Origin of the sequence: Novosphingobium sp. 18050, assembly GCF_902706195.1 — a bacterium.
Lineage (GTDB): Bacteria > Pseudomonadota > Alphaproteobacteria > Sphingomonadales > Sphingomonadaceae > Novosphingobium.
Window position 1 is genome coordinate 1 of sequence record NZ_CACSJO010000026.1, and the last position, 57,298, is coordinate 57,298.

The 57,298-nt window shown below is 62.9% G+C and carries 49 protein-coding genes and 4 pseudogenes (1 of these 53 cut by a window edge); 19 read left to right on the plus strand and 34 right to left on the minus strand.

Going from position 1 to position 57,298, the window contains the following annotated elements:
* Nucleotides 1-256: 256 nt before the first annotated feature.
* Nucleotides 257-496, plus strand: coding sequence for a transposase family protein (locus GVL61_RS25475; protein WP_368667135.1), 240 nt, complete (start codon nucleotides 257-259; stop codon nucleotides 494-496).
* 88 nt (nucleotides 497-584) lie between these two features.
* Here GVL61_RS25475 and GVL61_RS19805 read toward each other — a convergent pair.
* From GVL61_RS19805 to GVL61_RS25290, 5 genes and pseudogenes are all read right to left on the minus strand, one after another.
* Nucleotides 585-1,208: pseudogene (locus tag GVL61_RS19805) on the minus strand (IS6 family transposase); the annotation flags it as partial.
* 505 nt (nucleotides 1,209-1,713) lie between these two features.
* Complete coding sequence (locus GVL61_RS19810; protein WP_159982390.1) at nucleotides 1,714-4,146, minus strand: TonB-dependent receptor; 2,433 nt, start codon at nucleotides 4,144-4,146, stop codon at nucleotides 1,714-1,716.
* Nucleotides 4,147-4,296: 150 nt separating this feature from the next.
* A pseudogene (locus GVL61_RS25120) lies at nucleotides 4,297-5,169 on the minus strand (TauD/TfdA dioxygenase family protein).
* Between the two features lie 34 nt (nucleotides 5,170-5,203).
* A complete protein-coding gene (locus GVL61_RS25285; RefSeq protein WP_255456516.1) occupies nucleotides 5,204-5,863 on the minus strand; it encodes an MFS transporter in 660 nt (219 codons plus the stop codon).
* Nucleotides 5,839-6,360 carry an MFS transporter gene (locus GVL61_RS25290; protein WP_255456517.1) on the minus strand — a complete coding sequence of 174 codons (522 nt, stop codon included), beginning with the start codon at nucleotides 6,358-6,360 and terminating at the stop codon, nucleotides 5,839-5,841. Before GVL61_RS25290 ends, GVL61_RS25285 begins: the two co-directional genes overlap by 25 nt.
* Before the next feature lie 12 nt (nucleotides 6,361-6,372).
* Here GVL61_RS25290 and sigJ point away from each other — a divergent pair, with 12 nt between their 5' ends.
* Nucleotides 6,373-7,164 (plus strand): RNA polymerase sigma factor SigJ, encoded by a 792-nt coding sequence (sigJ, locus tag GVL61_RS19830; protein ID WP_159982437.1) that lies wholly within the window; start codon nucleotides 6,373-6,375, stop codon nucleotides 7,162-7,164.
* Nucleotides 7,165-7,314: 150 nt separating this feature from the next.
* On the opposite strand, the gene GVL61_RS25480 is transcribed toward sigJ, so the two are convergent.
* The 7 genes and pseudogenes from GVL61_RS25480 to GVL61_RS25490 form a co-directional block, all read right to left on the minus strand.
* The gene (locus GVL61_RS25480; RefSeq protein ID WP_368667136.1) at nucleotides 7,315-8,073 is read right to left on the minus strand and encodes a reverse transcriptase domain-containing protein; all 759 of its coding nucleotides are present in this window, start codon (nucleotides 8,071-8,073) and stop codon (nucleotides 7,315-7,317) included.
* A 6-nt stretch (nucleotides 8,074-8,079) separates the two neighbouring features.
* Nucleotides 8,080-8,637 (minus strand): reverse transcriptase domain-containing protein, encoded by a 558-nt coding sequence (locus GVL61_RS25485; RefSeq protein WP_200844872.1) that lies wholly within the window; start codon nucleotides 8,635-8,637, stop codon nucleotides 8,080-8,082.
* 810 nt (nucleotides 8,638-9,447) lie between these two features.
* Complete coding sequence (locus tag GVL61_RS19840) at nucleotides 9,448-10,893, minus strand: PstS family phosphate ABC transporter substrate-binding protein (protein ID WP_159982393.1); 1,446 nt, start codon at nucleotides 10,891-10,893, stop codon at nucleotides 9,448-9,450.
* Nucleotides 10,893-11,633 (minus strand): hypothetical protein, encoded by a 741-nt coding sequence (locus GVL61_RS19845; RefSeq protein WP_159982394.1) that lies wholly within the window; start codon nucleotides 11,631-11,633, stop codon nucleotides 10,893-10,895. Before GVL61_RS19845 ends, GVL61_RS19840 begins: the two co-directional genes overlap by 1 nt.
* A 2-nt stretch (nucleotides 11,634-11,635) precedes the next feature.
* Nucleotides 11,636-13,771, minus strand: coding sequence for a TonB-dependent siderophore receptor (locus tag GVL61_RS19850; protein WP_159982395.1), 2,136 nt, complete (start codon nucleotides 13,769-13,771; stop codon nucleotides 11,636-11,638).
* Between the two features lie 666 nt (nucleotides 13,772-14,437).
* Nucleotides 14,438-15,100, minus strand: a complete 663-nt coding sequence (locus tag GVL61_RS19855; RefSeq protein WP_368667137.1) for a LysR substrate-binding domain-containing protein — start codon at nucleotides 15,098-15,100, stop codon at nucleotides 14,438-14,440.
* Nucleotides 15,101-15,148: 48 nt separating this feature from the next.
* A pseudogene (locus GVL61_RS25490) lies at nucleotides 15,149-15,262 on the minus strand (LysR family transcriptional regulator); the annotation flags it as partial.
* Nucleotides 15,263-15,407: 145 nt separating this feature from the next.
* Here GVL61_RS25490 and GVL61_RS19860 point away from each other — a divergent pair.
* On the plus strand, nucleotides 15,408-16,664 hold the full coding sequence (locus tag GVL61_RS19860; protein WP_159982396.1) for an MFS transporter: 1,257 nt from the start codon (nucleotides 15,408-15,410) through the stop codon (nucleotides 16,662-16,664).
* Nucleotides 16,665-16,908: 244 nt separating this feature from the next.
* Here GVL61_RS19860 and GVL61_RS19865 read toward each other — a convergent pair whose 3' ends face one another.
* The 7 genes and pseudogenes from GVL61_RS19865 to GVL61_RS19890 all read right to left on the minus strand — a co-directional run bounded on the left by GVL61_RS19865 (nucleotide 16,909) and on the right by GVL61_RS19890 (nucleotide 21,327).
* Entirely contained in the window at nucleotides 16,909-18,021 is a 1,113-nt protein-coding gene (locus GVL61_RS19865; protein WP_159982397.1) for an alkene reductase, read from the minus strand.
* 54 nt (nucleotides 18,022-18,075) lie between these two features.
* Nucleotides 18,076-18,399 (minus strand): annotated as a pseudogene (locus GVL61_RS19870) (nuclear transport factor 2 family protein); the annotation flags it as partial.
* A gap of 12 nt (nucleotides 18,400-18,411) precedes the next feature.
* Nucleotides 18,412-18,936: a hypothetical protein gene (locus tag GVL61_RS19875; protein ID WP_159982399.1), complete on the minus strand. Its 525-nt coding sequence runs from the start codon at nucleotides 18,934-18,936 to the stop codon at nucleotides 18,412-18,414.
* Entirely contained in the window at nucleotides 18,933-19,520 is a 588-nt protein-coding gene (locus GVL61_RS24825; protein ID WP_200844874.1) for an LLM class flavin-dependent oxidoreductase, read from the minus strand. The genes GVL61_RS19875 and GVL61_RS24825 overlap by 4 nt, the downstream gene beginning before the upstream one ends.
* Nucleotides 19,409-19,951, minus strand: a complete 543-nt coding sequence (locus GVL61_RS25300; RefSeq protein WP_200844875.1) for an LLM class flavin-dependent oxidoreductase — start codon at nucleotides 19,949-19,951, stop codon at nucleotides 19,409-19,411. Before GVL61_RS25300 ends, GVL61_RS24825 begins: the two co-directional genes overlap by 112 nt.
* Before the next feature lie 66 nt (nucleotides 19,952-20,017).
* Nucleotides 20,018-20,791, minus strand: coding sequence for a glutathione S-transferase family protein (locus GVL61_RS19885; protein WP_159982400.1), 774 nt, complete (start codon nucleotides 20,789-20,791; stop codon nucleotides 20,018-20,020).
* Entirely contained in the window at nucleotides 20,788-21,327 is a 540-nt protein-coding gene (locus GVL61_RS19890) for an AraC family ligand binding domain-containing protein (protein ID WP_159982401.1), read from the minus strand. Before GVL61_RS19890 ends, GVL61_RS19885 begins: the two co-directional genes overlap by 4 nt.
* Here GVL61_RS19890 and GVL61_RS19895 point away from each other — a divergent pair.
* Nucleotides 21,305-22,195, plus strand: a complete 891-nt coding sequence (locus GVL61_RS19895) for a LysR family transcriptional regulator (protein ID WP_159982402.1) — start codon at nucleotides 21,305-21,307, stop codon at nucleotides 22,193-22,195. The two genes, GVL61_RS19890 and GVL61_RS19895, sit on opposite strands and share 23 nt — an antisense overlap.
* Before the next feature lie 50 nt (nucleotides 22,196-22,245).
* Here the strand turns inward: GVL61_RS19895 and GVL61_RS19900 are convergent, their stop codons facing one another.
* Entirely contained in the window at nucleotides 22,246-23,154 is a 909-nt protein-coding gene (locus tag GVL61_RS19900; protein WP_159982403.1) for an MBL fold metallo-hydrolase, read from the minus strand.
* Nucleotides 23,155-23,243: 89 nt separating this feature from the next.
* On the opposite strand from GVL61_RS19900, the gene GVL61_RS19905 reads away from it, so the two are divergent.
* Complete coding sequence (locus GVL61_RS19905) at nucleotides 23,244-24,146, plus strand: LysR family transcriptional regulator (protein WP_159982404.1); 903 nt, start codon at nucleotides 23,244-23,246, stop codon at nucleotides 24,144-24,146.
* Nucleotides 24,147-24,430: 284 nt separating this feature from the next.
* Here GVL61_RS19905 and GVL61_RS19910 read toward each other — a convergent pair whose 3' ends face one another.
* Entirely contained in the window at nucleotides 24,431-25,318 is an 888-nt protein-coding gene (locus GVL61_RS19910; RefSeq protein WP_159982405.1) for a LysR substrate-binding domain-containing protein, read from the minus strand.
* Nucleotides 25,319-25,398: 80 nt separating this feature from the next.
* On the opposite strand from GVL61_RS19910, the gene GVL61_RS19915 reads away from it, so the two are divergent.
* The 4 genes from GVL61_RS19915 (at nucleotide 25,399) to GVL61_RS19930 (ending at nucleotide 28,567) form a co-directional block, all read left to right on the plus strand.
* On the plus strand, nucleotides 25,399-26,661 hold the full coding sequence (locus tag GVL61_RS19915; RefSeq protein ID WP_159982406.1) for an MFS transporter: 1,263 nt from the start codon (nucleotides 25,399-25,401) through the stop codon (nucleotides 26,659-26,661).
* 26 nt (nucleotides 26,662-26,687) lie between these two features.
* On the plus strand, nucleotides 26,688-27,170 hold the full coding sequence (locus tag GVL61_RS19920; RefSeq protein WP_159982407.1) for a GNAT family N-acetyltransferase: 483 nt from the start codon (nucleotides 26,688-26,690) through the stop codon (nucleotides 27,168-27,170).
* Entirely contained in the window at nucleotides 27,167-28,237 is a 1,071-nt protein-coding gene (gene ltaE / locus GVL61_RS19925) for a low-specificity L-threonine aldolase (protein ID WP_159982408.1), read from the plus strand. Before GVL61_RS19920 ends, ltaE begins: the two co-directional genes overlap by 4 nt.
* Nucleotides 28,238-28,411: 174 nt before the next feature.
* On the plus strand, nucleotides 28,412-28,567 hold the full coding sequence (locus GVL61_RS19930; RefSeq protein ID WP_159982409.1) for a hypothetical protein: 156 nt from the start codon (nucleotides 28,412-28,414) through the stop codon (nucleotides 28,565-28,567).
* Between the two features lie 143 nt (nucleotides 28,568-28,710).
* On the opposite strand, the gene chrA is transcribed toward GVL61_RS19930, so the two are convergent.
* From chrA to GVL61_RS19945, 3 genes are all read right to left on the minus strand, one after another.
* The gene (gene chrA / locus GVL61_RS19935) at nucleotides 28,711-29,919 is read right to left on the minus strand and encodes a chromate efflux transporter (RefSeq protein ID WP_159982410.1); all 1,209 of its coding nucleotides are present in this window, start codon (nucleotides 29,917-29,919) and stop codon (nucleotides 28,711-28,713) included.
* 278 nt (nucleotides 29,920-30,197) lie between these two features.
* Complete coding sequence (locus GVL61_RS19940; RefSeq protein WP_159982411.1) at nucleotides 30,198-30,830, minus strand: tyrosine-type recombinase/integrase; 633 nt, start codon at nucleotides 30,828-30,830, stop codon at nucleotides 30,198-30,200.
* Nucleotides 30,831-31,055: 225 nt separating this feature from the next.
* Entirely contained in the window at nucleotides 31,056-31,436 is a 381-nt protein-coding gene (locus GVL61_RS19945; RefSeq protein WP_159982412.1) for a helix-turn-helix domain-containing protein, read from the minus strand.
* A 91-nt stretch (nucleotides 31,437-31,527) separates the two neighbouring features.
* On the opposite strand from GVL61_RS19945, the gene GVL61_RS19950 reads away from it, so the two are divergent.
* The 9 genes from GVL61_RS19950 (at nucleotide 31,528) to epsC (ending at nucleotide 44,307) form a co-directional block, all read left to right on the plus strand.
* Entirely contained in the window at nucleotides 31,528-32,589 is a 1,062-nt protein-coding gene (locus tag GVL61_RS19950) for an SDR family oxidoreductase (protein ID WP_159982413.1), read from the plus strand.
* 590 nt (nucleotides 32,590-33,179) lie between these two features.
* Nucleotides 33,180-35,489: a TonB-dependent receptor gene (locus GVL61_RS19955; protein WP_235037813.1), complete on the plus strand. Its 2,310-nt coding sequence runs from the start codon at nucleotides 33,180-33,182 to the stop codon at nucleotides 35,487-35,489.
* Nucleotides 35,490-35,533: 44 nt separating this feature from the next.
* Nucleotides 35,534-36,910: an LLM class flavin-dependent oxidoreductase gene (locus tag GVL61_RS19960; RefSeq protein WP_159982415.1), complete on the plus strand. Its 1,377-nt coding sequence runs from the start codon at nucleotides 35,534-35,536 to the stop codon at nucleotides 36,908-36,910.
* The gene (locus tag GVL61_RS19965) at nucleotides 36,907-38,433 is read left to right on the plus strand and encodes an ABC transporter substrate-binding protein (RefSeq protein WP_159982416.1); all 1,527 of its coding nucleotides are present in this window, start codon (nucleotides 36,907-36,909) and stop codon (nucleotides 38,431-38,433) included. Before GVL61_RS19960 ends, GVL61_RS19965 begins: the two co-directional genes overlap by 4 nt.
* Nucleotides 38,430-39,443 (plus strand): ABC transporter permease, encoded by a 1,014-nt coding sequence (locus GVL61_RS19970; protein WP_159982417.1) that lies wholly within the window; start codon nucleotides 38,430-38,432, stop codon nucleotides 39,441-39,443. The genes GVL61_RS19965 and GVL61_RS19970 overlap by 4 nt, the downstream gene beginning before the upstream one ends.
* Nucleotides 39,444-39,447: 4 nt before the next feature.
* Complete coding sequence (locus GVL61_RS19975) at nucleotides 39,448-40,275, plus strand: ABC transporter permease (RefSeq protein WP_159982418.1); 828 nt, start codon at nucleotides 39,448-39,450, stop codon at nucleotides 40,273-40,275.
* Nucleotides 40,272-41,963, plus strand: coding sequence for an ABC transporter ATP-binding protein (gene nikE, locus GVL61_RS19980; RefSeq protein ID WP_159982419.1), 1,692 nt, complete (start codon nucleotides 40,272-40,274; stop codon nucleotides 41,961-41,963). The genes GVL61_RS19975 and nikE overlap by 4 nt, the downstream gene beginning before the upstream one ends.
* An 11-nt stretch (nucleotides 41,964-41,974) precedes the next feature.
* Nucleotides 41,975-43,336, plus strand: a complete 1,362-nt coding sequence (locus GVL61_RS19985; RefSeq protein ID WP_159982420.1) for an NtaA/DmoA family FMN-dependent monooxygenase — start codon at nucleotides 41,975-41,977, stop codon at nucleotides 43,334-43,336.
* Nucleotides 43,337-43,347: 11 nt separating this feature from the next.
* Nucleotides 43,348-44,307, plus strand: coding sequence for a serine O-acetyltransferase EpsC (gene epsC / locus GVL61_RS19990; protein ID WP_159982438.1), 960 nt, complete (start codon nucleotides 43,348-43,350; stop codon nucleotides 44,305-44,307).
* Between the two features lie 641 nt (nucleotides 44,308-44,948).
* On the opposite strand, the gene GVL61_RS19995 is transcribed toward epsC, so the two are convergent.
* From GVL61_RS19995 to GVL61_RS20005, 3 genes are all read right to left on the minus strand, one after another.
* Nucleotides 44,949-45,953, minus strand: a complete 1,005-nt coding sequence (locus GVL61_RS19995; protein ID WP_159982421.1) for a L,D-transpeptidase family protein — start codon at nucleotides 45,951-45,953, stop codon at nucleotides 44,949-44,951.
* A gap of 14 nt (nucleotides 45,954-45,967) precedes the next feature.
* On the minus strand, nucleotides 45,968-46,330 hold the full coding sequence (locus tag GVL61_RS20000; RefSeq protein WP_200844876.1) for a hypothetical protein: 363 nt from the start codon (nucleotides 46,328-46,330) through the stop codon (nucleotides 45,968-45,970).
* Nucleotides 46,331-46,440: 110 nt separating this feature from the next.
* Nucleotides 46,441-47,055 carry a hypothetical protein gene (locus tag GVL61_RS20005; RefSeq protein ID WP_159982422.1) on the minus strand — a complete coding sequence of 205 codons (615 nt, stop codon included), beginning with the start codon at nucleotides 47,053-47,055 and terminating at the stop codon, nucleotides 46,441-46,443.
* A gap of 183 nt (nucleotides 47,056-47,238) precedes the next feature.
* On the opposite strand from GVL61_RS20005, the gene GVL61_RS20010 reads away from it, so the two are divergent.
* The gene (locus tag GVL61_RS20010; protein ID WP_159982423.1) at nucleotides 47,239-48,030 is read left to right on the plus strand and encodes a CPBP family intramembrane glutamic endopeptidase; all 792 of its coding nucleotides are present in this window, start codon (nucleotides 47,239-47,241) and stop codon (nucleotides 48,028-48,030) included.
* Nucleotides 48,031-48,076: 46 nt separating this feature from the next.
* On the opposite strand, the gene GVL61_RS20015 is transcribed toward GVL61_RS20010, so the two are convergent.
* The 7 genes from GVL61_RS20015 to nirD form a co-directional block, all read right to left on the minus strand.
* A complete protein-coding gene (locus GVL61_RS20015) occupies nucleotides 48,077-48,799 on the minus strand; it encodes a hypothetical protein (protein WP_159982424.1) in 723 nt (240 codons plus the stop codon).
* 205 nt (nucleotides 48,800-49,004) lie between these two features.
* On the minus strand, nucleotides 49,005-51,233 hold the full coding sequence (locus tag GVL61_RS20020; protein WP_159987323.1) for a mechanosensitive ion channel family protein: 2,229 nt from the start codon (nucleotides 51,231-51,233) through the stop codon (nucleotides 49,005-49,007).
* A gap of 419 nt (nucleotides 51,234-51,652) precedes the next feature.
* Entirely contained in the window at nucleotides 51,653-51,844 is a 192-nt protein-coding gene (locus GVL61_RS20030) for a hypothetical protein (protein WP_159982427.1), read from the minus strand.
* 506 nt (nucleotides 51,845-52,350) lie between these two features.
* Entirely contained in the window at nucleotides 52,351-53,574 is a 1,224-nt protein-coding gene (locus GVL61_RS20035) for a molybdopterin molybdotransferase MoeA (RefSeq protein WP_159982428.1), read from the minus strand.
* A 9-nt stretch (nucleotides 53,575-53,583) separates the two neighbouring features.
* Nucleotides 53,584-54,372 carry a uroporphyrinogen-III C-methyltransferase gene (gene cobA / locus GVL61_RS20040; RefSeq protein WP_159982429.1) on the minus strand — a complete coding sequence of 263 codons (789 nt, stop codon included), beginning with the start codon at nucleotides 54,370-54,372 and terminating at the stop codon, nucleotides 53,584-53,586.
* Entirely contained in the window at nucleotides 54,359-56,968 is a 2,610-nt protein-coding gene (locus GVL61_RS20045; protein WP_159982430.1) for a nitrate reductase, read from the minus strand. The genes cobA and GVL61_RS20045 overlap by 14 nt, the downstream gene beginning before the upstream one ends.
* Nucleotides 56,968-57,298, minus strand: the 3' portion of a protein-coding gene (nirD, locus tag GVL61_RS20050; RefSeq protein WP_159982431.1) for a nitrite reductase small subunit NirD. It continues 5 nt past the right edge of the window; only the last 331 of its 336 coding nucleotides appear in the window; the start codon falls outside the window, past its right edge — the gene reads right to left on this strand; its stop codon occupies nucleotides 56,968-56,970. Before nirD ends, GVL61_RS20045 begins: the two co-directional genes overlap by 1 nt.

The window sequence follows — 57,298 nt, forward strand, 5'->3', positions numbered from 1 at the left end:
ATCGAACAGATCTGGATCAGAAAAACCAGTTCAGGACTTAGAGCGCTACAGCTCGCCAATGAGATTTGGATCTGATCCGCGGATCACCATACCGGCCAGCGGTTTCTGAGTGCCGTATTCAAAGGCCTTACAGAAGACCGCACTCGATCACTAACCCAGACGGCCAGAAACCTCTTGCATCACGGGCGGCAACCACAGAAGGCCTGAGCCTAGCTTGATCGTTGAGAGCAGGACCGTGGTTGACGGAATTGTCGAGATGTCGGGTCGCTTGGCAACTGCCGAAGCAATCTGCCCGGACTGCGCTACCCTATCAACATCCTTCCACAGCCGATACGACCGCACACTTTCGGATTTGCCGATCAGCGGAAGCATGGTCCGGCTTCGTTTGTCGGTGCGTCGGTGCGTCGGTTCCGCTGCACCTACAAGCCTTTTCTCCGGCGCATGTTCAACGAGCCATTGGTGCCGCCAGTTGGCCGTCGATATGGGCACAGGGTAGGGGGCATCGCAGAATCTGGTCGTAAACGTACGCTACCCGGCGAACTGCAAGGTATTGCTATGCTTGATTATCTTCTTAGTCAGACACTAAGGGCATGCATGACCTCAAAACCCTTGATCGTGGCGTAGGCTGTTTCAACGATTTTAACCCGCGCACCGACCGTATCCATTGTTTGAGTTTGCCATGGTCGACCTCGATCACATTATTCAGATATTTGACTTGACGATGCACCGTAGCCTGGGGCAGTTTCCCCTCCTTCTTCAACGCCGTGATCACCAGACCATAGGTCGGCGCCTTGTCGGTGTTGATCGTCAGCGGCTGCTGCCAAGCTTTGAGGCCATTCAACGCCTTGCCCGGAAAGCGCTTCGGCACTTTGGCATTGCGCGTAGGTGAGAGGGAGAAATCGATCGTGCCACCATCCTTATCGACGGCACGATACTGGTAAGTCCAACGCTCTTTGACCTTGATGTAGATTTCATCAACCCGCCAGCTGCGCCAAATCGACGGACTTTTCCAATACCAGCGCAGCCGCTTTTTCCATTTCAGGCGCATAGCGCTGGACCCAGCGACAAATCGTCGAATGATCAACATGAGTTCCACGCTCGGCCAGCATAGTTTCAAGATCCCCGTAGCTGACCCCATAGCGGCAGTACCATCGCACCGCCCATAAGATCACTTCCCCACCAAAATGCCGCCCTTTGAAATCGCTCATTAGGCTGCCCCAAGCTAATCATGCTGAAGCTTCAATCTCCGGATCAAAGTTTGCAACAGAGCCATTGAGTTCACGCCTTGCTTCTAATAGGTTGGAATTGATGTTCGCAACCACATTGGTTCAAACAAGCTTCATATAAAGTCGATTCTAAGACCGCCGGCGCGTCCCGACTTGCTGACCTGGTCGAGCGCGATAATTGCGGCCGTGTTCCCAGTCCCGCCACGAGTGGTGGAGCCCAATCAACAACATCGAGTAAGTCGGGCCGGTGGTAAAGCACGTCAGTTTGAGCCTCCGCCCAGCGAGAGCGTCAAGATTGGGCGTATTGATCTCCCCTCCGAACGCGCTGAAGTCCGAATAGCTGAGGTCGTTGACGACGAAGACGACGAAGTGGGGCCGCTGCGCCTGCCGTTCCTTGCCTCCGCTGGCAGTCCGGCGGGAATCGTATAGCCTGCTGCCAGCAAAGCGAATTCCGTGCCAAATTATTCTCCCATAAGATCCCTGTAGCTCACCACTTGATACGCAGCGTCGCGCCTACCGTCCGGGGGTCGCCGACCGATCCGGAGATGAGACCGAACGTCCCAGGCGAGCGCGAGATGTAGTAATTCTCGTTCGTCAGGTTGCGGGCCCAGAATGCGAAGTCGTAGACCCCATCCGCCGTACGCAGCCCGATGCGAGCGTTGAGCAGGCCGTAGCCGGGCACATTGCCGTAGATGCTGTTGGTGGGCGTCGCATTGAACGACGAGCGGTGCAGGTAGTCGGCATGTGCGTAGGCCTCGAAAGTCTGGTCCAGCGGCTGCGCCGCGTCGGCGCCCAGCGAATAGGCGAATTTAGAGACGCCCGGCAGGCGCACGCCCGACAGGTCCTGGACCTGCACCGTGCCCGGTATCGACAGCTCAGGCCGCTGCGGCGCGTTGGCGTAGCTGACGTACTTGGCGTCGGTATAGGCGGCCGACGCGGTCAGGTTGATCCAGCGGCTCGGCGAGAAGGAGAGATCGGTTTCAATGCCCTTCGATCGGACCTTGGGGATATTGGCGATGTATTGGTTCGCCGCCGTGGTACCGGGAAACTGTTCCGAAATGTTGGCCTGGTAGTCCCTGATCTCGGTCAGGAAGGCCGCGGCGTTGAAGGTCACCTTGCGGTCGAACCACTGCGACTTCAGGCCGATCTCGTAGGCGTCGACGGTTTCAGGATCGACCGTCGGCCGGCTCGCGCCGCCGGCGGTGACGTTGAGCCCGCCCGACTTGCTGCCACGTGAATAGCTGGCATAGACCAGCGCGTCCGGCGTCACCTTGTAGCCCAGCGTCAGCAGCCCCGACACGGCATCGTCCTTGAGCGCGGCGTCGAAAGACAGGTTGCTGAGCTGGTTAGCGGGAGCATTGCGGATCGCGGTGACGGCTGCCGCCTGCGCGGATGTCAGCGTGGCGACGTTCACTCCGCTGCTGGCGTTCTGGAAACGCGAGAACGAGCCGTCTTTGTCCTCGTGGGTGTAGCGCAGGCCGCCGGTCAGCGTCAGGTCGTCGGCGATGTGCCAGTCGAGCTGGCCGAACGCGGCGTAGCTCTTGGTGGTCGGCTCCGAATAGCTGTCCGCCTCGAAACCGTTGAGAGCCAGCGCGGTGTTGGCGATCGTGCTGGCCGGCACGGTGGCCGGGTTGAGGTTCCAGGCGGCGAAGTCGGCGCCGTACTGGGTTGCGCCGTATCCGCGGATGACCTGCCAGAAGTAGAAGAGGCCCGCAACGTAGTCGATCTTGTTGTCGCCGTTGGAGGCTATGCGCAGTTCCTGGCTGAACTGGCGCTGGAAGTTCTGCTGCTGCGCCTTGAGGTTGACGGCAAGCGAGGTGCCGTCGCCATCGTTCGCTGGATACCAGTCCCACCAGCGATACGCCGTGACCGAGGTCAGCGTGGCCGGCCCCAGGTCCCAGTCGACTTGCCCGGAGACGCCGTAGCTCTCCATATTGGCCTGGAAGGGTGAATCTGCATTGCCCACCCGCTGGAAGGCGTCAGGCTCGGGCAGTGTATAGCCCGTGCGCGCGGCGCGGTCGAAGATATTGTTGGCGATGCGGGCGCCATTGGCATACGTAGAGAAGTAGCCGTCGATCAGGCTCAGCGAGTAATGCTGCTTCTGCTTCGAATAGTCGCCGATGATGCGGATCTTCACGTCGTCGGCGGGCTTGACCAGTAGTTGCCCGCGCACTGTGAAGTTGTCGTAGTCCTGCGCCTTGCGAAGATCATAGCGGTTGAGCAGGAACCCGTCGCGGTGGGTGTCGGCGAGGCTGAGCCGCAGCGCGACTTTGTCGGCTATGAGCGGCGCCGATCCCGAGAAGCGCACCTGGTGATAGCCGTAGTCGCCCAGCGTCGCCTCGCCCGTGAATTCGGGATCGAAGCTCGGCTCGCGCGAGGTCACGTTTATCGCGCCCGCCGTGGTGTTCTTGCCGAACAGCGTGCCCTGCGGCCCGCGCAAGACCTCGACCTGCGCAAGATCGACGAGGTCGAACTGCGACTGGCCCGGCCGTCCGTAGTAGACCCCGTCGAGGTAGAAGCCGACGCCGTACTCCAGCCCGTCCACCGCGAGCGAGGAGTTGGCGCCGAGACCGCGAATGTTGATGTTGCTGTTGCGCGGGTTGAAGCTGGCGATCTGCAGGCTGGGCACCAACTGCTGGATCTGATTGAGCGTAAAGTTGCCGGTGCGCTCCAGGGCCTCGCCGCTGACTACGCTGATCGCCACAGGGACATCTTGTGAGTTCTCCTCGCGGCGCCGGGCGGTGACGAGGATGGGGGCTCCGAAGCCGCCCTCCGCGTCCTCGGCGACCGCATCCGCCGTGCTGGCGTCGGCGGTCGTGCCCTCCGCGGCGAGCGCCGGGCTTATTCCCGCAAGCACCATCGCGGCGACGCTCGCATTCAGGAGCGCTAGGCGTCTGCCGGCGGGTTTGATGGTCTTCATGATCGTTCCCTGTTTTCCTGTGTTCTTGGCGCACGCCGGCTCTCTGCGTGACCGGCGCGCGGGTAGGCACGGCGGGAGACGGCGACTGGCCGGCTCCCGCGTGGTTGTCCTCAATGGATGGACCAGGCGGCTACGGGCCGCCCGGAGCGGTCAGCGCGAAGGGCGCTCACCCGCCGCAACAACGCGCACCAACTGCCGCTGGGCGTTGCCGTAGTCCGCGACGCCCTTGTGCTGGACGGCGCGGTTGTCCCAGATCGCGATCGTTCCGGGGCGCCACTTGAGGCGCACCTGATGCTCGGGCTGGGAGAAACGGTGCTTTAGATAGTCGAGCAATTCCCTGCCCTCGCCCTCGGGAAGTCCGACGAGTTCCTCGGTGAAGCCCTCGTTGACGTAGAGGACCTTCCGGCCGCTGAACGGGTGCGTGATCACCACCGGGTGCCGCACGCCGTTGTAGCGGCCGAGGTAGTCGTCGAGGTCGGCCTTGTCGGTGATGAGCTTGTAAGCCTTGCTGTTCGGCCGATGGATTGCGGTCAGAGTGTCGATCCGGTCTTTCACCTCCTGCGATAGCCCTTCGTAGGCAGAGACGCCGCTCGACCAGACGGTGTCGCCGCCAAGATCGGGAGCGATCACGCTGCGCAGTACTGACACGAGGTAGGGCTTCTCGAGCTAGGTGGCATCCGCATGCCAGGGCGTGCCGTAATAGGCGTTGGCATAAGGCCCGGTGTTCATCGGCTGGATGTCCTCGTCCTTGACGCCGCGCCGCTTGGCGATGCTGTCGGCGACGGGAGGGCCGAACACGCGGCCGATGGCGGCCTGCTGTTTGTTGTCGACGCCGGTGTCGCGGAAGAACAGGACCTGATGCTCCCACAGCAGCGAGCGCAGGAGCGCGGCGGTAGGCTCGGCGATCGGCGCGGCAAGGTCGATACCGCGCACGTCGGCGCCGAGATTGGCCTCGACCCGGATGACCTCGACGGCGCCGACGGCGTGAGTTTCGATGGCCTTGAGATTGGTGAATGCATTCATCGTAACGGTCCTTTCAACGGTCTGGAGCCGAGGCTCAGGATGCGGATGCGAGGTTCACCTGACGGTCGAGTTCGCGGCGGACGGCGGCATGGCTTGCCTCCTCGAGCGGGAAGCCGCGCAGCATGAGCGCGGAGGCAAGGTGCGCCAAAGCCGGGCCGAGCGCGAAGATCAGCAAGAGTGCGCTGAGGGCCTCGGGGCTCTGGCCGGCGGCGGCGGGATCGAACCCGGCGAAGGCGACCAGCGGGAAAGCAACCCCGACGGCGAGCGCCATGCCTGCCTTCATCGAGATGCTGAAGGTCGAGAAGAACAGCGCCGTGCGGTCCTGTCCGGTCTTCAGCCGATGATGGTCGGCGACGTCGGCAACCATGGCGCGCAGCATCAGGTTGCCTGATCCTTGTACGAGACCCTGTGCTATGGTCAGGCCGATCAGCAGGGAAAGATTCCCGGGTGTCACCAGCAGCAGCGAAAGGTTGATCGCCACCTGCACCAACTCGCCGGTGATGGCGGTGCGGTGCTTGCCGAGGCGGGCGGCGATACTCATCCAGATCGGCCCGGCGACGATGCCGAACACAAACTGCGAGAGCAGGAGGACCGCGCCGAGTTGCGGCAGGCCCATGTAGAAGGTGACGACGAACAGGAACAGGCTGCCGCGCACCCCCTGCCCGAACGTCACGGCGAGGTCGGAAAGCACCACGCGCAGCAGCAGCCTCTCGCCAGGATAAGGCGCAGCGTCTCGGTCAAGCGCGGGCGTTCGCGCTTGACGGGCGACGGTGCCAGTGGCGCGTCCGGGAAGGCGCGCAGCGTCAGGAAGGCGGCGGGCACCAGCGTCAGCAGGATCACTCCGCCCATCGCGGCAAGACGCAGGCGGTCGTCGCCGGGCCGGACCTGGTCGATCAGCGCGGGCAGAAGCATCACCAGCAGCAGCGCACTGGCGCTGGCGACGGTCACGAAAGTCGCGATGCGGGTGCGTTCGTGATAGTCGGTCGAAATCTCGCCCGACCACGCCAGGTATGGTATCTGGATCATCGCCCAGCCTAGGTAGAAGGCGAAGAGCGCAATACCGAGATAAAGTGGGGTCACGGCTTCCGGCGGGAAGAACAGCGCGATCGTCGCGAGGGCGTACACCACCATGCCGCCCGCGATCCACGGCCGGCGCCTGCCGAAGCGGCCGCTGGTGCGGTCGCTGAGCATGCCCACCACCGGATCGGCGAAGGCGCCCCAGCAGATGCGGAGGACGTGCTACAGGACGCGTTCCTCCGCTGGGCCCGGACGGACAGAGAGGCGGTGCGCGTCCCTGCCGCTTTCCTGCGCCGCATGGTTACACGCCTCTGCCTCGACCACCTCAAATCCGCTCGTGTGAAGCGGGAAAGCTATATCGGCCCCTGGCTCCCCGAACCGATCGTCGAGGAAGAGCCAGTGGAAGATGTCACCCTGCCCCTCATGCTGGCGCTCGAACGCCTGTCTCCATTGGAACGCGCAGCTTTCCTGCTCCACGATGTCTTCGGTGAAAGTTTCGAGGATGTCGCACGGTCCATCGGTCGGGACGCCGCCGCCTGCCGTCAACTCGCAGCGCGCGCGAGGGAGCATGTGCGCAAGGAGCGGACCCGCTTTCCCCTCGAACGCAATCATGGATTAGCCATCGCCGCGGCCTCTTTCGAAGCGTCCCGCGCCGGCGACGCAACCCGGCTCAGCGCGCTTCTCGCCGACGATGTCCGCTTCCATTCAGATGGCGGCGGCAAACGCCCTTCCGCAGGCAGGATCCTCGACGGCGCCGCAGAGGTCATGCGCGGCCTTTCTGCAATTTTCCGCTTGCGAAATGGCGCGCCCGAACTGGACCGGCTGGCTTTTGTGAACGGTCTGCCCGGCTTCGTGACGCGCGAGCCGGACGGCATGCTGCAAACGACAGCCCTTCTGATCGAAGATAGCAGCGTGAAGGCGATCTATATCATGCGTAACCCCGACAAGCTCCGACACGTCGAAGGAGCGGTCCACTAATCGCCAATTCGAGGGCGGTAGAGTCAGGAAGTGGCGCGGTGTCGTGCGGCGCGCCTGTGGGGCTTGCCAGACGATCCGTTTCCACTCCCTGCTCATCGAACCGGACGTGCAGATCTCCCGCATCCGGCTCTCGGACAAGATATCACGCCTTCACCCACGGCGGGCTGCGGCCAAGTTCGCCAGACGTACGAGGCCGAAGCGCTCGTACAGCTCAGGGTCGTGATAGGCTCCCTCGCGCTTTCGTCTGGTTTTGTGCTTGGCCCGCAGCCACCGGCGCAACCGCACCACTGTGTAACTGTCGATGGCCCGATATGCCCTGCTCGTGGTTCCAACCAAGAAGTAGTTGGCCCATCCGCGCAGCACCCGGTTCATCTTGGCCACAAGGTATGTGGTATCCTGCCATGTACGCGCTCGGTCTGTCAGCTCGTGGATCGTAGCGATCACGCGCTGGATGCTTTTCTTTGATGGCCGGTGGCCCATGTAGGCTTTGCCGGTTTTCGCGGAGTACATCCGACCAAACGTGTAGCCCAGAAAGTCGAACGTCTCGTCCGGCACCTTACAGATACGTGTCTTTTCCTCATTCACTGTCAGCTTCAGCTTTTCCATGAGCCTGCGCATGTGATCGAGCGCAGCTTCCGCATTGCCCTTCGCACAAAGGATCACGAGATCATCAGCATAGGTGACGAGCCGCGCGCCTAGACGTTGCCCAAGACCGAGCTTCCGCCACCCCAACACGAACCGGCGCATGTAGAGATTTGCCAGCAGTGGTGAGATGGGTGATCCTTGCGGGATGCCGCGCCGCTGATCGCGGGCCTGCGTCGTTCGTGTCTTCCTGCCCTTGTCATCTGTTTCTTCGACAGCGCATTCCAGCCAAGATTTGATCAGATGCAGAACGCGCGGATCAACGATCCGGCGCTATACCGATTTCATCAACTCAAGGTGCGGGATGCTGCCAAAGTAGTCGGCAAGGTCGGCGTCCACGACATCCGGTCGGCCGTAGAAGAGTTGCTCTTCCACCTCAACCACGGCCTGCTGGGCGTTGCGCCCGGCTCGATAGGCGTAGATCTCAGGTGGGAGGTCGGCTTCAAAGATCGGTTCAAGCACCAGCATCGCTGCCGTCATGCAGACCCGATCCCGCACGGTGGAAATGCCCAGCGGCCTGAGTTGGCCGTTGGCTTTTGGTATGTAGACCCGTCTGATCGATTCCGGTCGGTACGTCTCCTCTTTGAGCGCAAGCGCCAGTTCCGCCAGCCATCGCTCGACGCCGTAGTCCTCGATATCCGCAAAGTCCTGTCCATCGACACCCGGTGCGCCCTTGTTCGAGCGACACTGGGCATAGGCATGAGCCAGAACGTCATCGCGGCTGATCTTGTCGTACAGTGCGTAAAACCGATAGCCGGCTTCTGCCTTCGCTTTTGCGTGCAACGCCTTCTGCCGTTTTTGGACGCTTATCGGAGTTGATAGGTTACCCAATCTCCTGTCCCTCACTACTTGTTACGCTCATCTTGAACTGAGGCTCCTTCCCTCCACCGACATTACTCGGCTTCCTCGGTACTACGGGCCTCTCCGCCACCCCATCGCGCCCTTCCCTCCCTCGCGGGCGTCCGATTGCCGATCACTCGGCACGCCATGGGGCTTCCCGTGTTGCGCGCACTTTCCTTGCGTACATGCTGTCGCCACTACCCCGGTGCAGCAGACAGGTTCAACGTCGCTCAAACTCGCCCGTCCATATCAACCTTCCCCGTAAGGGTTAACGGGTCGGCCTGCACATCGTCCTTTTCGAGGATTGCTCAGCGTTCACTCACGTTACGGCCTGTACGCTCGCACGGTCACCTACGTGACCGTTATCCGGGGGCTTCAGACATTTCGTCACCTCCATGCCTGCCCCGGTTGCTTCCGGCTGCAGCATCGCCGGGTGGGCCTCTCACCCACTAGAAAGTGCCGCCTTTGCACAGCGCACACCCCTCCCGGTCACTCAGCAGCCAATTTTACGCTCCCAGGTGCGGACCGGCTACTTTCCTATTTGGGTGCCTTGGACTGCCCGATAGGAGACTGTCCAGTTCAGAGCTGGAATGGTGGGATAGTTTGACACTCACACCGCAGCAACTCCCGACAACGCCGGCCACTCCCTGCCCAGCTCCGGACGGCAGCTATTGGCAAAGCGGATCTCAGCGCATCGAGATCGAACTTGGCGCTTTGCGTTATAGCAGGAAAATAAGAACGTATTGCAGCTGCATGCCGTATTCCCCGGCGGCAAATCAAAAGGGTTTTGACAAATTCAGGCTACAAGGCATTGATCCGGGCACGTTCTGCGGCGAGATCGGCTTTGTCCAGAGGGACGTAGCCTTCGTCTTCGCCGACATGCCGAGCAATGATCGCCTGCCCCTCATCGGACAAGAGGAAGTGCAGCAGTCCCTTCGCTGCCGGATCGAAGGGGCGGCCGGGAGCCCGGTCGACGTAGATGTTGAGGAAGTACGAGATAGGCCAGGCGCTACGTGCCTTGCCATTGGTTGGCAGCACGAAAGGCTGGCCTTCGCGCGATGCGAGCGGCAGGACGCGGGCTCCTGCGGGCGCAGTGCCGCTGTCCATCCATGTAGCATAGCCAATGCCCAGCGGATCGGCAGCGATGGCTTCGACGATAGCCTTCCCGCTCGGCATGGCCTGATAGCGCGCGCTGAAGAGCAATCCGCCGAGCTTGGAGAGCCGCATCGCCGAGCCGAAACCGCCGTCGTCGCGGGCGCCGTAGACGTGGATCGGCCCGGCCGGAATGCCCAGCGCAGACCAGTCGGAAATGTCGCCGCCGGGTGCTCCCGCTGCGAATATCCGCTTCACGCGCTCCGTCGACAGTCCGGCAAGGGGGTTGCGGGCATTGACGTAGATCGCCGGGGGCGTCTTGCCATCGGCGCGCGGGCCGTGGCTGGCATAGGCGACGCGGATGCGGACCGGGTCGTAGCCCTTGGCCTGCCGGAAGCCGTCGAGATCGTTTTGCCACAATTCGCGGCCCATCGGGGCGAAGGCTGTCGTCCCGGCGGTAAGTGCGGGTATCGCGGTCGAGGAACCGCGCAGATCACCGGTGAAATGCACCGAAGGCGCATGCAGTGCATAGGCAGCGAGGATTTCTGGCATGATCGTCGTCAGCGTATCGCTGCCGATGATTGCAAGGCTGCCATCCGGTGCGACATAACCCGGTGCGCGTAGCGCGTATGTGGCGGTGGGCAGGCCGGAAAGCTGCTGCCGCGCGGATGCCAGGGCCGCAGCATCGAGCGGTTTGTACATCGCGAGCGCTGCGCGAAGTCGAGTCTGTCCGGCGTCCGACAACAGTTCCCGCAAGACCGGGCGCACCCGTTCGTCCACGGCGCCGTCCTTGTCGCAGCGGGCGTAAAGGAACAGGCCCTGCATCACCGGGACCGCCGCAGGCAGACCCCCGGAAAAGCGGCGGACGGCGGCGCGCTCGATTGGCGTCATCTCGCGCGGGATCACGGCCAGCGCAACGACGCCCTGTGTCAGCAGCGGCATCGCCCCGGCAGAGCCTACGATCCTTGCTGCCAGGGCGGGGCCTGCCGCCTCGGCAGCAGCGCTCGCCTCGGGGCCGCCGCCGATCAGCAGCCGTCCATCGGCGAGCACGTACCGTGCGAGCAGGGGCTGCGCTTCCGGTATCGGGCCGCTGTCCTGCGCGGCGGCAGGGACCGCCAGGAGCGCAGCGGCTAACGCGAGGGGAAGAGGGTGCATCACTTGCGCGCCGTGCAGGTTTTGGCGCCGGCGCGGGCCCAGTGTATCGCCGCGTCGAACAGCGCGCGGCCAGTGTCGGTCATGCGGGTGAAGCTGTTGTTCTCCATGCCGATGAACACCCGCCGCGCCGGGGCGAGATGATCGTGATCCATCGTGGCGCCCGCCTCGTATCCAAACAGGGTCGCCTTGTCCGGCTCGCCCGGCCAGGTCATGATGATGTCGGCGCCGAGCCCAGGCCTGCCCCAACCTGCCGGCGTGCGCGCCTCGGTCCAGGTGCCCAGGCCTGCGGGAATACCCGCTGCCATCGGATGCGGCGCGCGTACCAGCCAGAAATAGTGCCCAGTCTCCAGTTCGCCGAAATCGGTGTCGCGGCGCAGGCCGGTCATCCACAGGTCGTCGAGCAGGTCGTTTTCCCAGGTGACCAGCGGCACGCCCATGTCGCGCCAGCGCGTGATCGCCGGGCGGTTGGCGGTGAACTGGTTGGAGCGGATGGTCGATGACATGACCACGAGGTCGAAGCCGCAAGGGTCCGGCCCGCCGCCCAGGCCCTCGCTGGTGGTGACGGTATAGCCCATCGCCTCCAGCTGTGCCTTGACGGCGGGATCGGCGGAGCCGCCCGGCGGATCGGCGCGCATCAGGAACAGGATGCGCCCTCCCCTGGCCGCGGCAGCGTCCGCCGCCACGGCCGGGGCAGTGCCCATTGCCAGCGCGAGCAGCGCGGCGGCGAACGCCTTTCGCATCGTCAGAACCCTCCGCTCAGGCCGACGAGGAAGCTGCGGCCCTCGCCCGGCGTGATCTGGGCGCGCGAGACGGAGCTCGACAGGTAGTACTCGTTGGTGATGTTCTTGACGTTGACTGTCAGGCGCACCTTGTCGGCCAGCTTGTACCACAGGCTGCTGTCGAAGCGCGTGAAGCCGCCGATCGAGAAAGTGTTCTCCAGATTGCCCTGGCGGTTACTCGCCGCGAAGACACCGCCGCCAAGGCCAAAGCGGCTGAAGGGGCCGTCCATCGGCTCCAGCGTAACCCACAGGCTGCCGCTCCACTTGGGTACGCCGATCAACTGGTTGCCCTTGGCGTAGTCGGTGGAGGACCGCACGGTCGCGTCGGTATAGGCGCCGTTGGCGATGATCTTGACCGCAGGGGTGATCGAGCCGGACATGTCCAGTTCCACGCCCTGCGAACGCTGGACGCCTGCATTGATGTTGTAGCCGACGTTGTTGGGATCCTGCTGGGTCACGTTTTCACGCGTCAACTGGTAGACCGAGACCGTCGATGCAAGCCGGCCGCCGAACAGTTCGGCCTTGATGCCCGCTTCGTACTGCTTGCCCTTTTCGGGATCGATCGGGCTGCCGTCGATGGTCGGCTCCGGCTTGGACTGGAACGAGCGGGTGAAGTCGGCGAACAGTGAGACGTTTGGCACCGGTTTGAACACCACACCGACGCGCGGTGACCAGGCCTTGTCGTCGGAGGCGTACTGGGTGGTGCCATAGTCCGACTGCTGCGCGTGATCATAGCGCACGCCGGCCAGCAGGTTGAAATGCTCGCCGATGTCGATCTGGTCCTGCACGTAGCCCGACAATGACTTGGAACGAACGGTACGGTCCGCTGCGGGAACCCAGGTGCCCGGAGTCGCGCCGTAGACGGGAGCGTCGATGTTGATTGCGGCCAGTGTAGCACGGGCGAACGTGCGGAAGCGAAACGATTTCACGTACTCGCCGCCGACCACCAGGGTATGGCCGATGCCGCCCGTGGAGAAGCGCGCGACCATGTCGGCCTGCGCATCGTAGTTGTGGTTCTGCTCGTGCTGTTCGACGGCGGTGCGGGTGACGGTGCGTGCGCCAGTGACGGCGTTGACCGCGACGGTGCTGCCGTAGTTGATGCCCAGCAGGTCGAGCTTGCCTTCGTCGTAGTGGCCGATCTGGCGGATCGTCAGCCAGTCCGCCAGTTCGTGCTCGATGCGGTAGTTGAACTCGTAGCGGCTGGATTCGGTGGTCGCCCAGCTCTCGCCCAGAAACCGGTCGCGGGGCAGGTTGACGACCAGATCGCCGTCGGCGCCGACGGTGGCCACGATGCCGCGATCGGTCTGGTTCTGCTGGTGCGCATAGGTCAGGCTGGCGATCACGCGGGTGTGGTCGCTGGGCTCCCACAGCACCGAGCCGGAAAGGAACTGGCGGCGGTAAGGCTGGAACACGTCGCGGAAAGTGTCGCCGGTCTGGGCCGCGGCGATGAAGCGCACCGCCAGCGTCCTGGCGGCGTCCACCGGGCCGGTCACATCGATCTGGCCGCGCGCGAAATTATTGCTGCCACCTTGGACGGAGAAATTCATGCCCCTCTCGAAGCGCGGCTGCTTGGTGACGATGTTGATCAGGCCGCCCGGATCGCCGCGTCCATAAAGCACCGAGGCAGGGCCTTTGAGCACTTCGATGCGCTCGACGTTGGCGAGGTCTCGGTAGCTGTCGTTGGTCTCGATCGCCGGGCTGAGCATGATCGAATCAATCGCGTAGTACGACGAGCGAAAGCCGCGAATGGTGAAGCTTTCCGAACGGTTGCCCGCGTCGGTGCCGGCCTGGATGCCGCTGACGTTGCGCAGCGCGCTGGTCAGGTCGAGGATTTGCTGATCGTCGATGACGTCGCGCGGTACGAACTGGATCGACTGCGGCACGTCCATGATGTTGGTGCCGGTGCGCGTGGCGGTGGTCAGCTGGTCGACCTTGTAGTCTTCGCTGCGCGTACCGAGTACCGTGATCTCAGAGGAACTGACGTCATGCGGAGCAGCATCCGAGGCTTCGTCGGCAAGGGCAGGAACAGTCGCGGCGGTAGCCAGAACGAGGGCAAGCGCGGTCGCCCCGGCGCGGTGGCCCGGATGGATTTCGAACATATCTTTGGTGCTCCCCGAGGGTGATCTCGATTGTGCGGCGCACATATTGCGATTGCGAATTGATTGCAAGAGCGTTGGACGACAGGATGCCGCCATTCCTCCAAGCAGGACATCAAGCCCAGGCTCGCTGTTCAGTGAGGAGAATTTTGGTCGTCCGCTTCGCCTGAGTGACCTCGGGGGCGTGCTGGAAGCACCACCAATGCAATCAATGACATGGCGAAATTGCTCATCCTTCTGCACTGAAGCGCCAAGGCGACTTCGTACCATGCACGAGGGTGGCTAAATCAATTACGCGGTGTCCCAACCTTGGCCGATCCCTGGCAACCGCTGCTGCATAACCCCGAATGTCCGGTTTTGGGAACGACTAGCGGGCCATCAAGTGGCAAAAAGGGGCGCAGGCAGGTTGGGCAGCCGCTCGGGTGCAATGGCCGATAGGAGAATGTCCGGTCCGGAGCTGGATTGGTGGGATAGCTGACACTCACGCCGCGATGCTCACGACCACGTTCCGCCAACCGCTGGCCCAAGTACGAACGTCTGCTTCTACCGGAGGTCTCCGTCCGTGGGCCGGATTTAGCCAAGCAGCTTCGCACTCACCATTGAACGAGTTTTTTGAGCATTCGGGCGGTGCCGGCGCGCCAGCATTCTATGCGAACATGCGACGCCTCCTCAATCGCGATAGCGTACGGCAGCGACGAATGCCGCGAGAGCCGGCGACTGTTGTCGTCTGCTAGGATAATAGAGATGATAACCTGGGAACGGCGGGCACCATTCTTCCAGTGCTTGCACCAGCTCCCCCCTTTCCAAATTAACCTGCAGATAGTCCTTGGGCAGGTAACACAACCCCAGACCATCGACGGCTGCCTGTCGCACCAAGGCAATGTCGTTGACGATGAGTTGGCCCGCGACCCGCACATTCAAGGCGCGGCCATCTTTTTCGAGGTCCCATACCGAAATACCTCCCTTAGCCTGATGACGAAGATTAATGCATTTGTGGCCGGCAAGTTCGTCCGGTGTATGCGGTAACCCATGGCTTGCAAAATAGGTGGGAGAGCCTGCCACGGCCATCTGCATCTCAGGACCGATGCGTACGGCGACCATGTCCTGAGCCAGCGTTTCACCTAAGCGAACCCCAGCGTCGAACCTCTCGGCAACAATGTCCACGAACCCGTTGTCGACCGTTAGTTCTACCGTCAGGTCCGGATAAAGCGGCAATAATCTGGCCATGGCAGGAATCAAGATACTCTCGGCCGGCTGGTCACCGGTAGTGATCCGCAGCGTCCCGGCCGGTTTGTCACGCAGTTCGGTCAAACCTTCGAGTTCCGCAGTCACCTGATCGAAGTGCGGTCCGACCCTCTCTAGCAGGCGTTCTCCCGGGTCCGTGGTCAAGACGCTCCGACTGGTGCGCGTCAGGAGACGCACGCCGAGGCGTTCTTCCAGCTTGCGGATCGTATGGCTCAGAGCCGATGGGGAGACGCCCAGCTTCCCCGCGGCCCGCGTGAAACTTCACTCCCGGGCCACGGCCAGGAATGCGACCAGGTCTGCCATCGTATCCCGGTTCATTGTTGAATCCTGCTCACAGCTGCATGCCAATCATAGTGTCTAATCGAATTGATCCAGCAAGCCTAAATGTTTGGGCATGGCAAAGACCCCAACTCATTTTGAAACCGAAGCAAGCCCGGCTCGATCCCCATCGAGAGGCGAGTGGCCTGCGGTTTTTGCGCTCACGCTATGCGTTTCCACCCTGATTGCGTCGGAATTCATGCCGGTCAGCTTGCTGACACCGATCGCTTCGGACCTTCAGGTAAGCCAAGGCCAGGCAGGACAGGCACTCGCAGTGTCTGGCATCTTTGCGGTTGTCACCAGCCTGTTCATTGCTTCGGCAACGCGCAACATCGACCGCCGCTCGCTGCTGCTATGGCTCACCGGGTTGATGATTGCCTCCGGTGCCATCGTCGCCTTCGCGCATAGCTATCCAATTTTCATGGCCGGCAGGGCGCTGCTGGGTGTCGTCATCGGAGGATTTTGGTCGATGTCGACGGCGACCGTCATGCGGCTCGTACCCGAGGACGCAGTTCCACGCGCGCTTGCCCTGCTCAATGGCGGCAACGCGTTGGCAACGACGATTGCGGCGCCGTTGGGTAGCTTCCTTGGCCAGTACATCGGATGGCGCGGTGCATTTTTCTGCATCGTGCCGCTCGCCGCAGTCACGCTAGCCTGGCAGTTCTTCACGCTTCCAAAGATGCCAAGCCGCGAACGGACGAGCGGCGGGGCGACCTTCAAGGTCCTGCGTCGGCCGCAGGTGCGGCTCGGCATGGCTGCCGTGGCACTGTTCTTCATGGGGCAGTTCGCGTTGTTCACCTACTTGAGGCCATTCCTGGAGACGGTCACCACTGTCGATGTCTCCACGCTCTCGCTGATGCTGCTGGGGCTGGGCCTTGCCGGCCTCGCGGGATCCTATGCAATCGGGTTCGCGCTCAAGAGATCTCTCTACGCACTGCTAATCGTAATGCCTTTGACCATGGCTGCTGTAGCCGCAGGATTGATTATCTTCGGCTCTTCTCCTGTCATCGTTGCTGCACTGCTCGTGCTCTGGGGCGCGATCGGCACCGCCGCTCCGGTCGCTTGGTGGACATGGATGAGCAGAGCATTGCCTGACGAAGCGGAGGCTGGCGGCGGGCTAATGGTCGCAGTGATCCAACTCGCGATCACGCTCGGCGCCTCGCTCGGCGGAATCCTGTTTGATCGGCTTGGTTATCAAGCAACCTTCATCATGAGCGCCGCGCTGCTGATCTCGTCGGCTCTCGCCGCGCTCCTCGCTTCGCGGAAAGCCATGGCCCGCTCCGATGGCAATGAAACCCCAATCGCCGTCACGGCGGCTAGCTGCCTGTCGTAAACCACATGATTGTCGTGCGGTGGCCGATAGGCGATTGTCCTGGTTTTGAGCTGGGATGTGGTGATAGCTGCCGTTCGCACGTGTCGCCTACCGAGCAGATTACGGCATTCAGGGGGACGGGCGCGAACGGCAGGTTTACGGAAAATTGCCTTACGCTTCCCACTGCCCGGTCGGCGCCCCGTTCGTCCGGGCCTTCTCGAAACTTAGTAAAACATCTGCATAATGGAGATTCGCGGCTCTGCACTCATCCTGTTAGCGCCGGATAATCGGTATACCCCTTTTCGGTCCCGCCAAAGAAGCTGGGCTGATCGGGTAGGTTTAAGGCTGCGCCCTGCCGAAATCGTTCAGGAAGGTCCGGGTTTGCAATGAAGGATCGCCCGAATGCGATCAGATCGCCGCGGCCGTCGGCCAACGCCTTTGATGCCGTGGCATGCTCATATCCACCGGCCAGGATTACCGGCCCTGAAAAGCGGCGACGCAGATCGAGGATCATGACGTCCCAGGCAGGGTCGACCTGATCGTCCTTGACCACGCCGATGATCTCCGGCTCGACGAGATGGAGATAGGCGAGGTTTCGCTCGTTCAGCGCGTCAACGATATGCCCATATGTGGCTTCCGGTGTGACATCGCCCATTCCCATGAACCGACCGAGCGGCGTCAGGCGAACACCAACGCGCTCTGCACCCACCGCCTCTGCCACAGCATCGGCGATTTCTAGAAGGAACCGTGCGCGGTTCTCGCTGCTACCGCCATATTGATCCTCGCGGTGGTTACTGTTGCTGTTGATGAACTGGTCGATCAGATAGCCGTTGCCGCCATGGATTTCGACGCCGTCCATGCCCGCTGCAATTGCGTTGCGCGCAGCCTGGGCGAAGTCCTCGACGATGCCCCGGACCTCCTCGGCTGACAGCGCGCGCGCCAGGGGCGTCTCGGCCCAGTCTCCCTGACCGGCATCACCGGCCACGAACGTCTTGCCGCCTGGAATTGGCACGGCACTTGGCCCCACTGGCTGCGCACCATCGGGCTGGACGCTGGGATGTGAAACGCGCCCGGTGTGCCACATCTGCAGGAAGATCCGGCCACCTTCGCCATGAACGGCGTCGGCCACGGCGCGCCAACCGGCGATCTGGGCGGGCGTGTGAACGCCGGGCGTCCAGGCATAGCCCTGCGCCTGCCCCGAGACCTGAGTGGCTTCGGTGATGATCAATGCGGCGCTGGCCCGCTGGCGGTAATATTCTACCATTAGCGGCGTCGGCACGTTGGCATCGACGGCGCGGGCGCGGGTGAGCGGAGCCATGACGATGCGGTGCGGCAGCTCCAGAGCGCCGAGCGACATCGGTGTAAACAGATCGGTCATAGTCATCTTTCGTGGAAGGAAGCGGGGGCCAAGCGCAGCGTGTCGGCGCGGGGCTTATTTCGGGTGATAGTCCATGCGGGCAATGCGCCAGCCATGGGCAGGATCGCGGCGCGCCTCGATCAGATAGTGCGCTACGTAAGAGGGTTCGCCGTCGGCTGCGTCGGGCTGGCCTGGCGCGATCCGGCCCAGGGGCATGCTGGCGGTGTCGCCCTCGACATCGATGCTTACCGGCGCGCCCATATGCTGCATCACCGGCCACGGCATACGGAAGGCCTTGAGTGTCGTCAGCAATTCGCGGCGGCCATGCAATTGCCCCATCGGCGTCAGGATCGCCGATACGTCGTCAGTGAAGCAGGCGTCGAGCAATCCGAAATCGGCCTGATCGAGCGCCTAGGCATAGCGATACCAGGCCTCCGCGATTGCCTCTTCGTCGGTCAGCGGCAGGGTTGAGACCGGGATGCGCCGCCACGGTGCGTCCAGTTCGCTGAGGACAGCGGCAGGCCGGTCGCCCGGTCGCCACTGGCGGTTGGTCACCGGCAGGTTCCAGCCAAGCCGCGCGGCATCACCCTCCACACCGGCCAACTGGAAACCGATCGTCTCGATCCGCATCGCGGCACTGAGTTGCGCGACGATCAGGCCGGTGATCCGCGTCGCATGATCCTCGACACAAACATAGGCGGATGCAGCGGCCTGGCCCTCGACGGCCCGCACCACGTGATTGGACATGCGGATGCGCGGTACTTCGAAAGGAGCAAACGCGCCAACCGCCGCCGCAACACCCTGCTCGGCGCCGCGATGGCTGGTGTCGAGCTGGACGGCGTCGCTGAACAGGTCGTCCGAACCCGCCCCGCCCGACCATAAGAGGCGCAATGCCTCCAGCCGGTCGAGCAATGCGCTACGCGTCGGGCCGGTCATTCGCCGTGCGCCGGAAAATGCGGCAGTATATATTCGGCCAGTTCCTGCATAGCGTCGGTCGCCGGGCGGCGCAGCGGCTTAAGATTAAGCGCCACATGGCTGACGCCCTGGGCTTCCTGGGTCTTCCAAAGCTCAAGCAGCGCCTTGCGGCCGATCGAGAAGCTGTTGCCGACATAGCGGAGCGGCTGTTCCGCATTCTCGGCAAGATCGAAGAACGAGCCGTAGCCATAGGGGCGAAAAACGTCGTCGGGCCAGTTCGCGCGCCACTCTTCGAGCAATTGTGGCAGCCGGTTGAAGTTGCTGAGGTGCCAGATCCAACCATCTGTATTGCCCGCGATCCAGCTCAGGTCCTGACGCGCGCGGCCAACCACGATCGTCGGGATACGACCCGCTGCCGGTTTGGGAATCAGATCGATGTTGCCTGACAGTGAACCGTAGTGGTCGCTTGTCGCGACCGGGAAGTCATTCTCCGTCACAGTGCGGATGATCGCCTGTGCCTCGCGGTAGCGCGCGTCGCGATTGTCATAGTCTGCGCCAAAGGCAGGATATTCCGTGGCGCGGTCGCCGCTCGACAACCCCAGCACCAGCCTTCCACCGGCAGCACATCGACCGAAGCAGCCTGTTTGGCGACGATCAGCGGATCGCGCAGGGGCAGAACTATACCGGCCGTGCCCAGTGTGATGCGCTGCGTGTGCGCGGCGAGGAAGCCAAGATAGACGAATGGATCGAACACCTGGCCCGTATCGCCGAACGACGGGTCGTAGAAGGGCACGTCGTGCATCCACAGCGCGGCGAAGCCGGCTTCGTCGGCACGGCGCGCCATCGCTGCGTGATCGCGCATCGTGGGGAACGGGCTGTCGGGATAGCCTTCCATCGGCATGATGAAGCCGAAGGTCAGGTGACCGGGGCGGAACACGCGCGAATAGCCGGGATGAGCGGCGAGATCGGCCGGCATACGCCCGAAATCATGGGGAGCCGGTACGTCGGGAGTGGTAGCGGTGGTGGCGGTGAGCATAGAAATCTCCATCCGGGCCGTCGCGCATAGCAGCGGCCCGTTCTCAAATGGGGAAAGGCGTAGCGCCTAGGCGACGCTGTCGAGGCGCAGACCGCGCGGCGGGATCGGACGCTGGTCGAGCGGCCATGCTGCGATATCGAACGCGCTGAACTTCTGCCCCGGGGGCAGCTTGGCATTGTCCGCGTCGCGCGCGTAATCGGCATAGACCTTGATCAAGTCCTCGAGCGGCGGCGCGGTATCGCGCACCACGTCAAGCGCCTCGGCCGCATCGCGCCACGCTCGAACACGAGCGAACTCCTCGGTGTCAGGCACTTCGAAGAAGCGATAATGCTCGACGATGCGCCACCGCTGGAAGAACGGGCCGAAGCTGTAATCGGCCAGCGTCGGGCGATCGAACAGTAGCCCGTACCCGGTGCTGAATTCGCGCAGCCGGGCATCGACCCAGCGCCAGGCATCGAGCGCATGATCGCGCAATTCGGCATCGCGCTTCGGGTCCTGGTTGCGCAGCAGCTTATAGAGCCGCGGCACGAAATTCTCAGTGCCATAGGCGATGATAAGCCGCGAAACGGCGCGCTGATAGGCGTCTTCCGGCAGCAATTTCTCGCCTGGGAAAACCTCGTCGACATATTCTGCGATGACTTCGCTTTCGTAGAGCGGGCGGCCATCATGGACCAGCGCGGGCACTTTGCCGTTGGGCGATAGCGCCATGAACCAGGCGGGATACGGCTTCTTGGTGATATCCATCTCGTGCAGATCGTGCGGCACCTGCTTGACGGCCAGCGCGATGCGGGTGCGCTGCGCGAAGGGGCAGAACTGCCACGAATATAGGGTCACGCTCATGCGATCGGCTCCTGCTGGCGAAGAATGAAATCCGGGGCGGTGGGCGACTGGTCCGGCACGGGCGGCGTTTCCAGGCTGATGTCCGCCTCGTCGAGGTTCGCCGGCGAGTGAACGAGGAACAGCTTGAGATCGCCCTCATAATCGTACGGCGTGTTGCGGGGCACGAGCACGACATCGCCGGTGACGACTTCAAAGCCTTCGTCCGCTACGGTAAATCGCCCTGCGCCTTCGAGCACCAGGTAGACGCGATCCGAGGCGATGTTCTTAATCTTGCCGTGACGGCTTTGGGTGCGGAACACGCCGCAACCGAGCCGGTCGAAGTCGTTCGCCGAGACGATCGGTCGTCCCTGGACGCTGGGTCGGCCGACGGTTTTGTTCGGATCGGGCTGATAATGATAGCGCATCGCGGCCTCCTTGATGATGGAGCCTAGGTAGGCGGTTGCGCGTTGCGGAATAAGCCGGCACGTTGTCCGCTCTTTACGGATGATAGTGTCCGCAATCAGGTGTATGGCGATGGATAAAATCGGAAGTCTCACGGTGTTCGTAGCCGTCGCCGAGGCTGGCAGTTTCGCGAGCGCAGGCCGTCACCTCGGCGTTTCGGCCTCGGCGATCGGCAAGAGCATCGCGCGACTGGAGGAGCGGGTGGCGGTGCGGCTGTTTCACCGCAGTACGCGGAGCATCGCGCTTACCTCGGAGGGCAGCCGTTTCCTCGAACGCGCGCGGCGCATTCTGGCCGAAATCGAAGCCGCCGAGCAGGAACTTGGCGAAGCCGCGGCACGGCCCGGCGGGCGGTTGCGGATCAGCCTGCCGATGCTGGGCGAGCCATTCAGCACGACTTTCGCCGCCTTTGCCAAGGCCTATCCCGAGATCCTACTGGACGCGGTGTTTACTGATCGGATGGTCGATGTCGTCGAAGAAGGCTTTGACGCAGTTCTGCGCACCGGAGAGATTGCCGATAGCGGGCTTACCGCGCGGCGGCTGGGCAGCTTCCGGATGATGCTGGTGGCGTCGCCCGCATATCTTGCGGATGTGCCGGCCCCGCGCCATACCACCGACCTGGCAGCGCAACGTTGCATCGTCTTCCGCTTTTCCGAAACCGGTCGCTTCCAGCCCTGGCTGCTGGCGGCCGACGAAGGCCTTGTGGCGATCGAGCCCAAACCGGCGATCTTGTGCAGCAGCTTGGAGGGCCGGCTGGGCCTGGCCCGCGCCGGCGCTGGCATCGCCTATCTGCCCGATTTCACCGTGCGCGATGATCTCGCCGCGGGCACGCTGGTGCCGGTGCTGGATACGCACACGACCTACAGCAACAGCGTCAGGCTGTTATGGGCAGCGGGCCGCCACATGCCGCCCAAGCTGCGCGCCTTCGTCGACTTCCTGACGGCGCACCTGCCGCTTAATCCGTAAGCGCTGGGTTGTCCCGAAAGCGGGGCTTATTCGAGGAGCACTATCTCGCATCACTGCAACGCGAAGGTCCATGAATATTCGCCGTCCCGTTTGCTGACCATTCCTGCCGACGAAGCGGCGAAATGGGCACTGAACAGCATGGCGCCTTCATCGACCGCAAAATCCAGAGCCCAAATCCGGGATGTCAGGGTCGTCTCTCTTTCCGGGTCGAATATAGACAGCAGATGCGGGGCCATCACCTGAACGGGATGGTGAAACACGTCGCCCGAGAAAAGCGCTTTCGCCCCCGCACTCTCCAGAACAATCGATGCGTGATCCGCTGAATGACCGGGCGTCGAATGGAACGAGAAGCCCGGAATCCATTCCTGACCATCGACTATGATCATGTCGGCAAGCCCTGCCTCGACGATGGGGGTCACGCTGTCCTGCTGGGTCTGGAAACTGGTGCGATGCCGATTGTCCGAGTTGGCCGGGTCACGGAAAAAGGCATATTCCTTTGCGGAGAACAAATAGCGCGCATTGGGAAATGTCGGTGCCCATCGCCTATCGATAAGGCGGGTGTTCCAGCCCACATGATCGACATGCAGATGGGTGTGCAGCACATAGTCGACCGCCTCCGGAGTGACGCCCAGTGCTTTCAGACGCGCCAGGTAAGGAGTGGAGAGCTGATCGAAATAGGGCGCAAACGGACGCGACTTGCCATTGCCCGCGCCTGTGTCGATCAGGATGATCTTGCCGCCCAGCCATACGACGCAGCCCAGCCATACGACGCAGCTATGAATGCTGAGAACGATGCGTTGGCAGTCAGCCGACACTGTCATGGGCAGCCGGTCAAGCAACGGCACATGCGCATCCCCCCAATCTGGGAGGAGATCGGAGAGCGTGAAGGCGTCGATCTCGCAATCGGTTACGCGAGCCACCTTCGCATTGCCAACGGTGTAAACGGGGGTGGGCGACATTCATGGTTCCTTTCGAACAGGAATATGTCGCTCCGATTGATAATTTAGAATATCGTAGGATTTCACATATTGATGACCATGAGTTGTGAATGAAGGCAGGTGAAATCCTTGAACTGAACATGTTTGTCGCCGTGGGGCGAACCGGTCGGTTCGCGGCGGCGGCGGTTCAATTGAGCGTGACGCCATCGGCGGTGAGCCAGTCAATCCGCCGTCACGAAGCCAGGCTCGGCACGCGCCTTTTCTCCCGTACCACGCGCAGCGTTTCCCTTACCGAAGCGGGCCAGACCCTGCTGGCCGAGGTTGGCCCTGCTCTTGACGCTTTGTCGCTGGCGGAGCGAACCTTGATAGCAGGTCAGCGACAATCCGTCGGCAAGGCGCGGCTGAGCGTATCCACGGTCGCGATGGAATTGCTGCTGGCCCCTGTCGTCGCCGATTTTCGACAGGCGTATTCCGGGTTTCATCTCGACATTGTAGTGGAGGACAGGCTGACCGATCAGATCGCCCAGCACTATGATGCGGTCATCCGGCGCGGCGACCTGCTTGAACAGGATATGATCGGCCGGCGCCTCAGCGGCGATGATCGCCTGATCCTGGTCGCATCCGATGCTTGGGCAGCCGGTCGCCCGCCGCCAGTACACCCTCGCGATCTTGCGCCGGACCGGATCGTGATCCGTCGGCCGCGTTCGGGAGCGATCTTGCCCTGGTCGATCGCACGCGCAGATGAAGCCATCACCTTGCGAGGCTCCTCCGGCCTGATCGTCGAGCAAGCTACAGCAGCTCGGCAATATGCGCTGAACGGTCTCGGCGTAGCCTTATTGGCGCATAATTTTGTTTCCGGGTTTTTGGACAATGGCCAGTTGCAATGGATTCTGCCCGAATGGAGCGCGCCGCTTGCGGGCTTTTACATGATGTATGCGCATCGTGGACATCTGGCGCCGCCGTTGGAGGATTTGATAAGGCGAATGCAGGCTTCAGCGCCTTCCCCTCCTTGATCCCGCCATCCCGCAGTAGGGCGCGAGACGGCCGGGCGGTTCCCCGGTTCGACTGGCCATAGGCGAATTTCCGGTCCGGAGCCAGATCGCGCGGATAGCTGACATCTACGGGGTGTCGGCTGCGGACCAATTCAAGCTATTTGTGCCACGACCGTCGGACGTCTATCGCTAACAGCCAGTCATTTGTGTGGGGCGAGCGGCCGTCAGCAGTGCGACCAATGGTCGTATTTGAAGCCCGGCCGTTGCTGTCAGCGGACGTTGTTATGCTGGCTCATGAAACTTAGCTAAGCCGCGAAGTCCTCGTGCAACCGTGCTCTCAGCCATTGGCCAAAAGCAACTATAGCGTTGGCCCGGCCGGCCGGGGCCGGTGCGGTGACGAAATGATAGGCCCCCTCGAACGGGACCTCCGTCGGCGACAGCCGGACCAACTGACCCTTTGCGAGCGCGTCATGCGCTATCACCTGGCGCACCAGCCCGACGCCGTGCCCGGCGATAGCGGCGTCCAGCATGAGGCCGGCATCGTCGTAAGCGAGGGAATCGATCGGCTCTGCGATCGTGAGACCTGCACGCTGGAACCACGGCATCCAAGGATGCCAGCTATTTCGCAGGAGATGGCATCGACCAAAATCCTCTGGCCCCTTGATCCCCATTCTCGCCTTGTAGTTGGGTGAACAAGCGGGGAAGAGCGTGTCCCCGATCAGGCGTTCCGCAGTCACGCCCTGCCAACGACCGGTGCCGTAGCGGATCGCCGCGTCGACCCCGCGCGGCCCGATCTTGCTCACCTCCAAGCGGGCATCGAGCGCAATCGAGATTTTTGGATTTGCGAGATGGAAAGCCTCTAGCCGGGCCACTAGCCAGTTCGCGGCAAAGGAAGGCAGCACGCCGATCCGCAGCACCTGCTGGTCTGACGCGCCTGGCGGCGGAAAAACGCTGGCGATCAAGTCGAGCGACTGGCGGATAACGGGAAGCAATTTGCGGGCTGCGGCAGTCGGTTCCATGCTGTTACCGCGCCGGTCGAACATCGTTTCGCCAACCCGTTCCTCGATCTCACGAGCATGATGGCTGATTGCCCCATGCGTGAGCCCCAGCTCCTCCGCCGCGCGCGAAAAGCTGCGGTGGCGCGCTGCGGCCTCAAACGCACGAAGAGTTTGGATCGAGGGCGGTCGGTACATCATTGGATGTTAGCGAAATTGACATCCTTCGCCAACTTTATTGGTTCGGTTTCCAGCGCGTGACGGTTTATCTGGTCAGAATGACACGCCGTTATCATCCGGCGATGCTGGTCGTCGCTGTCACCTTCTTCGCGCTGCTGTTCTCCGCCGGGCTGCGTTCTGCGCCAGGTGTGATGATGCTGCCGCTGGAGCTGCATTTTGGCTGGGACCGCGCGACGATCTCGTTCGGAGCGGCACTCGGCATCCTGCTCTACGGTCTGGTCGGTCCGTTCGCCGCAGCGCTCATGCTCAGCGTCGGGATCAAGCGGACGATGCTCGCCGGCCTCGCGCTGATGGCGGTATCGACTTTCGCGAGCCAATGGATGACGCTGCCGTGGGAATACGTGCTGACTTGGGGCGTGATGTCCGGGATCGGCTCTGGCGCGGTAGCATCCGTTCTGGGCGCGGCGGTGGTCAATCGCTGGTTCGCGACGCGGCAGGGGCTCGTCATGGGGCTGCTGAGCGCCAGCACGGCCACGGGATCGCTGGTATTCCTGCCCCTGCTGGCCTGGCTGTCGCAAGGCGGCGCGTGGAAGCCGGTCGCGCTGGCTGTGAGCCTCGGCTGCGCCGCGCTGATCCCGCTGGTCGCCTTCTTCATGCCCGAACGCCCCGAACAACGGGGCGCTCGCCGGTTCGGTGAAGCGGCGGACACACCGGCTGCGCCTGCGATGAAACAGGCGGCGACTCCATGGCTGGCGATCGAGGCGCTGATGCGCGATGGAAGGCAGCCGATTTTCTGGTTGCTGGCGGGCACCTTCTTTGTTTGCGGCCTGACCACAAACGGCCTCGTGGGCACGCACATGATCGCATTCTGCGGCGATCACGGCATCGCGCCCGTCGCCGCGGCGGGGCTGCTGTCGTTGATGGGTTTCTTCGACCTGATCGGCACGACCGCGTCTGGCTGGCTGACCGATCGTTACGACCCGAAGAAGCTCCTGGCAGTCTATTACGGCATGCGCGGGCTGTCGCTGATCGCCCTGCCGTTCATCGACTTCGGCATGGTCAGCCTGACCGTCTTCGCCGTGTTCTACGGCCTCGACTGGATCGCGACCGTACCGCCCACGGTGAAGCTCGCCAACAATGCCTTTGGCGAGCGCGACGGGCCGATCGTGTTCGGTTGGGTGCTGGTGGCGCACCAGATGGGCGCTGCGGTCGCGGCATTCGGCGCCGGAGTGATCCGCGAGGTGGTCGGCACCTACACGCCGGCATTCGTGCTGGCGGGCATCTTCGCGGTCCTCGCCTCGCTGGTGTTCGTCGGCGGCCTGGGCCGTCGCAGGCGTCCTCTGGTGGCGAGGACGGCATGACAAACGCGGAAAACAGGAAGGCTCGCATGTCACTTGAAATCACCCCCATCGACGCCGCCCGCACCGACGCCTTCGGCGCAGTATGGATACCCTGGCTGCGGGACACGATGGGGCGCACGCCGGAGCCGGAGGACTTGGAGGTTATGGCCGATCCCGGCGCCTACTACCGCGCGACCGGCGGAGAGGCGTTCCTCGCATCGATCGACGGCGAAGTCGTCGGTGTGGTCGCGGTCAAGGGGCTGGGCGTCTCGGGCTTCGAGTTCTGCAAGCTGGTCGTCGGCGAGGCCGCGCGCGGACACGGCGCGGGGCGTGCGCTGGTTGAGACATGCCTGAGGTTCGCGGCCGAACGTGGCGGTCCGGCGCTCTACCTCCAGTCCTTCAAGGCGCTCGACGTGGCGCTCGACCTCTATCGCCGCATGGGGTTCCGCGATGCGGCCCCGCCCCCCGGGATGACAATCCTGAGCCGCACCGAAGTCATCATGTCCAGGGAAGCGAACACCGTTCCATGAGCCAACCGGCAATCTATCCATCCTCCGGGACGCCCGCGATCGATATGCGCAGCGACACGGTGACGCAGCCGACGGCTGCGATGCGCGAGGCAATGGCGACGGCGATCGTCGGCGACGACGTGTACGGCGACGACCCGACCGTCATCGAGCTGGAGAGCCTGGCCGCTGATATGCTCGGCAAGGAGGCGGCGCTGTTCGTGCCCACCGGCAATTTCGGCAATCAGCTCGCCATCTTCACGCATTGCCGGCGCGGCGATGAAGTGATCGTCGGCGATGATTCTCACATCGTCTGGCATGAAAACGGCGCTGCGGCCGTGATCGCTGGCGTCCAGCTTCGCACCATCGCCAGCGACCGTGGCACCATCGCGCCGGCCGAGATCGCGGCACGCATACGGGTGGGCGAGGACATTCACATCCCGCGCACTGGTCTGATCTGCCTGGAAAATGCGCACAGCAACGGCCGCGTAGTTCCGCTCGACGCGATGGCGGCGACAGCGGAGTTGGCGCGCGACCACGGCATCCCCATCCATTTGGACGGCGCGCGCGTGTTCAACGCGGCGGCCTATCTCGGCTGCGCAGCGCGCGAGATCACGCAGTACGCCGACACGGTGATGTGCTGCCTGTCGAAGGGATTGGCCGCGCCGATCGGTTCAATCGTCGCCGGCCCCGCCGCGTTCATCGCTCGCGCCCGCTACAACCGGAAGCTGCTCGGCGGTGGATGGCGCCAGGCCGGCGTGCTGGCCGCGCCCGGCATCATCGCGCTTACCGAGATGACGAAGCGCCTCGGCGAGGATCACGCCAATGCCCGCTACCTGGCGGAACGGCTGATGGACATTCCCGGCGTGAGGGTCGACCGCGAGAGCGTTCATATCAACATGGTCTGGTACGGCCTGCCGGAGGGCGTAGCGCCCGCCACGATCACCGATGCACTGGCGGCGGTCGGAATCAAGGCGAGCGGCCCGTATGGCGGGCAGCTGCGGCTTATGACCCACTGGCAGATCGACCGCGACTCGATCGACACCGCCGTCGCCGCGATCCGCCGGGCTATTGAAGGAGAAGATACATGAATCCGTTGATAACAGCGCAGGTCGCTCGCAAGGACAATTCGCTGCGTCGGCTGCTCATGCTGCTTCGCGAGACTTCCGAAGCGGCGGTACGTCACCACTATGCAGCGCCCTGGAAGCCGCATGCGGCGTCAGAACTCTGCCGATAGCGACGCGTCAGGTGGGAATAACAATCTTGTGACCACGATCACCATGCAGGCTTTTTTACCCAAGCATCACTCCCCCGGAGCGGGCTCGCCCAAGTCCCAAGCCTTACCCTTTCTCGTATCGGTCGATGAAGGCTACAGCGATTGTCCGCTTCTGGGAGCGGCGATCAAGCAGTTGAGCGGCTGAAAAGGGCGCAGGCCGGTCGGGCAGCTCTTCGGGTGCAAACTGGTCAATAGGCGAATGGCTGGTTTGGATCCATGGGCAGGGACCCGCTGCCGCGGCCCGAAATTTTGTTAGATGGCGGCAAACGCCGCACAACAGATCTTAACTTACGAGAACACTCCCCACCCCACGATCGCACCTCCTGCAATTATTGCCGGTGTCGCCCATGCCCCTTTTATGCGCCATGCGACCAACACAGCAGCCCCGAACAGGAAAATCGGGATGACGTGCCCCGGAATGCGGCCAGCAGCAGCATGACCCAGTTGTAGGAACGTTGCTGCGATAATCCCCACGACCGTCGCTGCTATGCCCTCCAGAACCCGATGGAACGCGGGGTTTTCGACGAGTGCTTCGAGCTTCTCGAACAGGATAAGAGAGAAGGCGAAGGCTGGCAGGAACATACCTGCCGTGATGGCTAACGCTCCGGCCGTGCCGCTCGCAACGTACCCCACGAAAGTAGCAAAAATGACCAGTGGTGCGGGCAATACCCCGGCCAGCGCAATGCCGTCGAGGAACGTGGCGTCGCCTATCCACCCACGATTAACTGTATCTGCTCTTACGTAGGGAATGGCGGTATAGGCCCCGCCAAACGTCAACAGCCCGCCTTTTAGCCCCGCAAGGAACAATGCGAAGACTGTTACGGGGACATGCCCTGTGGCCTTCACCAATGCTGATGGAGGTCCATCCACATGAAGCGTCATCGCCAGCACTATGGCCCCGGCTACGATCAACGTCATCGCTACCGGCCGATGCGACAGGGCATAGGCAAACCCTCCGGTGATAAGAGGAATCCAAAACGGCACGCCTATCAGAGTTACGACGAGGCTCACTGTCGCGATTATGGCGAGCCGCCAGTTTTCGACGATGTGCTCCCCGATCCGCACCACCGCGCGCAAGATTATGGCGAGAACGACGATCTGGACGCCCAGAAATACGCCCGACATTCCGGCATCGCCAGCCACCCACGTGACATACGCCCAGCCTGCGATCAGCATGAGCAAGAGGCCCGGCAGCATGAAACCGAGCCCGGCAAGCAGTCCGCCGATGCGCCCACGCGCGATCATCCCCATATGGACGCACAATTCATGCGCTTCCGGCCCCGGCAATACCTGCAAGACCGCGAGCAGGCGGTTGAACCGTGCTTTGTCTATCCAACGTTGCTCCTCGACCAGCGCCTGACGGAGCATCGCAATCTGGGCTACCGGGCCGCCGAACGCGAGCGCGCCGAAGCGGAGAAACTTCAGGAACAGTTCCATCAACGTTATCGGTGGCGGCCCGGTCTCGACCGGCGATGTTGCGGCAGAATCAATCGTCATTCAAAACGCTCCCCTCGCCGCAGGCGCGGCGGATGGAGCGGACTTGGACGAAACCGTCTGAACGGGCGTCCGCGTATGCCCGTCACTCGGCGTATCGCTTTGACGCCCGCTAGAGTCAACGTCCGCTGGCCATTCTAAGCATAAGCTGACTCGGCCCATCCGGCAAAGTAGTCGGTCTGCTCTCATGAAGGCTGATTTCCCGGGCGAACGGCGACAATGGGCGCGTAGCCGCCACGGTGCGGTCCTGGCTCCTCGCATATGCAAAGAGCCAGGCAATGTCAGATCTCGGTACCCTCCGCCAACGTCAAGGCGTCCTCCACGTCCACCCCAAGGTATCTAACCGTGCTTTCGATCTTCGTGTGCCCAAGCAAAATTTGGACTGCACGGAGATTTCCAGTCGCCTTGTAGATGATCGATGCCTTGGTTCGGCGCAGAAAGTGAGTCCCATAATCTTCGCTGGGCAAGCCGATCCCGGTGACCCATTCATCGACAAGGCGAGCATATTGCCTGGTGCTTATATGGGATGCGTGATCAGTGCGGCTAGGAAATGCAAAGTCCTCCAAGGATCCACCGCGCAGTTCCAGCCATTTGAGTAGGCTGGCGCGAGCATCGGTCGTCAGTTCAAACTGAACCGGTCGACCAGTCTTTTGCTGTACCACCGTGGCCCGTGTTCGAATTTTCCGATCACAAACGACATCGCTGATCCTGATCTTCACCAGCTCGCATCCGCGAAGTTTGCTATCGATGGCGAGGTCAAAGAGGGCGCGGTCCCAGATTCGCCCATGCTGGTCGAGAAAGAAACGGATTGCCCATATCTGACGGGGTTTGAGCGCTCGCTTCACACCAACTTTGCGCCCGGCGTTCCACGATATCCGCTCGCGAGCGGCGGGATCAAACTCTGATAATCCCATGACACATCTCCTGTGGCCCTAACGGCCATAGGTAGAACGCTTCAGAGGAAGCCGACCCTTATCGGCCGCTTAGCCGTCAATTTTCAGTCCCAGGTGCCGACGGTCTGCTTTTTCGGCAGGTGTCGACCATCTAAGCCGTTTGCCCGAGCCAGCGCGAGCCTCCTTATCTGACAGGAACGGCCGCTCGAGCTTCGAAGTTGATGGGCTTTAAGGACGGTTGGTCAGCTACGAGCGCCTTGAACTTAGTCGAGGAAGGAGCTGGTCCAGTGCATCGGCGTTCTCGCGACCCCAACCGTAGAGCAGTTCGACGGGTTCTACGAAACGTCGGCCCAGATCGGTCAGGTGATACTCCACCATTGGCGGAATTGTGCTCTGGACGTGGCGCGTCAGCAGCCCGCTGGCCTCCATGTCGCGCACGGTCTGCGTCAGCATTTTCTTGGAGATGCCCGGCAGACTGCGCAGAAGCACGCCGGTGCGCGCGGATCCACCATGACGGACGTAGAGGACATGCAGGACCATGCTGGTCCATTTGGTCGCAAATAGCTCCAATACCCGGCGGGGTGCGCAATCTTCCCGCCATTCCTCGTCAGGTGTTCCGGATTGCACGTGGTTACCTTCTGGTGCCTGGGGTCATGAATGGTGCCGTCTAGTCGCGCTGGGCGACAATGCCTAGTTCGGATGCACCAAGGAGACAATCATGACGAAAACGGCATTGGTGGTAGGCGCGAGCGGCATCATCGGCAGCGCGACGGCGAACCTTCTGGCCGAGCAAGGTTGGACGGTGCACGGTCTGGCCCGGCGGCCGGTCGAACGTGCGGGCGTTCAGCCTGTCGGTGCGGATCTGCAGGATGTAGCCGCGACCGCTGAAGCGTTGCGCGACATCAATCCAGACGCGGTATTCATCACGACCTGGCTGCGGCAGGATAGTGAAGCGGAAAATATTCGCGTCAATTCGGCGATGGTTCGCAACCTGCTGGATGGCCTGCCCAAGCCTACGCGCCCACGCCATGTTGCGCTGGTCACTGGCCTGAAACACTATCTCGGGCCTTTCGAGGCCTATGGAAAGGGCTCGCTGCCGCAAACCCCTTTCCGCGAGGAGCAGGGCCGTCTCGACGTCGAGAATTTCTACTATGCGCAGGAAGACGAGGTCTTCGCCGCAGCCGCGCGCGACGACTTCACCTGGAGCGTCCATCGCCCACACACCGTGATCGGCTTAGCGGTTGGCAACGCGATGAACATGGGTACGACGCTGGCCGTCTATGCGACGCTGTGCCGCAAGACGGGACGTCCCTTCACCTTCCCGGGGTCCGCCGCGCAATGGTCTGGGCTTACCGACATGACTGACGCCGGCCAACTCGCGCATCACCTGCTGTGGGCGACACAGACCGAGGCTGCGCATGACGAAGCGTTCAACGTCGTCAACGGCGACGTCTTCCGCTGGAAATGGATGTGGGGCCGCATTGCCGACTGGTTCGGCATCGAGGCTGCTCCGTTTGATGGCATAGTGCGACCGCTCGAGCGGCAGATGGCGGCTGACGCCGGGCCGTGGCGTGAGATTGCGATCCGCGCTGGGTTGGCGGAACCCGATCTGGCCCGCCTCGCCTCACCATGGCATACAGACGCCGATCTGGGCCGGCCCATCGAGGTTGTGACCGATATGTCCAAGAGCCGGCGCCTGGGCTTCACCGGATACCAGCCTACCGACGATGCGTTTTTTGCCCTTTTCGAGCGACTGCGCGCCGATCGCCTCATCCCGTAACCGAAGAAGAAATCGCGGCGAAGCGGTCCAGCGTCCGGAACATCTGTGGTCAGGGCGGCCGTTCTCGGTGTTGCGGGTCGCTTGAGGCACGTTCCGGCGTTCGCTTGTAGTTAAACTCGACCCTTTGTCGCCATTCACGGGTTGATTATAGCTTTCCGGATGCGGACCATCCGTTTATCCTTCCTGGGCTCCCGAGGTGGCCGAATGGCGAAACTGCACAGCGTCGGCCCAACGGCGTCAGATAAGTTGAAATCGCTGTAAACGGCCTCGGTGAGGTGAGGCTCGATGTCATTTTACATTGCAGATCATCGAAGCGCATCTGACCCCAGAAAGCCAATGACGGTTGCACCTTAGCGTCCGGTGTCCATGCCGCGTTCGGCGCGCGCATTGGTTTTGGAATTCCGATTTATCAGCCGATCTCATAGATCAGAGCCTATAACTCTATTGTTTTAGTAGACAATAACCCGCTTATCTGACGGCACGATCACGGCCGTCAGGGGGTTTTTTTGAAGCGAGTGCATAATACCATTCCAAGTGAGACGCGGCTGAAGCTTCTTTCGGGCGCCGCTTCCGTACTGGCGATGGTGGCAATGACGCCGGCAATAGCTGCAGAAGGTACGTCTGACGTATCTGCTACCGATGCAGCCGGAGAGATCAGCGAGATCACGGTGACCGCGCGCTATCGCACCGAAAGCGCGCAGGAAGTCCCAATCGCCATTTCCAGCATATCGAGCCGGCAGCTCGATGCGCAGGGCGCGTCGTCGCTCAAGCAGGTGGTGCAGCAGATCCCCAGCCTGAATATTCAGGGCTTCAGTGGCCGCAACCAGACGATCACGATCCGCGGCATCGGCACAAATGCCGGCGGCACCAACGATGGACTGGAACAGGGCGTCGGGCTTTACGTTGACGGCGTCTACCGCCCGCGCACCGGATCGGTCATCACCGACCTGATCGACATCGAGAACATCCAGGTCCTGCGCGGGCCGCAGGGCACCCTATTCGGGAAGAACACGGTAGGCGGCGCGATCGACATCACCACCCGCGAGCCGCAGTTCGAACAGGAAGCGCGCGCCGAACTGGGCTATGGCAACTACAATCAGGTACGCGGGTATTTCTCGTACAACGGCGTAGTGAGCGATGCCTTAGCGTTTCGCGTGTCCTACCTGCGCAGCCGGCGCGACGGGCTGATCTACAACACCACGCAGCGCCAGCACTGGGACAACCTGGACAACCATGCCGCGCGCTTCGACCTGCTCTACAAACCGAGCGAAGACTCCAAGCTGCGCCTGATCGCCGACTACAGCATCCAGCGCGGCGATGTCGGCTTTACCAGCGTCGCGGGCGTATTGCCGACCACGCTGGCGAACGGCACGCAAGTGCGCGGCTTCTACCGCCGCGCCGCCGACGTGGGGTATGTCCCCGGCACCGTCAATGCATTCGACCGCAAGACCGACATCGATTCCTCCCAGTACGACGAGATGCCCAGTTGGGGGCTCCAGGCCCGTGCGGACTGGGACGTCGGCCCGCTGACGCTGACATCCATCACGGCCTATCGCAACTGGAAATGGGTGCCCAACTACGACGGCGACCAGTTCGGGGCCAACATCATCACCAACAGCGTCGTCGCGACCAAACAGCAGCAGTTCAGCCAGGAACTGCGCGCAACCTCAAAGGGCGGGCAAACCATCGACTACACCGCCGGGCTGTACTTCTTCTGGCAGGAGGCGGACGACGATGTCGTCAACCTTTATGGCCGCGATGCCGCCGCTTGGCTGACCACGCCGAACAATCCCATCGCCGCCACCTCGACGCTACCTTCCTCGGTCTTCGACGGGCTGGTCGCCTATAGCCACGTCCTGCCCGCGACCTACAGCTATGCGGCCTATGGACAGGCGACCTGGAATATCTCGCCATCACTGCGGCTAACCGGCGGGCTGCGCTATACTTACGAACACAAGACCGGCATCTACGACGCCTATGCCACCGGCGACTATGCGCCGCTGTCCAGTTTCGCGCCGTCGATCCAGTCGACCGTAGCGGCCCTGCGCGCTGCCTATGCGCCCAGCGGATCGTACACCGCATCGGACAACACCAACAACATATCGGGTACGGCAATTGCGGCCTACGACCTCTCCCCCGACGTGCACACCTACGCATCATACTCGCGCGGGTACAAGTCCCCGGGCATCAACCTCGTGCGCCAGTCGCTGGGCGTGGACATCTTCGTCAAGCCGGAGAAGGTCGACAACTATGAACTGGGGATCAAGACCCGTCTGCTGGGCGGCAAGACCGAACTGAACCTCGCGCTGTTCTGGGCCGACGTCAGCAATTACCAGGCGAATTTCGTCAACTACGCGGTTACGCCGGTGGTCGGCTATATCAGCAACGTCGGCAAGCTGCGGTCACGCGGCGTCGAGGTGGACGCCCGCGCGCAGCCGGTCGAAGGGCTGAGTCTCGGGATTGCGGGCACCTACAACGACGCGGAATATCTTTCGTACCGCAATGCGCCGTCCCAGTTCCTCTATTCCTACCTCTCGTCGATGGACCTATCGGGCCGCCGGGCATCGGGAGCGCCAAGGCTATCTTTGACCGGCAATGCCGAATACGTCCGTCCGGTAGGCACCGTCGACGCCTTTGCGGGAGGCGATGTCAGCTATCGCTCCGGCTTCTACGCAGCGGTGAACCTAGACCCGTTCAGCTGGGTGGACAGCTACACGCTGGTCGGCCTGCACGGCGGCGTGCGCGATCTTGACGACCGCTGGGAAGCCTCCCTCTGGGTGCGCAACCTGTTCAACAAGAACTACTTCAACACGCTGTCCGTCAGCGCCTCCAACGGCATCGTCCAGGGCGCTCTGGGCGAACCGCGCATGTACGGCCTGACCATCAAAGGGCGCCTGTGACCTTCTCTGACATCAGCAACCAATCTCGCAAGGGAGTTACGACAATGAGCAAGCGAACCCTCAAGCTCGGCCTCGTCACCATGGGCGCCGGCGGCCCCGGCCAGCACAACCGCTGGCTGGACCCGAACATTCCGGCCGACGCCAGCGTCAATATCCAGTGGTACGTCGAACAGGTCCGCAAGGCGGAAGCCGCGAAGTTCGATTTCGTATTCATCGTCGACAGCCAGTACATCACCAAGGATTCCCCGCCGCACTACCTGAACCGGCTTGAGCCGCTGACGCTGCTTTCGGCACTTGCGGTCGCAACCAGCCACATCGGACTGGTCGGCACGCTTACCACCTCGTTCAACTCGCCCTTCAATCTGGCGCGCCGCCTCGCCTCGCTTGATCTCATCAGTGGCGGTCGAGCGGGATGGAACGTCGTCACCAGCGGCGATGCCGGCGCGGCAGGCAACTTCGGCCTCGACGAACATTACGACTACGAGACACGCTATGGCCGCGCCTTCGAATATATCGACGTGGTCCAAGGCCTATGGCGCTCCTACGAAGACGGCGCCTTCGTGCGTGACCGTGAGAGCGGCGTCTTCCTCGATGCTTCGAAACTGCATTCGCTGGATCATAAGGGCGAGTATTTCTCGGTCACCGGGCCGCTCAACCTGCAGCGTTCGCCGCAGGGCCAGCCGGTGATCTTCCAGGCCGGCGATTCCGACCATGGCCGCAATCTGGGCTCCCTCACCGCTGACGCGATCTTCACTCATTCCGCTTCGATCGAAGAAGGCCGCAAGTTCAAGGAGGACATCTCTGCCCGCGCAGTCGCCGCCGGGCGTGACCGCGATGCAGTGCTGATCCTACCGGGCGTGAGCATCTACGTCGGGGACAGCGACGACGATGCACGCCGCATCGAAGAGGACTACCGCCGCGCCGACAACAGCTTCGAACATGCCCTGGCCGAGTTCGGCCGCTCGTTCGGGTGGCACGACTTCCGCCAGTACGATCTCGACGCGCCGTTCCCAGTCGAGGCACTGGAACACGCGCGGCGCAGCTTCTTCACGCAGGCCAGCAGGATCGTCGAGTTCGCGCAGCAGGGCAGCCTGACCCTGCGGCAGACCGTAGAGGCGATCAGCGCGTCCCGCCGCAGCCCCTTCGTTGGCAGCGCGCAGACCGTTGCGGACGAGATCATCCGCTGGTTCGAAGGCGGCGCGCTCGACGGGTTGAACGTCATGCTCGGCCATCCCGAACAGTTCGACCGCTTCCTGAACGAAGTCGTGCCGATCCTCCAGGCGCGTGGCGTCTATCGCAACGAATATGAGGATGCCACGCTGCGCGGCAACCTGGGCCTGCCCAAACCCAGCAACATCCGTACCGGAACCAGTGCCACAGGCCCGGCCGAACCAGCCGAGCGGACGCTGGTCAGCTCATGATCCGTCCTTCCGGCAAACGCTGGCCGCTTGCCTTGGCCACCGCGCTCGCGGTGGCCGGGTGTGGCGGCGCCAAGGGCGAAAGCGAGGGCAAAGCGCGCCTGCGCTGGGCCTTCATGCTGCCCACATCGTGGGACCCGGTAACGAGCCGGACCGGCGCCGACATCAACACGGTCAGCATCGCCTATGCCTCGCTTACCCGGCTCGACAAGGACGGCAATGTGCAGCCGGCGCTTGCGAAAAGCTGGCGCTATTCGCCGGACGGCCGGACGCTGACCTTCGAACTGCGCGACAAGCTGACCTTCACCGACGGAACCGCGCTGGATGCCGGCGCGGTGAAGGCCTTCTTCGAACGCGGCAAGACGCAGAAGGATTCCTTCCTGCGCCCCGAGATCGAAAGCATCGCCACCTTCGGAACCGACGGCCCCTTGCGCGTGGTGTTCCACCTGTCCCGCCCGGACTACCAGCTACCCTACGTCATGGCAGGGCGCGTGGGCGCCATCGCCAGCCCCTCAGCCGCCGCGAAGGACAAGGCGAAGCTGGCGCTATGGCCCGTCGGTGCAGGCCCATTCAAGATAGTGGAATTCGTACCGGAATCGCACGCATACTTCGTGAAGAACCCGGATTACTGGGACGCGGCGAACATCCATATCGATCGTCTCGAACTGACCACGCTGTCCGAACCGACCACGACGATCGCCTCGCTCGTCTCCGGCGCGATCGATGTCGCCTCGATCGGACCGCAGCGCGTAGCTGAGGCGCGCGCCCGCAACCTGACCGTCACCACCGCGCCCTCGCTCAATGCCAATGACTTGATGATCAACCGCAACAAGGCGCCGTTCAACGATCCGCTCGTAGCCGAAGCGGTGCGTTATGCGATAGACCGCAAGGAACTGGTCAGGACGCTGACGGTAGGCCTTGGCACGCCGACGAACCAGCCCTTTCCCCCGCATTACTTCGCTTTCGATCCACAGACGAAGGACCAGTGGCTCTACGATCCGGCGAAGGCGAAGGCGCTGCTCGCGCAGCCGGGACATGCGCCAGGTTCGGTAAATGTCGAAATCGTCATCAACCCGCTCATCAACGAAGGCCTGCCCGAGCTTCTGCAAGCCCAGCTGGCGAAAGTCGGGATCAAGTCGCACCTGCGCATCGTACCGCCCGGCTCGTCCAGCTGGCAAAGCGAGGTCTACATCGCAAAGCGTCCGGCCGCCGCAGTAGACGGCACGGTGGGCCGCGAATCCCCGGTGCAGAACCTCCTCGCTGTCTATGGCCCGCAAGGAATCATGAACCTCAGCGGGCCTTACTCGCCCAAGGCATTCCTGGAGGCGGTAGACAAGGTCCGCGCCACCCCCATCGACGCGCCGGAATATCGCGAACGCCTGCAACGCGCGACCCGTCTGGGGGCCACGCAGTCAACCAGCGTCTGGCTGTTCAGCACGCCCTTCATCGTCGCCACGCGGCCGCGCGTGAAGCACCTCAACATCGTGCCTTCGCAGATCCGCTGGGAAGGGGTGACGGTAGAATGACAGCCGCCATCGATTCTTCGCGCGCAAGTGTGCCGGACCTGCGCCTCGGCCATGCCAAGGCCCTTCTGCGGCAGGTGGGATCGACGCTTGGCATTGCGGTGCCGGTGTTCTTCGTCGCCACGCTGATCACGTTCCTGCTGGGCGTGGTATCGGGGCTGGACCCGGCGGCGGCGATCGCCGGCGATGCTGCCTCTCCCAAAACCATCGCTCGTATCCGCGCAGACCTTGGCCTCGATCTGCCGATGCCGCTTCAATACCTGCACTGGATGGGCGAGGTGCTGCGCGGCGATCTTGGCACTTCGTGGTTCAACGGCGTTCCCGCATCCGAACTGATTTTCCAGCGCCTGCCGATCAGCCTCTCGATCGCTGGCATGGCGCTCCTCGCAGGAATTGTGGGCGGAACTGCGCTGGGTCTGGTCGCCGGCGTGCGGCAGGGGAGCCGGCTGGACCGGGCGACTACGCTGTTCGCCGCCGTGGTGTCATCGCTGCCGCCGTTCGTCGTCGCCTTCTTACTGATCCTGATCTTCAGCCTGTGGCTCGGCTGGCTACCCTCCTCGGGCTACGTTCCGTTTTCCGAAGACCCGGCGGGCTGGCTAGCCGCGATCAGCATTCCGGCGGTCGCGCTCAGCGTCGACGTCGTTGCCGACATCGCCCGCCAGTTGCGCACCGGGCTGGTTGGGGAACTATCCGAAAACTACGTGACTGGCGCCGTGGTGCGCGGCCTTTCGCGCCGGCGTATCCTGTTCGTGCATGTCCTGCGCAATGCGGCCGGACCGGCGCTGACGGTGCTGGCGCTCAAGGTGCCGATGCTGATCGGCGGCGCCGTCGTGACCGAGGCGATCTTCAACATGCCGGGCATGGGCAAGCTGGCAGCGGATTCGGCCCTGCGCGGCGATGTGCCGGTGGTCCAGGGCACGCTCGTCGTATCCATCCTGCTGATCCTGGCCTGCAACCTGTGCGTGAACGTCCTGCTCGGCATCCTGCAACCAGCTTCGCGGCGGAGGAACTGACGCCATGATCCGCCATGTCCTGCGCTATCCCAGCGCCCGCGCCGCCTGCCTGATCCTTGGCGTCGTCGCTGTCCTTGCCACCGCCGGCCCCGCCCTCGCCCCGCATGATCCGCTGGCACAGGATACCGCCGCGCTGCTTCAAGGACCGAGCGCGGTGCATTGGCTCGGCACCGATGCGCTGGGCCGCGATGTTTTCAGCCGCCTGCTGGCGGGCTCCACCGTCTCGGTGCTGGCAAGCCTGCTCTCGGTGGCGGTCGGGTTGTTGCTGGGTGTGGTTCCGGGCCTGCTTTCGGTGTTTCTGGGCAAGCGGTTCGAATGGATAAACCTGCGGCTGATCGACGCGCTGATGATGCTGCCGTTTCTGGTCTTCGCCATCGCGATGACCGCGATGCTGGGCAACGGGCTGGTGCAGGCGATGTTCGCGGTGGGCATCCTCATCACTCCCGTCTTCTTCCGCGTCAGCCGAGCCGCAGCGCTTTCCGTCGCGAACGCCGAATATATCGAGGCGGCGCGCCTCATGGGCGCATCGACCGCCTCGGTCATCCGCCGCCATGTGCTGCGCAAGGTCGTGCCGGCAGTCGCGGTCTCGGCCGCCTCCATGACCGGTGCCTGCCTTTCCATCGTGGCGTCACTGACCTTCCTCGGCATCGGCGTCGTCCCGCCCGACCCGACGTGGGGAGGCCTTCTCGCGACCGATCTCGCCAACCTTTATGATCGTCCCTTCGGCCCCATCGCTCCCGCCCTGCTTATCGTCGCCACGGTCTGGGCGCTCAACGCCCTGGCCGATGCGATGCGCGACACCGGCACCGACAACAAGGAGAAGCCCGCATGACCGGCAACGTCATCAGCCTCGACAGCCATGTTCCTCACGGCCGCCGCTCCGAAATCACTCTTGTCGAGCCGCTGCTTTCAGTACGCGGCCTGCGCATCACCGCGGCGGATGGCCGCACGCTGGTGCGCGATGTCGACCTCGACCTGCCGGCGGGAGGAACGCTGGGCATCGTCGGCGAATCCGGCAGCGGCAAATCGCTGACCTGCCGCGCGATCCTCGACCTGCTCCCGCCGGGCCTGGCCCTTGCTTCGGGAACGATCCGGTACCGGAATGTCGATCTCTCCGGCCTTGACGCCCGTTCATGGCGGGCTCTGCGCGGCATCGAACTGTCTGCCGTATTCCAGGACCCAGCCTCGTACCTCAACCCGTCGATCCCCGTAGGCCGGCAGCTGACCGAAGCGATCCGCGCCGTGCTCAAACTGAGCCGTAAAGCAGCCCTCGCCCGCGCGCTGGAACTGCTCGGCCGGGTCGGTTTCAGGGACGCGGAGGCGGTCTACCCGCAATATCCCCACGAACTGTCGGGCGGCATGGCCCAGCGTGTCCTGATTGCGCTCGCGATCTGCGCGGGGCCAAGCCTGCTGATTGCCGACGAGGCAACCACCGCCCTCGATGCGACCATTCAGGCCGAAGTGCTGGACCTGATCGCCACCTTGCGGCGCGAGGAAGACCTGACCCTTATCATGGTATCGCACGACCTCGCCGTCGTCTCTCAGGTCTGCGACCGGATCGTGGTCATGCGCGGGGGCGAGATCGTCGAGGCTGGCCCCACCCACAGCGTTCTACACCACCCGAAAAGCGACTATACGCGCAGCCTGATCGACGATCACGCGGTCCATACGATAGATACCACCGAGGGCCGCCAGCCGCCGGCTGCCGCGCCGGCAAGCCCGCCCCTGCTCAGCGTCAGCGGCCTTGCCGCCGGCTATGGCATTCGAACGGTCGTGCAGGGCATCGACATCGAGGTGGCACCGGGCGAGATACTCGGCCTCATCGGTGAGACGGGATCGGGCAAGACGACGCTGCTGCGCACGATTCTTGGCCTGATTCCGGCAGCGCGCGGCGCGATCACACTCGATGGTCAACAGATCGACGGATTGAGCGATAGGCGCCTGCGCGATTTCCGCCGCTCGGGTGCCCTGCAATACGTCTTCCAGGATCCCTTGCGTAGCCTCGATCCCGATCTCACGATCGGCGAGTCCATTACAGAAGGGCTGCGCCTGCAGGCAAGCCTTGGTCTGTCGGCGATGAAGGCTTCTGTGGCTGCTGCCCTCGTCTCGGTCGGCCTGGACCCGCAGTTGGCCGACCGGTTGCCAGGCCAGCTTTCCGGCGGCCAGCGCCAGCGTACAGTGATCGCCCGTGCTCTGGCCCTCGATCCCAGGCTGCTGCTGCTCGACGAGCCGGTAAGCGCGCTGGATGCGGTAAACCGGTCGCACGTGCTGAAACTGCTGCGCCGCCTCGCCGACGAGCGCGGTATCGCCCAGATTTTCATCTCACACGATCTCGGCTCGGTTGCAGGCATCGCTGATCGGGTGGTCGTCCTTCATCACGGCGAGATCGTCGAGACCGGGCCTGCCCGCATGGTGCTGGCGCACCCGGCCCATCCCTACACGCGCAGGCTGCTTGCGGCTGCGCCGCGTATCCCCCGCGAGGCGCCTGCTGCCGCGCGCCCCCTGTTCACCGCATATTGAAGGAGGCCCACATGGCCAGACAAGGATTGAAGCTGGGCGCCGTTCTGATCGGCGTTGGAGACGCATCGGGAAAGCAGTTGTGGCGCGATCCGGACGTCCCGCTGGATGCCAGCGTCAATATCGACTGGTACGTCAGGCAGACGCGCGAGGCGGAAGAGGCGAAGTTCGACTTCGTGTTCATCGTCGACAGTCAGTACATCACGCCCGATTTTCCGAACCATCATCTGAACCGGCTAGAGCCGCTGACGCTGCTTTCCGCAGTTGCGGTCGCCACCAGCCGGATCGGGCTGGTGGCCACGGTCAGCACCACCTACAGCGAACCGTTCGACATCGCCCGCCGCCTCGCCTCGCTCGATCTCATCAGTAATGGCCGTGCAGGGTGGAACATAGTCACTAGCCAGGATCCCGGCACCGCCGGCAACTTCAGCCGCGCCGGGCACGGCGACTACGAAGCGCGGTACCGGCGCGCCACGGAATCGGTAGAGGTGGTCCAAGGCCTTTGGCACTCCTACGAAGACGGCGCCTTCTCGCAGGACCGTTCGGCACCGCGCTTCCTCGACCCAGCCAAGCAGCACCGCCTTGACCACCGCGGCGATTTCTTCTCGGTAGGCGGCCCCCTCAACGTCCAGCGCTCGCCCCAGGGCCAACCGCCGCTGGTGCAGGCTGGAACATCGCCGCAAGGCCGCGAGCTCAGCGCGCGTGCGGCCGATATCGTGTTCAGCTTCGCCCGCACGCCCGAGGAATCGCTTGATCTCGCACGGGACGTCCGCGCGCGCGCAGAAGCGATCGGGCGCGATCCGGACGAACTCCTGTTCATTCCCGCCCTGGGCGTAACCATAGCCGACACCGACGAAGCCGCAGCACAGATCGAACGGGACAGGACCACCGCAGGTGACATTCGCGACCGTCTCGGCGGACTATCACGGCAATTCGGTGGCCATGATTTCAGCGGCTACGACCTTGACTCGCCCTTCCCTGATGTACCCCTGCCGGAAGCTGCGGGCATTCGCAGCTTTCACGATGATATCGAAAAGGCCCGTCAAAGGGGGTCCACCTTGCGCAACGTGCTGGAAGCACAAGCGCTGTCCTGGTTCCGGCTCGCCGGCTCTCCCCGCACGATCGCCGATCGCCTTCAGCTCTGGTATGAAAGCCGCGCCGCCGACGGCTTCAACCTGTTCGTCCAGCACCCGGCCGACTGGGAACGGTTCCGTGCAGAAGTCGTTCCGATCCTTGTGGAACGCGGCCTATTCCGTGCCGAATACGAAGCCACCACCTTACGGGGCCACCTTGGCCTGCCGCATATATCCAACCGCCATGCCGGAACCGCCAATGCTGCTGCCGCAGCGACCGACAGGGAACGGGCGGATGCTTGAGCGAGCATCAAATGCATAACGACGTGACCCGATTGGATGTGGAGGACTCGTGGGAAGTCGGCAACGTAGTGTCAGAACTTGCTGATATCCGTCGCCATTGGCGCAGCACGAATGCCCGCCATGCCGAATTCGGCGTTGAAGGTTTCCCATCCCGCATTCGGCTTGCCAAGATCGTCGAAGAACTCTGCGGTGCCCTATTCCCGCTAAGATTGGGACCGGACTTCGTGCGGCGCTCAAACGAGGACCACTTCGTAACTCAATCGCTACAGATTTCCCTTGCCAGGCTGCATGCTCAACTGAGACTTGAACTGGCCTATGCCAGTGAAATCGCGGACCGGGAGGAAGTGGATCAACGTGCGAACCAGACCGTTATCGCGTTCCTGCACCAGTTGCCGGATCTACGCCGCCTGCTCGACTTGGATATCGAGGCCGCCTTCCGCGGCGATCCAGCCGCGCGCAGCATCGATGAGGTGCTGATATGCTATCCAGGGCTACTGGCAATCATTCACCATCGCCTCGCCCATGCCCTGCATCTTTTGGGATCACCACTGGTCGCACGGATCATTTCCGAGATATCGCACAGCAGCACCGGTATCGATATTCATCCCGGCGCCCAAATCGGACAGGGCTTCTTCATAGATCACGGAACCGGTGTGGTGATCGGTGAAACCACGATCATTGGCGATAACGTGCGAATTTACCAAGGCGTGACGCTCGGTGCCAAGAACTTCCCTGTGGAACCAAATGGAGCCCTCATAAAGGCGCTTCCGCGGCACCCGATGATCGAAAACGATGTCGTAATCTATGCTGGAGCGACCATTCTTGGTCGAGTCACAATAGGCTGTGGCTCAGAAATCGGCGGGAACGTATGGATCACACACGACATCCCAGCTTTTGGGCGCGTTTTTCAGGCTTGCGAACAAACAACCGTTATTCGGCACAACAGCGAAGCGAAGCATGCCTTGGGGTAAAACGACCAAAATTGAACGGTTACCCCGATTTGTCTCCTCAAGCCTGTGCGTGTCTTCAGATTCGATCGAATCTAGTCCGCTTTGATCCCAGGCGTTCCCGAAAAGAAATCAGCATTCTGAAAGTGTAATTCCGCTAATCCAGCATACGTCGGCCAAGTTACCGATATACACCGGTCGCGAAATAACTGCTCGTGAATGAGGCACCCGTACAAGGTGTGGACATCTGTCAGAATTGCCCGAGCATCTCGATCAACGAACAGGCGATAACTATGATCCGCAGCTAAAGCACAGCGGTATCGCCTCCCGACCCTTTGTTGCCATTCAGCGGCCAATTTTGCGTTCTCAGGTGCGGTCGGTCCGCTTTCCCATTTTTGACGCTGAAAATGGGCGATAGGAGAATGTCCGGCCCGGAGCTGGATTGGTGGGATAGCTGACACTCGCGCCGCGATGCTCGCGACCAAGTTCCACCAATCGCTGGTTCAAGTCCGAACGTCTGCTTCTACCGGAAGTCCCCGTCCGTGGGCCGGATTTAGCCAAGCAGCTTCGCACTTACTATTGAACGAGCTTTTTTAGCATTCGGGGCGGTGGCCGGCGCCGCATGTATAGGAAACAGTCATTCGCCTTTAACCAGGTGGCGGGCCTCACGGTACGGGTTTGATAGCATCGACAACTGTCAGTTTTGCGAAAGCGTTGGCCCCCACGCGGGAATTGGTGACGAGAATTGTTGCGCCTGGACGCAGGCTCGCCTTAAGCAGCTGATAGAACGCGCGCGGCATATCCACCCGGTTGGTGATTGCCTCATCAACCTCTCGCCCTTCGTCATCCTCGTGACCTGCCATACCGACGTAGACCCAGTGCGGCTGTCCATTGCGCGTAGTAAGAGTGATCACGTGCGAGCCGGGGTCCGTGTCTTTGACGATCGCCACGCTGCAACCGATCTCGGTCCCACCGCGCAGCACGACGATGCGCTGGTCGAGCTTCGAGACGATGATCGACAGCGGGCCTTCGGGTGCAGCTTCCGGGTTCCAGCGGTATTGCTCGCCACCGCGCAGAGCCAGATGCTCTACCGGCTCCCCGCGGCGATTGAACGGGACAAGAAGACTGTTCTCGCTGGTGCGGATATGGGCCTGCGCATCGCCCTCGACCACTATGGTGACGCCGAGATCGGTGATCGCGAAAAGCTGGCGAGCGAACTCGTAGGGCAAATGGACGCAGCCATGGCTCTCCGGATATCCCGGCAGGCCGCCCGCGTGCAACGCCACCCCGTCCCAGGTCAGCCGTTCCTGGAAAGGCATCGGGGCGCTGCTGTACAAGCTCGAGCGGTGCTTCGCGTCCTTCTGGAGGATGGTGAACACGCCCGTCGGCGTGTCATGTCCCGATTTTCCCGAGGATACGGTGGTTGCGGCAATTCTTATGCCATTGCGATAGACCATCGCAATCTGGCTGGAGAGATCGACGTAGATCAGCACTGGCCCGGAGGGTGCAACAGCAGGGGCCCAGACCCACTCCCCCGGCTTGAGATGCTCCACCCGGCGCGCGAACTCCGGCGGTGAACTGGCAGTCGCTCCTTGTGCTTGAACCGCCGAAGCGAAGGCGCAAGGGGCAGACACCGCCACAAGGGCGGACAGGCACTGCAATTTTGCCATCCTGAAAGCCAGACTCATCGGATCGTAGAGATCCCGTGGTCTCGCCCCGGCCCGGTGTAACTCACGTCGCGCGTCTCATCCGCATTTGTCGATACCGAAACGGTGACGCCGTCGGCGCTGGCTTCGTAATATTGCTCGTTGGAGATGTTGACCTTTGCCTGCTTGCCGCCAAGGCGAACCGGGCCGCCCTCGTCCGCATGTACTTCGATGCCGCCCGGGCAGGTGGCGTCAAGTTGAGCGATGCTCGCCTGCGGATCTGCCTTTGCTGCGGAGGGTGTGGGCATCGAAGTTTCGCTGGACGCCTCAGAGGCGGACGGCGCATCGGTCGCGGTGTCCTCCTCGATCGGCGCGGGGGCTGCCATTTCAGAGGCCGTCACGCCCGTCGCCTCCGATGTCGTAGGCGCGTCAGCCTGCCCGCAAGCGGCTAGAAGTACGTAGCAAAGGGGAACAAGGGCTTTGTGTGCTCGCATCGCGATCTCTCCTTCGTCTATTTCAGATCTTTGTGCGCCGATGCGACCCAGCAGGCCAGAACAAGGCCATCCGGCACAGTGAGTTTGATAATATTGCCGTGGCGGGAGAACTGCGCAAAATTCTGCCATCCCGGTGCAAGCGGCAGCCCCGATCTCGCATAAGCTGTTATTTGCCCTGCCGCATCGTAAAAGACATGCGCGGCATCGCCCGGCGCCATGGAAGTCACCTGTGCATCGTCACCGGCCAATGTCGTGCGATCCGGCGCTGGCGGCATCCGAGATGCCTGTAACAGCGCGATACGGTCATTGTAGGCGGCGCGCACGCAGGAGGCGTGTTCGCGCTGCATCGCGCACATGCTGCGACGCCTCAGCCATTGTTCCTGAGGCTCAATCCAGCGGCTCGTTGTTGGAATACTCGTCGTTTCCAGGAGTGCGCGCATGCTTCGGTCAAGCTCCAGCAGTTCCGGGGTGTCGCACACCAGCTGGTCGGATGCATATTGCGGGTGGAGACAATCGGCCGTGAGTTGTTCGCGCGGCGGCGGAACTGCGAGCGCGGGGCCGGGAATTAACGCCGCCAGCAAGAGCGCCGCCATATTCGATCGTGCATCTGTGCCGAACCGCATCACGAGCATGTTGCTGGCGTTCCTGAAAAACCTACACACAGACTGCTAACCCGAGGATACGCAGGCGACAACTGCTGTGGCCGGCACCAGCGTATCTAAAATCGCATACCAGAGGCAGTAGAGGGCTGTTTTTCCCTTCGAGAATTCCCCCTCGCATGTTGGCGGGCTGCACCTTAGGTTCATGAAAATCGGATGGGCGACCGTGCCAGACCGGAAAGCAGCGACGGGGGGACTATGTTCCAGCATAATAATTCCGTTCCGGACTATCCGTATTACAACGATATCCCGGCAAGCATAGGCTGGACAGACTGGATCATAGTGCTGCTGGCGCTGGGTCTGGGCTTCGCCGCGCTTACGATTATTCCCCACATACCGTGGCTGAGTATGACGCTCGACGGCCTGCTGCGCTCCGTCCTGTTTGGCACGATCCCCCTGAGTGCCTTCGCCTGGCGGGTAGGGCCCGCATGGAAGGCCATATTCCATGGCTGGCGCAGGAATTATCTGTGGTGGGGCCTGGTATTTGGCGTGATCAACCTGCTCTTCACTTACGTGATCGGCACGCTTGCGATGGGCCATATGCATCTTGCCGACAACAGTGTCGGCGTTGGCCTGAGCGACGGTGATATCCCCGGCGGACCGGCGATGTTCTACCTCAGGACCGGGATCCAGCTCGTTGGCGAGGAGGTTTTCACGATACTGCCGTTTCTGTTCCTCATGTGGCTGGGTGTGAGAATACTAGGGCTTCCTCGCGCAGCAGCGATCCTGCTTGCCTGGATTGGTTCGGCCTTGAGCTTCGGGGCGATGCACCTGCCAGCTTATCACTGGAACATCGGCCAGGCCTTCTTGTTGATCGGCCTCGTCCGCCTTGTTCTGACACTTGCATACATGACGACGAAAAGCATCTGGTCTTCGATTATCGCGCATGTCTTGAACGATTGGGCGATGTTTACATTATTGATAGCGGCGACCGCACTGGGCGCATGACCTGTGCGCATCATGGCCCCTGGAGAGTGGACCGGGCCGGGGCGACCTAGCGCTCTTCGCACCGCCCGGTGAAGTCGGTCGCCTCGCGAATGTGAACGATGCGGGCGCGGCGATCGTAATCGATCCGCGGCTTGTTCATCCCGTTCATCCGATACTGGCCCGTGATACGGTCGGGCGTCACCATCAGGTCTTCGATCGGCCACCAGCCCTGCACACCGCCCGAATGAATGGGCGAAACCAAGTTGCCGGAGGGGTGGACGCGGCCGAGCCCGTTCGCAATTTCGATTTCCAGATCGGACGAGAATGCGTCACGGCCTAGTGTCGTACCCATCTCATATTCGAATTTTTTTGTTTTGGAGTTGTACCGATAGCCCGAATTGCTTTGGGCTGCGGGACCGCTCCCCGACCCGATGCAGACCAGAGAGATCGTTTCGCCGCGGCCAGCGCTTTCCTGGGGCGGTCTGCCTCCGGTATCGGAAGCAGGCGCACTACAATTTGCGGCAGGTACCCCCTGGATCACGGTATAGCGGCCATCCGCTGTGGCGACCGAGATGCACTGGCGCTGCCGCTCGCTCCACCAGATGGACCACTTGGTGTCCCTCACCGTGTTAGTCGTGATGTGGGAATAGCCCCTTGCTTCCAACTGAGTTTCACCGCCGGCTGCGCGCGCACCCACAAGGTCGGATACAGCAGAAGGGGTCTGGGCGAATGCCTGGTCGTGTGCGGCACCCGCCGCCAACAGAAGAATTGCCGCCGATAAAACACGCATTCTCAGTCCCCTTGAAATCCGAGTCTTGGCGCAAGATTAGCGCGCCATGACGATCCTCACAATGATCCTCATTGCTAGTCTTCAGTCAATAAGCATGAAATGTTTGCTGTTTTTCGCGGAAGCGAATTTCAATAAAGTAAGGCATTCGCTGGGCGTTTTATGATGTGTACTTAGCAGCCTCCTGACATGCCTGTTTGTGGGCCCGCTATTCGGGTCTTGCGGGATTCTTCCGGCCATCATGAATCCAAAGGTCGCGCTGAGGAAAGGGGATCGTGATCCGGGCGGCATCGAAGGCTGCGACGATTGCGAAGAACAGGTCCGAACGAACCGAAACTCGGTCATTCACGTTGTCGACGACACACAGCAGCTTGAGATCAATTGCGCTGTCCCCGAAGCCATCCATGATGACCTTGGGGGCGGGCCGGTCCAGAACCCGGGGATGGTTGGAGGCGATCTCGATCATCGCCGCCTTCGCCTTCGCCAAATCGCTGCCGTATGCCACGCCCACGGGTAGGGTAATCCGCCCTTGGTTGCTGCCATAGGTAAGATTGGTGACGTTACCCGACGTCAGCGCCGAGTTGGGGATGATGAGCTCGTGCTTGTCCAGCGTTTCGATATGCGTCGAGCGGAAGGCGATCTTGCGGACGTGGCCGGAAAAGTCTCCGACCTCGATCCAGTCGCCTTCCTTGATCGGGCGCTCGATCAGCAGAATCAGGCCGCTCACGAAATTGGCCACGACCGACTGCAAACCGAAACCGACGCCCACCGAAAGCGCGCCAGCGACGAAGGCCAGGTTGGAAAGGTCGAGACCGGCGGCCGTGATCGCCACGACGGCTGAGAGCGTGAGTCCGAGGTAGCCAAATCCCGTGAGGATCGCCGCTCGTGCGCCGACATCCATGCGAAGGCGATCGAGTAGGGTGTAGTGGAGCAGCCTCTGCAGCCACCGGGTCAGCGCATATCCAAGCAGGAACACCAGTCCGAATGTCATGACGCTGCCGAACGAGACCTGGATCGCGCCCAGAGAAACCCCGTTCTTCAGGGTGAGGATCGCATCGATGATGCTCTCCGCGCTTGCCCCCCAGGTGATCGCGATAAGCGGTACGGCTATGAGGAAGATCAAGAAACCGAACAGCAGCGGAAGTAGCTGGAAATAGCGCGATTCCGGATGCTGATTGCTCTCGACGAGAAGGCCAGCCGCTTCCGAGAGGGAACGGAAAAGGAACAGCGCCGTACATATGATGGAGAGCGAAATGATTGTCGAAAAAAGGACATAACGCGCAAAGGGGATGAACCCAGCGAGAGCGATCAGCGGCGAGATTACCGCCACGCCAGTCATGAAGGCAGCGGTAGGATGCAGGAAATCCGATGGCGGTCCCGTGATATGTTCGAGCTTTGCGGCGCTGCGCGCACCCTGGCCTCGGCTTACCATGCGAGCCAGCTTCCAGAGGCAAAGTCCGGCTGCGACAACAATCGCGAACGCCACAAGCGCGCACAGTGCCGGCGGATTAAGCGGAAGGTCCTCGAACTGCTCCAACAGCGAATCCGCGGCAAGGCAGGCGCCAAGTGCCGTGGTCAAGCGGATGGCAGACGGCGCGGCGCCGTCCGGCAGCCGAATGAGCTGCGCGGGAGGGAATGCGGGCGCCAGCACACTATGCGCCAGCCAGCGGGCATAAATCACGGTTACCCCGGCGCCAACCACCGAGCCGCCCAACGAGGCCAGTACAGGCAAGTCCGCCGCCACGAAACCCGTTACGATAAGTGCGGCCAGCAATGCGGTGGCCGGGATCGCTACGTCGAGCATGTCCCGCAGGAAAGCGAAGCCCAACTGACCCCGAGGTGTCGCGGTCCCACTCCGTGCGTCGATCCTGGCGCGAAGAGCCGAACGGCACCAGAACGCCGCCCAGATCGCAGCCAGCCCCAGCCCCAGTGCGATTGCCAGTCGAACTGGCAGAGGAATGGTCGATCCGGCCCGGGGCTGCTGCGTGGCTATCGATACCCTTGTCGGCAGGCCGAGGGCGCCGGATCGCAATTCCTGGCGGGCGGCGGTCCATGTACGCGGCTCCAGGATCGTGCGGTCGTGTGCGAACAGCTTCGCGCGCCGCTTTGCGCGCAGGATTTCGTCGATGTCTCCTATCAGCACGGATGCCTGGGCATGAATATCGCGGGCGGCAATCGCCGGCCCTGCTTCTCGCGACAGGTCGGCGTTCAGTGCGGCGCGCTTGGCCTTGACCCATGCAGGCTCCGCATTGTCCTTGGCAAGGGCATGACTTGCCTCGCCAAGTTCTGCCATTTGCGCCTCGGTGATCCGGCCTCGCAAGGTGCCGCGCTCGACGAGTTCAAGCGCATCTTCACGCTGTACTGTCAGCTTGAGGCGCAGATCCTCCCAACGATCGGCAGTAATCTCGTCGCGTCGCTTCCTTGGTAGCTCGAGCAATGTTGCCGCGCCGGCCGCAGTCTGACGCCATTCGTCTATTGCGATTTTGTCGTCCACAGTCGTTTGGGACGAGGCGGGCGAAAGTGGGCCGATCAGTGCCAGACTTCCGGCCAATATCGCGAGCATCCAGCGAGAAATCAGTGCAACCTCCTGAGTTCGGTGACGCTTGCATGATTGGCATTGCGCATTTCGTGCTCAATCGCAAGGTCTTGTCCTGAAGACGATGACCAGTGACATCATGTACCGATTGATAGTTTGGAATAGCCTTCCGTGGTCTGAGACCTGGGATAGAGCCGAAAACGAGCCCTGTGGGACTGTACGGTTGCCGAAATGTGGTTTGCCATACGTGCCCGGCGGACCGCCAATGATGAGCTAGGCTGCAAAGCCAGCCCGCTCAAAGCCTCCTGCAGGCGCGCGCATCAACGTCGACAAACCCAAGTCACCCCGAAGCAGTCGGTCAACATGGCGCAGAACAGTGACCATGCGGATTGCCTGATCGGATCTAGGTTGGTCGTCGCCGCGCTCAGTGCTGCCCAGCTCTGCTCGGTCTCGACAGCCGTCGATCCGCGCAGCGAAACGTTGACGGCGTTGCCGCCACCCGTTGAATCCATTCCCCACCCCAGTCGGTGCCAAGTAGCTGCTGCTGCGTAACCGTGAATGTCCGCTTTTGGAAGCGACGGAGGGGACATCAAGTGACCTGAATGGGCGCGTGGCGGCCATTTCCGCCGCCGACCCGTTCCAGCCCTTCAGCCGCCAATTTCTATTTGCCAGGTGCTGACGGTCCGCTATTTCGACGGTTGCCGAACAATTCAAGCCATTCGTGCATCACCGGGACGCGGAGCTCAGAGCACGGGTTTGATCGCGTCGACCACAATCAGCTTTTCGAATGGGTTGCCGTCGACGCGTGAATTGGTGACGAAGATCGTTGCGCCCGGCCGGCAAGTTCGCCTTGAGCAATTGATAGAACTCTCGCGGCATGTCCACCCAGTTGGTGATTGCCTCAGATGTGGCGAGCGTTTTCGCTGTCCTGGTTCCCGAATTGCGCCCAGGAGACTGCCCTGCCGCATGAGAAAGCCTGCTGTGCTGCCCATTTTCGCGCTCCCTACGTCCGCGATTTTTAGAAGCGCAGGCACCGCAACATTGTACCCGACGCTGCGAATTGCGCGCCAGAACGCCTTTCCACGAGCAATTCGGCTTGTGCCAACATCATCTGCGCCGATGCCTGCTGGCGTTCGATGATCGTGACCCCGTCCAGTATTTCGTCTGCAATCCCGCAGAGAAACTGGTCCCTTTCCCTTCCGGCCGGCACATCCTCGAGCAGGACACGCTCACACCATCGCAGGGCATAGTCGAAACCCGCCCCCGAAAGTGCGCAAATCAGCGGCGCGAGAAACAGGCGCGCCGTGGTGAGGGCTGCGGTTGGATTACCCGGCAGCCCCAGCACATGGGTCTTGCCGATCCGGCCATACCAGAGCGGCTTGCCCGGCTTCATCGCGACCCCTGAGAACAAAAGCTGCAGCCCCAACGGCATCAAGGCCGCGCGCGTTCGATCGCGGGTCCCGTCAGAGGCGCCGCCCACCATCACGATCACATCGGCCTCGCCGAGCGCAAGCTGCGCAGCCGCTCGCAGATCGTCGATCCGGTCGCCCGATCGCGAGGCACCGACCGGCTTTGCGCCCCATTGCCGGGCCATCAGCAGCAGGGCTTCGCTCAGGCTGTCGGGGATCGCGTCTTCGTTGGCCCCTGCCCTTCCTGGCGGCGCAAGTTCATCGCCATTAGTGAGGATATGGAGGCGGGGGCGGCGCCATACCGGCAGCCTGTCGAGGTCGGCAGCAGCGGCCACTACCATGGTGCGGGCGTCGATCCGGGTTCCCGGCGCAAGCAGCGCGGTGCCAAGTGCGAAATCGGATGCACGAAGGCGCACGTGCGGCTTGCCCGAAGCGCGCGGGACGATCACCTCGCCGCCTTCGACGCGGGTGTATTCGCGTATCACCACGCGGTCCGCGCCGGGAGGCATAGGCGCTCCGGTCGAAATGCGGATGGCGGTGCCGGGTAGCAAAGGCGAGGGCGTCTGACCTCCCGCAAAGCTTTCTCCGCACAGTTTCAGCCGCGTCACTTCGCCGGCCAGATCCTGCGACCTGACGGCAAATCCGTCCATCGCCGCGCTGTCACGCCGGGGCGAATCGATCTGCGCCACGGCAGCCCGCGCCAGGATGCGCCGCCCTGCCTTGGCCAGCGGCACCCATTCGAGGCCGAGCGGCACGGCGCCCTCTCGCACGATGGCCTGAGCCGCATCGAAGCTGATCGTCGCTGCGCAGGGAATTTCCGGAGCCGTCGCCATATCCGTTTCCTACGCAGCCAGGCTATCTGCCGCCATACCCTTGGCGGGCGTAATGCCATCGGCCTGCGCGACCGCTTCACCGATCAGGATCAACGTGGGGCGATCCGCAGCAAAGGCCTGCGCCACCAGCGGCAGCAGGTCGAGCCGGGTGCGCAACTGCTGTTCCTGGGGCAAGGAGGCATCGCAGGTAATCAGCGCCGGGGTCGATCCGGGCAGACCAGCGGCCATCAGCGCAACGCTCAGTTCGGGCGCGGCTTCCCGGCCCATGTAAACCGCCAGCGTGCAGGCGGGATCGGCCAGTGCCTGCCAGTCCAGATCCAGCGCCTGCCCGTTGCGGCTATGCGCGGTCACGAACTGCACCCGGCGCGCGATGCCGCGCAGCGAAAGCGAAAGGCCCGCCGATGCGGCGACCGCGCTGGCGGCGGTGATTCCGGGACAGATGTGCACCCGTACGCCGACCTTGCGCAAGGCCGACATTTCCTCGGTCGCGCGGCCGAACATGGCCGGATCGCCGCCCTTCAGGCGCACCACGCGGCGGCCGGCCAAAGCCGCCGTGACCAGCATCTGGTCGATGGTCTGCTGATCCTTCGAGTGGCGGCCCGATCGCTTGCCCACGCTGATCCGCTCGGTTCCGGGCGGGATCAGGTCGAGCACGCCGGAGCCGACGAGCGCGTCATAAAATACCACGTCGGCGGCGCGGATCAGCCCTTCGGCCTTGCGCGTCAGCAGGTCGGGATCGCCCGGCCCTGCCCCGACGAGCCATACTTCACCGGCGGCGATAAGCTCATTCTGCGGCATCGAGGACCTCCTCGTTGGTCTGGGTGAGAATCTTGGCGAGCGCGGGGCGGCACGAACCGCAATTGGTGCCAGCCCCAAGCGCCTTGCCGATGGCCGGCACGTCGACCAGCGCCTGTTCGCGGATGGCGGCAACGATCTGGTTGAGGCCGATGTCGAAGCACACGCATACCGTCGGCCCCTTGTCCGGCTGGCTGCCGGGGCCGCGCGCGGCGAGAACCGTGGCGCCCACGTCCTCGACCGCAAGTTGCCCGATCAGCCAGTCGCGCGAAGGCAGCAGGCCGGTGCGGGTGACGAACAGAACGCCCGCCAGCCGCCCCGCGACAATCACCGCGACGCGGCGCGTCCCTCGGGTCAGGTCGATGGCTTCCACGCGCTCGCCCTTGGGTAGCGCCGCTTCGATGCGCGCGGGATCACCGTTGCCCGCGATCTCGTAAAGCGCGCCGCCCGGCACCTTCACGCGCGTGGCCCACAGGCAGGGCACGCGCGCCGGTTCTTCGCCGCGCAGGATGAGAAAGCCCTTCCATTCCGTCTCCACTCTGGCGAGTGCGGCGGGGGTGGACTTGAAGCCGGGCTGACCGGAATGCGGATCAACCAGCGGCCTCGGCAACAGGCCGGTGCGGCCGCCGGTGGACACCTGATCGGTCCAGTGGATCGGCGTGAAAATCTCACCCGGACGCTGGCCATCGGTAAGCGCCACGCGGAACGTGCTGTTACCCTGCGGGGTCGAGACGCGGGCGAGATCGCCGTCCTTCAGGTCCAGCGCGAGGGCATCGGCGGGGTGAACCTCCACCAGTGGTTCTTCGCGGTGGCGGGCCAGTTTGGGCGCCAGACCCGTCCGCGTCATCGTGTGCCACTGGTCGCGGTAGCGGCCGGTGTTGAGCGTCAACGGCCAGTCGGCCAGCGGCGCCTGCAAATCCATCTGCCCGACCTTCACCAGCCGCGCTCGCCCGCTCGGCGTAGGGAAACGGCCATCGGCGAACGGTTTGTCGCCCCACTGGAACGGCTCCAGCGCATCATAGGCGCCGTTGCCGATTGCCGCATGATCGCGCAGGTTCAGCATCCGCGCGCCGTCGTTCTGATAGGCGGTAAGGCGGGCATGTTCGCGCCAGATATCGGCGGGATGGTCGTAAGCGAAAGCATTGCCCCAGCCCATACGGCGCGCGACCTCCTTGACGATCCACCAATCGGGCTTCGCCTCGCCGGGCAGCGCCATGAAGGGGCGCTGGCGGCTGATCGTGCGCTCGGAATTGGTGACGGTGCCATCCTTTTCCCCCCATGCCGCTGCGGGCAAGCAGACGTCAGCGTAAGCGGTGGTGTCGGTGCGCGCGATGACGTCCGAGACAACGACGAAGGGGCATTTTTCCAAGGCCGCACGCACGTTACCGGCATCCGGCAGCGAGACGGCGGGGTTGGTCGCCATCACCCAGAGCGCCTTGATCCGGCCCTCGCCAATAGCGCGGAACAGGTCGACGGCTTTCAACCCTGGCCTGGTCGCCATGCCCGGTGCGGCCCAGAAGCGGCCCACGCGCGCGACGTTTTCGGGCGCGAAGTCCATATGTGCGGCCAGTGTCGAAGCCAGCCCGCCAACCTCGCGCCCGCCCATCGCATTGGGCTGCCCGGTGATCGAGAACGGCGCTGCGCCGGGCTTGCCGATGCGTGCCGTGGCGAGGTGCAGGTTGATAATCGCATTGACCTGATCGGTGCCCCGGATCGACTGGTTCACGCCCTGGCTGAACATCGTGACGGTGCGCGGGTTGGCCGCGAACATCTCGTAGAACCGCAACAGCAGCGCCGGGTCGAGATCGCAGATCTTCGCCGTGCTCCACAGGTCATGCCCGGTGGCAAGGTGCTCCCAAAACCCCTCCGGCACCTCGACGTGGCTTTCCATGAACGCCTTGGCGACGCTGCCCTGCTGCGCCAGCCACGCGAGAAGGCCGTTCATCAGCGCCACGTCGCTGCCGGGGCGCAGGGGCAGGTGCAGATCGGCGCCCTCGCAGGTTTCGGTGCGGCGCGGGTCGATGACCACCAGCTTCGTGCCCCGCTGCGCGCGGGCGGCCTGGATGCGCTGGTAGACGATCGGATGGCACCACGCGGTATTGGAGCCGACCAGTACGACAAGGTCCGTTTCATCCAGATCGGCATAGCTGGCGGGCACTACGTCCTCACCAAAGGCACGGTTGTGGCCGGAAACCGCACTCGACATGCAAAGCCGCGAATTGGTGTCGATATTGGCCGAGCCGATGAAGCCCTTCATCAGCTTGTTGGCGACGTAGTAGTCCTCGGTCAGCAGTTGCCCCGAGACGTAGAAGGCCACGCTATCGGGGCCATAGCGCGCGATAGTGTCGCGAAAGCGCTTCGCCACGAGATCCAGCGCCTTGTCCCACGAGGCACGCCGATCGCCGATCATCGGATGGAGCAGACGGCCGGTCAGGCCGACCGTCTCGCCCAGATGCGTGCCCTTGGAGCAGAGCCGGCCCGCATTGGCGGGGTGCGCCTCGTCGCCCCGGATCGTCACCTCGCGCACGCCCGTAGGCGTGGCGGAGATGCCGCAGCCGACGCCGCAATAGGCGCAGGTCGTGCGGACCGCGCCTCGCATCAGGCGGCGTCCTTCATCGCTTCCGGCCGCGCCAGCAGGATGCGCCCGTCCTCCTTGCGCACCGCGATCGTCGGGGTGCAGCCACTATCCGCCCCCTGCGCCTCGCCGGACGCCAGCGCGATGTTCCAGTTGTGCAGCGGACAGGCGACCGAGTGGCCATGGACGATGCCCTGGCTAAGCGGCCCCTTCTTGTGCGGGCATTCGTTGACGAGCGCGAAGACCCGGTCGTCTCCGGTGCGGAAGACCGCGATGTCCGGTTCTCCTTCGATGCGCACCGTGCGGGCGCCGCGCTGGGGAATGTCGGCAAGGGTTCCGATGTCGATCCAGTCG

Excerpts from the sequence above, each read along its gene's own strand:
- GVL61_RS19845 (WP_159982394.1), bottom strand. The coding sequence starts at position 11,633 with ATGCGAAAGGCGTTCGCCGCCGCGCTGCTCGCGCTGGCAATGGGCACT.
- GVL61_RS19905 (WP_159982404.1), top strand. The coding sequence starts at position 23,244 with ATGAAGGCAGGTGAAATCCTTGAACTGAACATGTTTGTCGCCGTGGGG.
- GVL61_RS19920 (WP_159982407.1), top strand. The coding sequence starts at position 26,688 with ATGTCACTTGAAATCACCCCCATCGACGCCGCCCGCACCGACGCCTTC.
- GVL61_RS19860 (WP_159982396.1), top strand. The coding sequence starts at position 15,408 with ATGGCAAAGACCCCAACTCATTTTGAAACCGAAGCAAGCCCGGCTCGA.
- GVL61_RS19875 (WP_159982399.1), bottom strand. The coding sequence starts at position 18,936 with ATGACCGGCCCGACGCGTAGCGCATTGCTCGACCGGCTGGAGGCATTG.
- GVL61_RS19910 (WP_159982405.1), bottom strand. The coding sequence starts at position 25,318 with ATGTACCGACCGCCCTCGATCCAAACTCTTCGTGCGTTTGAGGCCGCA.
- GVL61_RS19965 (WP_159982416.1), top strand. The coding sequence starts at position 36,907 with ATGATCCGTCCTTCCGGCAAACGCTGGCCGCTTGCCTTGGCCACCGCG.
- GVL61_RS25475 (WP_368667135.1), top strand. The coding sequence starts at position 257 with ATGTCGGGTCGCTTGGCAACTGCCGAAGCAATCTGCCCGGACTGCGCT.
- epsC (WP_159982438.1), top strand. The coding sequence starts at position 43,348 with ATGCATAACGACGTGACCCGATTGGATGTGGAGGACTCGTGGGAAGTC.
- chrA (WP_159982410.1), bottom strand. The coding sequence starts at position 29,919 with ATGACGATTGATTCTGCCGCAACATCGCCGGTCGAGACCGGGCCGCCA.
- GVL61_RS20035 (WP_159982428.1), bottom strand. The coding sequence starts at position 53,574 with ATGGCGACGGCTCCGGAAATTCCCTGCGCAGCGACGATCAGCTTCGAT.
- GVL61_RS19840 (WP_159982393.1), bottom strand. The coding sequence starts at position 10,893 with ATGCACCCTCTTCCCCTCGCGTTAGCCGCTGCGCTCCTGGCGGTCCCT.
- GVL61_RS19975 (WP_159982418.1), top strand. The coding sequence starts at position 39,448 with ATGATCCGCCATGTCCTGCGCTATCCCAGCGCCCGCGCCGCCTGCCTG.
- nikE (WP_159982419.1), top strand. The coding sequence starts at position 40,272 with ATGACCGGCAACGTCATCAGCCTCGACAGCCATGTTCCTCACGGCCGC.
- GVL61_RS19955 (WP_235037813.1), top strand. The coding sequence starts at position 33,180 with ATGACGCCGGCAATAGCTGCAGAAGGTACGTCTGACGTATCTGCTACC.
- GVL61_RS19810 (WP_159982390.1), bottom strand. The coding sequence starts at position 4,146 with ATGAAGACCATCAAACCCGCCGGCAGACGCCTAGCGCTCCTGAATGCG.
- GVL61_RS25290 (WP_255456517.1), bottom strand. The coding sequence starts at position 6,360 with ATGCTCAGCGACCGCACCAGCGGCCGCTTCGGCAGGCGCCGGCCGTGG.
- GVL61_RS19915 (WP_159982406.1), top strand. The coding sequence starts at position 25,399 with ATGACACGCCGTTATCATCCGGCGATGCTGGTCGTCGCTGTCACCTTC.
- GVL61_RS25300 (WP_200844875.1), bottom strand. The coding sequence starts at position 19,951 with ATGCTCACCGCCACCACCGCTACCACTCCCGACGTACCGGCTCCCCAT.
- GVL61_RS20015 (WP_159982424.1), bottom strand. The coding sequence starts at position 48,799 with ATGCGTGTTTTATCGGCGGCAATTCTTCTGTTGGCGGCGGGTGCCGCA.
- GVL61_RS19940 (WP_159982411.1), bottom strand. The coding sequence starts at position 30,830 with ATGGGATTATCAGAGTTTGATCCCGCCGCTCGCGAGCGGATATCGTGG.
- GVL61_RS20010 (WP_159982423.1), top strand. The coding sequence starts at position 47,239 with ATGGGCGACCGTGCCAGACCGGAAAGCAGCGACGGGGGGACTATGTTC.
- GVL61_RS20045 (WP_159982430.1), bottom strand. The coding sequence starts at position 56,968 with ATGCGAGGCGCGGTCCGCACGACCTGCGCCTATTGCGGCGTCGGCTGC.
- ltaE (WP_159982408.1), top strand. The coding sequence starts at position 27,167 with ATGAGCCAACCGGCAATCTATCCATCCTCCGGGACGCCCGCGATCGAT.
- GVL61_RS20030 (WP_159982427.1), bottom strand. The coding sequence starts at position 51,844 with ATGGATTCAACGGGTGGCGGCAACGCCGTCAACGTTTCGCTGCGCGGA.
- cobA (WP_159982429.1), bottom strand. The coding sequence starts at position 54,372 with ATGCCGCAGAATGAGCTTATCGCCGCCGGTGAAGTATGGCTCGTCGGG.
- GVL61_RS19950 (WP_159982413.1), top strand. The coding sequence starts at position 31,528 with ATGACGAAAACGGCATTGGTGGTAGGCGCGAGCGGCATCATCGGCAGC.
- GVL61_RS19995 (WP_159982421.1), bottom strand. The coding sequence starts at position 45,953 with ATGGCAAAATTGCAGTGCCTGTCCGCCCTTGTGGCGGTGTCTGCCCCT.
- GVL61_RS19970 (WP_159982417.1), top strand. The coding sequence starts at position 38,430 with ATGACAGCCGCCATCGATTCTTCGCGCGCAAGTGTGCCGGACCTGCGC.
- GVL61_RS19885 (WP_159982400.1), bottom strand. The coding sequence starts at position 20,791 with ATGAGCGTGACCCTATATTCGTGGCAGTTCTGCCCCTTCGCGCAGCGC.
- GVL61_RS19850 (WP_159982395.1), bottom strand. The coding sequence starts at position 13,771 with ATGTTCGAAATCCATCCGGGCCACCGCGCCGGGGCGACCGCGCTTGCC.
- GVL61_RS19865 (WP_159982397.1), bottom strand. The coding sequence starts at position 18,021 with ATGACCGATCTGTTTACACCGATGTCGCTCGGCGCTCTGGAGCTGCCG.
- GVL61_RS19960 (WP_159982415.1), top strand. The coding sequence starts at position 35,534 with ATGAGCAAGCGAACCCTCAAGCTCGGCCTCGTCACCATGGGCGCCGGC.
- GVL61_RS19895 (WP_159982402.1), top strand. The coding sequence starts at position 21,305 with ATGGATAAAATCGGAAGTCTCACGGTGTTCGTAGCCGTCGCCGAGGCT.
- GVL61_RS20005 (WP_159982422.1), bottom strand. The coding sequence starts at position 47,055 with ATGCTCGTGATGCGGTTCGGCACAGATGCACGATCGAATATGGCGGCG.
- GVL61_RS19985 (WP_159982420.1), top strand. The coding sequence starts at position 41,975 with ATGGCCAGACAAGGATTGAAGCTGGGCGCCGTTCTGATCGGCGTTGGA.
- GVL61_RS19900 (WP_159982403.1), bottom strand. The coding sequence starts at position 23,154 with ATGTCGCCCACCCCCGTTTACACCGTTGGCAATGCGAAGGTGGCTCGC.